This is a genomic window from Bradyrhizobium sp. SZCCHNR1002 (assembly GCF_032381435.1).
Classification (GTDB): Bacteria; Pseudomonadota; Alphaproteobacteria; order Rhizobiales; family Xanthobacteraceae; genus Bradyrhizobium; species Bradyrhizobium aeschynomenes.
Map to the genome: position 1 here is coordinate 57,672 of NZ_JAUHIS010000011.1, position 54,887 is coordinate 112,558.

The following is a 54,887-nucleotide window of genomic DNA, read 5'->3' on the forward strand; positions in this document are numbered from 1 at the left end:
CGGCGAGATTGCCACCGCGGTGCGGCCGACCATGGTGCGCGCGCTCACGCAGTTCACGACCGCGATGACTGATGTTGCTGCCGCCGACCGCAGCCGCAACCAGACGACCGCAAGGGACCTGGCCGATGCCACCGATCTCGCGAACGCCTATGCCAGCGTCCCGCTCCGTGGCACAGTCGGTGAAACATTCGGTCTGAAAGCCCAAGCTGCGCCGCATGCACCGCCATTCGAGGCGCGTTGGCGAACCTGGGCCGCAGGCTTCGGCGGTGGCCAGACCACCGACGGCAATGGGCCGGTTGGATCCAGCACCGCCACCAGCCGCATGTTTGGCGCCGCGGCGGGGGCCGACCACTGGCTGTCGCCATCGACCGTCGCCGGCTTTGCGCTGGCGGGCGGCGCCACCAGTTTCAACGTGGCCGCCGGCGGCACCGGGCGCAGCGACATGTTCCAGGCCGGCGCATACATCAAGCACATGGCGGGCCCGGCCTATGTCGGCGTGGCCGCCGCCTACGGCTGGCATGACGTCACGACCGATCGCACGCTCACCATCTCGGGCATTGACCAGCTGCGCGCGCGCTTCCGCGCCAGCAGTTTCGCCAGCCGTCTCGAAGGCGGCAGCCGCTTCGATACGCCCTGGTTCGGCGGCCTCGACCTGACGCCCTATGCGGCCGCACAGGTGACGATCACGCGCCTTCCCGGCTACGCGGAGGCCGTCACCGCCGGCGCCAACAGTTTCGCGCTGTCCTATCTGGCAAGCACCGTGACGTCGCCGCGGACCGAACTCGGCGTGCGCAGTGGCAAATCCTTTACCGTGAACGATGCTCTGCTCACCTTGCGTGGTCGCGCCGCATGGGCGCGTGACTTCAACCCTGATACTGCCGCGTGGGCCAGCTTCCAGGCGTTGCCCGGAGCAAGCTTCGTGGTGAACGGCGCGGCCGGGGCGCGTGATGTGGCACTGACGACGGTCTCTGCCGAGATGAACTGGCGGAAGGGCATCGCGCTCGCCGCGACGTTCGAAGGCGAGTTTTCCGCCGTGACCCGCTCCTATGCCGGCAAGAGCGTTGCGAGCTACCGGTGGTGAACGGAGCGGCGTTGCGCGGTTAATCCTTGATCTGATCGAGTGCCGCCAGCACCTCGCTCGAGGCCACCTCGACCTTGCTGATCTCGCCCAGCGCTTCGTCGATGCGCCCCGCGCTGAACAAGCGGGCGGCCTCCTTGCCGTGGCGGTGCACCGCCTCGTGGGGGCGTTCGAGGTGGCGGAACGCGGCATCGCCGGCGAGGCGCTGACCGCCTTCGCCATAGTACCATTTGCCGAGCCGGCAATTGTGATGGTCTGATAGCTCATCGGCACGGAGTTGCAGCCGCCCCACCGACATGTCGACCAGCCGCTTCTTCCAGATCACGTGGTCGGCCTTGGCGAGACGCACCACCTGATTGTCAAGCGTGAGCTTGGCGATCTCGCCCAGCATTTTGCCGACCTTGGCGTCGGTCTTGCCCATGGTGTCCGCGAGCGACATCACCTCGTTGGCGTTGGCGGTCGCAAGATCTGCGATGATGGTGATGCCCTGCGCGACCTCGTCGGTCGCCGCGCTCTGCTCGGCGAGAATGCCCGAGATCTCGTCCATCTTAGCGCTCACCGTGGCGGTGCGCGCGCCGGCCTGGTCGATGGTCTGCGCCAGGTTGGTCATCTCGGTCATGCCGATCTCGACCGCCTTGGCGCCGCCCGCCATGGCCTCGACGATGCCGCTCATCTCCGCCTGCAGCCGCTCGATGCGGCCCTTGATGTCCTCGGTCGCCTTGGTCGTCTGCTGCGACAGGTTCTTCACCTCCGCGGCGACGACGGCGAAGCCCTTGCCGAACTCGCCGGCGCGTGCCGCCTCGATGGTGGCGTTCAGCGCCAGCAGGTTGGTCTGGTTGGCGATCGCGTCGATGGTGCCGACGATGGAGCCGATCTCCGCCGAGGCCGCGCTGAGGTCGGCGATCTTGGCCGAGGTGTCGCGCACGGAACTCGCGATGCCGTTCATGGTCTGCAGCGTGCCGCGTACCGCGGTGACGCTGTCCTCGACGGCGCGTCGCGTCGCCGCTGCCTCGCTCGCCGCAGCGGTCGACGTTGCGCTGATGGTCTGCACCGACGCCTGCATCTCGACCGAGGCCGAGGCGAGACCCTGGCAGCGCTCCGATTGACTGTTCGACGCGCCGATCAGGCGCGCCGCGCTGATCGAGGCTTCGTTGCTGTTGATGCAGAGGTCGACGATGGAATCGAGATCCTGCGACGCACGCGTTGCGAGCGCGTTGCCGAGGCGGTGAATCGCCTCGATCAGCTGCGGCTTGAGCTTCGCGCGTAGCGCGGCGGCGTCGACATCGGCCATGTCGCGGTTGAGCCGGCCGGCGGCCCAATCGTCGAGGCATCGTGCCAGTGCATCCTGGAACGTCTCGTTTGCGGCGTCGTCGAACGCAGGCAAGGCGTCCAGGTGATCAGTCTTCCGGCTGCGGAATCCCAGCATCGTGTCTCTCGATTCGTAGCGGGCTGCCCCGCGCGTCCGGCGTCACCACGGCGGTGTGGCGGCGGCCCGCGATCAACTTGCTCGCGGTTTGGTTAATGGCGGGTTTCCCGCTGCAACTGCCGGTCGCAGACACTGCCCTGAAACCTCTTGACGACTACGTCAATGCGAACTTACGGTAAGTCATGGCTTACGAAACGGCACTCGCGGTCCTGGGGGATCCGACGCGGCGGCAGGTGTTCGAGCGCCTGCGCGGCGGGCCATGTCCCGTGCATGCGATTGCCGAGGGGATGACGGTGTCGCGGCCGGCGGTGTCGCAGCACCTCAAGGTGCTGAAGGACGCAGGCCTGGTCGAAGAGCGCCGCGAGGGCGTGCGGCGCATCTACTCGCTGCGCCGGGAGGGCTTGGCCGAGCTGCGCGGCTGGCTCGACAGTTTCTGGGATGACGCGCTGCTTGCTTTCAAGGTCGAAGCCGAGTGCACGCATCGGCAGATCAAGGAGACGAGGGACGGGAATGAGTGAGCGCGGCGTGATTGCCCCGGTAGACAAGCGGGTCCAGGTCAGGGCGCCCATCGATCATGCCTTTGCGGTGTTCACCGGCGGGCTGACGCGGTGGTGGCCGCACACGCATGGGGTCGGCGGCAAGCCGATTGCGAAGGTGCTGCTGGAGCCCAAGCTGGGCGGCCGCTGGCTCGAGATTGCCGAGGACGGGACGCAGACGGTGGTCGCGACCGTTACCCTCTGGGAGCCGCCGCATCGTTTCGTGATGGTTTGGCAGATCAATGCGCAGTGGAAGCCGGATGCGACGATGCGCTCGGAGGTCGACGTGCGATTCTTCGCCGAAGGTGCCGAGACGACGCGCATCGAGCTGTTGCACCACAAGTTCGAGACCATGGGTGAAGAAGCCGGCGCATCCATGCGCCGCGACGTCGACGGCGGCTGGCCGGGCCTGCTGCAGCGCTACGTCGCCGAGGCCGAGCTCCACTCATCATCGTCGTGAACGATCATCGTGAACGAGTCATCGTCAGCGGGGGAGAAACGCATGTCCGAGTTCGTCGTCCATTCGGTGCCGGGGAGCCCGTTCGGCCGCAGCGTGCTGGCCACGCTGGAGGAGAAGGGCGCGCCGTATCGGCTGGCCGCGCTGGCGCCGGGCGACTCGAGATCTTCCACCCATCTCGAACGGCATCCGTTCGGCCGCGTGCCGGCGCTGTCGCATGATGGATTCGTGCTCTACGAGACCCAGGCGATCCTGCGTTATCTCGACCGCGTGTTGCCGGAGCCGCCGCTGACGCCGGATGACGTGCGGCAGGCGGCGCGGATGGACCAGGTGATGAACATCAGCGACTGGTACCTGTTTCAGGGCGTCTGCAACGTCATCATATTCCAGCGCATCGTCGGGCCGCGGTTCTTTGGCACGTCGACCGACGAAGCCGCGATCGCCCGGGCGATGCCGCAGGCGAGAACGGTCATTGCGGAGCTGTCCCGGCTGCTCGGGGAGCAGCCGTTCATGGCAGGCGGCCAGCTGTCGCTTGCCGACCTCCAGGCCGGTCCGCAGGCGAGCTTCCTGTCGCTCACGCCGGAATGGACGGAGCTGACATCTGGCCTGCCGAACCTCGTCGCCTGGATCGAGCGCCTGGAGGCACGTCCAAGCTTCACATCGACCACGATGGCAGAGCTGATGGCGCGCGCGCAGGCAGCTTAGGCGCCCGCGTGCTGACGCTGGTGCGGACGGTGGGGCTCGAACCCACACGACGTTGCCATCGAGGGATTTTAAGTCCCTTGCGTCTACCGATTCCGCCACGTCCGCTTTTGGAGTCAAAGACCTAGCGCATGATCCTTCGATACGGAACGAGCTTGTGCGAGGTTCTTCGGTTGACCCTCTGCTTAGGCCAGCAACGTTGCCTTGGTAAAGCCTCAATCCGGCCGTCACCAGCTGCTTTGAGAGTGCGTCCGAGCTGAAGTGACCCGACAGATCGACTCCGACAGATGCAAGGACTGGACGAGGCGGCCGTTGTAAGGCACGGACTGGCCACGCGAAAACGATTCATGGACGGCGCGCGCGCTCAGCCCGCGCCTGCGATCGAGACGATGTTTTAAGACGGCTGACCTATCGAGGCTGCATGACCACGCTTTGCCATCGCCCGACCTTCCGACGCCTCGCGCTCGCCGCAGGGCTCTGCGCCCTTGGCCCGCTGCTCGCGGGCTGCGCGGGCATGAGCGACAGCATGTCGACGGCATTCGCCGATCCGGCCAAATACGAGCTCTACGACTGCAAGCAGCTCGAAGCCGAGCGCAAGGCGCTCGCCGCACGCACCGCCGAGCTGCAGGGGCTGATGACCAAGGCCGAGACCGGGACCGGCGGCGCGCTGGTGGCCGAGGTCGCCTATCGCAACGACTATGTCGCCGTCCGCGGCCAGTCGCAGTTCGCCGAGGAGGCCTGGCGGCGCAACAAATGCGTGGAGACGCCGCCGGCGCCCGTCGCTGCCAAGGGCGGCAAGCCGGTCAAGCCCGGGCGCAACGCACGGCCGATGGCCTCCGGCGGGCCGTCGACCTTGCCGCGGGACGGTTCGGTCTACTGACCCTCGCGCCTCACAATCGCCAGTCGTAGATCCAGTCCTGCCGGGCCGACAGGCGCTGCGGGCCGAGCGCCTTGATGCCGATGTCGCGGGCCAGCGCCAGCGGCCCGCTCATGTGGTAGATGCGGCCCTGGCTGCGCGCGGTGCGTTGCACCCGGCCGACGCGGGGCCGGCGCAGCCTGGCATACTGCTTCAGCGCGCCTTCGACGGCGGCGAGCCCGTCGGGCCGGGCCTCGCTCAGGCATTTCGCCAGCACCGCCGCGTCCTCGATCGCCATGCCCGCGCCCTGCGCCGCGAACGGCAGCATCGCGTGCGCGGCATCACCCAGCAGGGCGACGTTGCCTTGGGTCCATTCGATGCCCTCGGGCACCGCGAACAGGGCCCATTTGCGCCAGCCATCGACGGCGTTCAGCAACAGCCGCGCCGCTGCCGGCCAGCGCGGCGGGCCGAAGGCGGCCTTCAGCTCGTTGGCATCGCCCTCGGTGCTCCAGCCCGGCCGGTTCCAGGTCCCCGGCACCACGGCGACGACATTGACCTGACGGCCGGCGGAGATCGGATAGGCGACGAGATGCGCATCAGGTCCCATCCACAACTGCACCCGCGCGCTGGTGTAGTCGCGCGGCAATTGCCGGGCGTCGAGCGTGCCGCGCCAGGCGATCAGTCCGGAGAACTCGGCGCGCGCTTGCGGGAAGAGATGATGGCGCACCGCCGACCACACGCCGTCGGCGCCGATCAGCGCCAGCGCCACATCCTGGCGGCGCTCATTGCCGCGGCGATGCACCACGGTGAGGCCCTTGGCGTGAGCGGCGACGTCCTCGAACTGGCAGCCGAGCTGCAGCTCGATGTCCGGATGCGCCATCGCCTCGGCCGCCAATGCCGCCTGCAGATCGGCGCGGTGGATCACCCAATAGGGCGCGCCGGCCGCCTCGCTCGCAGCCGGCCCCAGCGGCAGCCGCGCGATCTCGCCGCCAGCGCGCGCGCTCATGATGGAGACCGCCTCCGGCACCACCGCGCGCGCGGTAAGCCGCGGCTTGAGCCCGAGATCGATCAGGACGCGGCTGGCATTGGGCGACAGCTGCAGGCCGGCGCCGACCTCTTCCAGCCGCTCGGCCTTCTCCAGCACGACGACGCGAAAGCCCTTCGTCGCCAGCGCGAGCGCCGCGGTCAGGCCGCCGATCCCGGCTCCCGCAACATGGACGGTCCGCAGTGCCACGACAGGCCGATCAGGCGACGTCCTTCAGCACGCATTCCGGCGGCCGTGCCTCGCCGGCGGCAAGGTCCGGCGCGTAGCGGTACAGCGTCGAGCAGTAGGGGCAGATGATCTCTTTGTCGTTGCCGAGATCGAGGAAGACGTGCGGATGGTCGAACGGCGGATTGGCGCCCACGCACATGAACTCATGCGAGCCGATCTCGATCACCGGAACACCGGCGTCGTTGTGGAAATGCGGGACGATGTTATCGGCCATCGGTATCACCTCGAGTGGCAAGAAGAGCAGATCGGATCAGAGCGACATTCAGCACGGGAAGCGGCCGACGTGACAGCAACGAGGCACCTTGCCGTCACGAGAACGGCGGCGCACCATGCTGAGCCATAAGGCCAATTCCTCGGGTTGGGAACCTCGTCGGGCGCGACGCACGCCGATATTTTTACGCGTGTGGATTCGACACAAAGCCGCCCGCGCCGAGAAGCCCTTCTTTCGTCGGGGCCGTTGTGTCCCGGGCGGGATATCCTATGTCTTGGGACGGCTCGATGCGCGAAAACGTGAAGGCGGCGTGATCTCGATGCGAATCAAGTGGAGGCTCAGCCTGGCCGCGGCCGGCCTTGCCGTCAGCGCCGCAATCGGCGCTGCGCTGTGGCCCCATGCCTGGCACGCAGGCACCGTGATCGCGGCCGCCGACGATCCGGCCCGGCTGTCGGAGCTGCAGGTCGCCGCCGTGCTGCGGACCGATCCGGCGCGGATCGCCCGTGACATCGACGAGGCGCTCGCCGCCGGTGATCCGGAGCTCGCCGAGAGCTTCATCGCGCTGGCGCGCGAGCACCAGGTCGCGCTGGATGCCACGCAGGTGCAGCGGGTGAGCGATGCCGCGGCCGCCGAGAAGGCGCCGGCGAGCGTGGCGAAGCGCTTTGCGACCGGTCTCGTCACCGGCCAGGCCGACGACGTCGCGAGCCTGTCCGGCACCGTCGCTGGCGACCTGTTCGTGTTCGGCGACATTCGCGACGCCGTGCGTGAAGGCAAGCATCTGGTGATGGGCGAGGAGACCGATCGTCTCGTGCTCGGCCTCGCCGCTGCCGGGCTCGCCGTCACCGCGGCGACTTATGTGTCGGCGGGCGGCGCCGCGCCGGTGCGGGCTGGGCTGACCCTGGTCAAGGATGCCCGCAAGGTCGGCCGGCTCGGCGAGGGGCTTGCGGCCTGGGCCGGACGCTCGGCGCGTGAGGTTGTCGATGCGCCGATGCTGCAGCAGGCGGTCGCCACCGGCTCGGTGTTGCGGCCGGGCGAAACCGCGACCGCGATCCGCGCCGCGTTCCGGGCCGAGAAGGCCGGCGCATTGGTGCGCCTGGGCAAGGACGTCGGCCGCATCACCGAGAAGGCCGGCACGCGCGGCGCGCTCGATTCGCTCAAGCTCGCCGAGGGGCCGAAGGACATTGCCCGCGCCGCACGGCTCGCCGAAGCCAAAGGCGGCCAGACCCGCGCGATTCTGAAGCTGCTCGGCCGCGGCGCGCTGCTGCTCACCGCCGGCGCGTTCAACCTGGCGCTCTGGCTGTTCAGCGCCCTGATGAGCCTGCTCGGGTTCGTCGCATCGCTCAAATCCATGACCGAGCGTGCGACGCGGGGCGTGATCGACCGCGGCAAGCGGCGCCGTCTGCGACGCATGCAGGCCACGGCCGCCAGCACCGATCTGGCCGCGGCGACGCCCTGCGGCTAGACTTCATCGCATCGTCGTCATCCAGAATTTTCGGGACTCCTGCTCATGCCGAGCTTTTCCAACGGCGCCGTCGACATTGCCTTCATCGACGAAGGCGAGGGCGATCCGATCGTGCTCGTCCACGGCTTCGCCTCGACCAAGAATGTCAACTGGATCTACCCGGGCTGGGTGACCGAGCTGCGCAAGGCCGGCCGCCGGGTCATCGCGCTCGACAATCGCGGCCATGGCGAGTCGGCCAAGCCGTACGATCCGGCGCAATATGCGCTTCCCGAGATGGCGAGCGACGTCACCGCGCTGATGGACCATCTGGGCCTCGCGAGCGCCGATGTGATGGGCTACTCGCTCGGTGGGCGCATCGCGGCTCATATCGCGCTGACCACGCCGGAGCGCTTGCGCTCGGCGATCTTCGGCGGCATCGGCATGGCGATGATCGAGGGCGGCGGTCCCGGCGAGAACGTCGCGGCTGCGCTCGAGGCGCCGTCGATCGATGACGTCACCGATCCCGTCGGCAAGACGTTTCGCGCCTTCGCGGACCAGACCCGCTCGGATCGTCTCGCGCTCGCGGCCTGCATGCGGGGCTCGCGTGGCCTGCTGTCGCGCGAGGAGGTCGGCCGCATCGCGGTGCCGGTGCTGGTCGCGGTCGGTACGACGGACGAGGTGTCGGGCTCCGGCCCCGCACTCGGTGCGCTGATTCCTGGCGCCGAGGTGCTCGACATTCCCAACCGCGACCACATGCGTGCCGTTGGCGACAAGGTCTACAAGGCAGGCGTAATCGATTTCCTCGCCAGGCGGTGACCGCGTAGCCCGGGCGAGCGAAGCGATCCCGGGGTCTCCGACGCAGCTCGTGTGACCCCGCATGTCGCTTTCGCCGACGCCTCGCGGCGCCGGCTGTCGCTCATGCGGGCTACGGGAGAGCCTCCGCCGTTCCGTCGGTTCGCTCGCCACTCAGCCAGCGGGCGACGGCGATCAGCACCGCAAACGTCGCGATCCACACCAGCCGCGCGCCGTAGCGGTCGTGCGGGCCGGAGATGACGCCGCAAATGACGGCGTTGCCGAGCAGAGCGAGCGTCACCGTCGTTGCGAGCAGAGCGACGTCGTCGCGACGCCGGCGCCAGATCGCATGCGCGGCGATCGCCGCAGCCGCGAGCATCGAGCCGAGCGCGACCGGCACGTGCAGCCAGTTCACGACCGCGAAATTGATCTCCCAATGCTGCTGATGCGCCGCGCGCATCTGACGGACCTGCGCCGGGATGTAGCGCTCGATGATGCCGTAGGTGTGCGGCACCCAGCCGCTGGTGCCTTCACCGGTCGCCACATGCATGAGCTGCTCGGCGGTGGCGACCGCCGCCGCCTTGGCCTGCCACAGCGGATAGGCGGCCAGCGATCGCTTGACGATGAAGCCCATCTCCTCGTTCATGCCCTCGAAGCGGCCGAGCTTGTTGAACATGCTGTTGCCCCACAGGAAATCGTCGGCCGTGGGCGGCAGCTCGTTGCGATAGGGGCAGAGCTTGAGCTTTTCGCGCCCGCAATGATCCTTCAGATATTGCGCGACGATGCCGTCCTGCAGCATGCGGCCGAAGGCGACGCCGGTGCCGCCCGGTGTCCACGCCAGCTGGCCGGACAGGGCGAAGTTCGCGGCGAGCAGCATCGCGGCGCCTGCGACGATGGTCAGGCTGGCCTGGACCAGGCCCGAGAGTGCGATCTGCCGACGCAGCCATGGATAGGCCATCCAGCCCGCGCAGCACAGGCCGAACAGGACGCCGAGCGTGGCGCTGTGGGTGGCGGAGGCGAAGGCGACGAAGCCGAACAGCGCGATTGTCTCCATTGCGGAGATCCGGCGCGCCTGCGTCACCAGGATGAACAGCGCCAGCACCGACAGGCCGGCGAAGATGTCGGTCAGCAGCATGCTGGCGAGCCAGGGCAGGGCAGTGGTCAGGATCAGCAGCAGGCCCATCCACAGCAGGCGCAGCGGCTGGTTGAGTCCCAGCACGCGCAAGGTCAGTTGCAGGATCCACAGGGTTGCCAGCGCCTGCAGGCCGAGATTGAGCCAGAAGCTGGAGCCCTCGCCCCAATGCAGATAGAGGCCGAACACCGTGGAGCGGCTCGGCACCAGATAGCCTTCGTACCAGCGCGCGAGATAGCCGCCAGTGTCCCACTGCAGCAGCGGATAGCCGTTCCACAGCGCCGGCGCGACCAGGAAGAGCGGGATGACGATGACGGGGAGCCAGGCCGATCCGGCCTCGGCTGCGCGTTCGTCCAGGATCTGAGTGTTACTGATGCCTGCGTCCCCCGGTTCGGAGCACCATGGCCAAAACATGGTCAGGGCCATATTTACCAATAGACGCAGGCTGATGGATGGTAAAGCGGGCCCCGTGATCGCGCGGGGGACGGTCCGGTTTCTGTTCCCGGGTGGTTCCTTTTTGCCTCAGGGCGGGTTTTCCGAGGGGGGTGCAGGTTTGTTTCCCCATGGGTGCAGCCTTGATTTCCGGTTCCCGCTGACCACCTTGAGCCGACGCCGCGCCCGAGCGGGAACGCGGCTTAGACCTGCGCGTAACGGAAATGTCTCAATCCCGTGCTCTCTGGGAGAGAGGCTGGCTGGACCAGAACGATGACCCGAGCGCGGGCGCGCGGAGGACATCATTCCACGCGCCGTGCTATATTGCCTGCCCACTGAACTCCGCGAGACGCAGCCATGGCCATGCATCAGACCCATCCCCAGAGCGGAAAGCTGGCGACGCTCGATCCGATCTGGGACCGGATCCGTCACGAAGCCGAAGAGATCGTCCGGCGCGAGCCCGAGCTTGCCACGTTCATCTATTCGACGGTCCTGCATCACAGCCGGCTGGAAGACTCGGTCGTGCATCGCGTCGCCGACCGTCTCGATCATTCCGCGCTGTCCGGCGACCTGATCCGCCAGACCTTCGATGATGCGCTGCGCGACGAGCCGGATCTCGGCCACGCCTTCCGCGCCGATCTCGTCGCCGTCTACGACCGCGATCCCGCGACCTCGCGCTTCATCGATCCCTTGCTGTACTTCAAGGGCTTCCACGCGCTGCAGACGCATCGCCTCGCGAACTGGCTGTATCGCAAGAGCCGCAAGGACTTCGCCTTCTACCTGCAGAGCCGCTCCTCCGCCGTGTTCCAGACCGACATCAATCCGGCGGCGCGCATCGGCCGCGGCATCTTCCTCGATCACGCCACCGGCTTCGTCTGCGGCGAGACGGCGATCATCGAGGACAACGTCTCGATCCTGCACGGTGTGACGCTCGGCGGCACCGGCAAGGAGAACGAGGACCGTCATCCGAAGATTCGCCACGGCGTGCTGATCGGCGCCGGCGCCAAGGTGCTCGGCAATATCGAGGTCGGTCACTGCGCGCGCATCGCGGCGGGGTCGGTGGTCGTCAAGCCGGTACCTAACAACGTTACCGTCGCCGGCGTGCCGGCGAAGATCGTCGGCGAGGCGGGTTGCGCCGAGCCGTCGCGCACCATGGACCAGATGATCAACGCAATCGGCATCTGAGCCGCGACGCGCGCAATCTCCGAGTCAAGAGCTTTTCAATCACTGGATTTCGTGCGAACACATCGGCGGTCTGTGGATCTGACGATCCGCCATTGCCGCGGCGGACTGAATGTGAGATCCACGTCGTCCCTTTCAGGTCCGTTCGATGACGCTGGCGTCCGTGCCGGGATCGACGGGCTGAACTAACAAGCTTCGAGGTCACGGGCGTGCACAGCGTCACGTCCCTGGACAACAAGCAAACCCGCTTTGATTGGAGATCACCCGTGGACGTTCAGGAAGTCAGGAAGCTCGACGCGTATCTGAAGCGCGTGTTCGGCAATCCCAAGATCCGCGTCGTGCCGCGGCCGAAGAAGGAGGACTCCGCCGAGGTCTATATCGGCGAGGAGTTCATCGGCGTCCTGTTCGTCGACGACGAGGACGACGATCGCTCGTTCCAGTTCCAGATGGCGATCCTGGAAGACGACCTGGTCGAGTAGGTAAGTAGCCCAGCATTTGCGCAATCGGCATTGGGCGCCGCGCAGGTACAACTGAAGGCGCGGTGCCAGTGAATGCGCCTTCTCCCCTTGTTGTGGGAGAGGGCCATGCCGGCCGATCAGCATCGCTTGGGGGAGGGGTCTCTCTCCGCGAGTGATGTTCGTCGAGAGATACCTTTCACCCAAGCGCGTTTGTGGCTCTGTCCTCATGCCATTTCCCGCAAGGGGAGAGGGTGCATTCATGAGCATCGCGCCAATGTGTCGGCGTCATCTGCCGACGCTCACGTGCCGTGCTCATGAGCTGAATGGTGAGTAACAGGGCGCGCCGAGCGTCGCCCGCATGAGCGAAGCGACATGCGGGTTCACACGCGCCGTGTCGGAGGATCCGGATGTCGCTGCGCTCATCCGGGCCACCATCAACGACTACTTCACCGCATGCATCTGCGCCGTCAGCCGCTCCATCGCGGCCGCGACGTCCTGCCATTGCGACAGCCAGCTGCGCGGGAAGCGAAACACGAGGTCCGCGCCGTCGATGCGGCGCTCGCTGAGGCACATGCCGGGCGTGGACGCATCGCGGGTGCAGCGCGCCACCAATGCGGGCTGCTCGGCTGCGAACAGGTCCTCGACATCGTAGGGCGTGCCGGCGCGGAAGCCGCGCATCGTCAATCCGTCCTGCACCGAGACCGGCGCAGGGTTCAGATAGCGCGGATAGATCGTCTTCAGCCGCGCCTCCGGCGACAGCGCATCGTGATGCGCCGAGATCGAGACGAAGATGCGGTCGATCGGATGCGGTGCCTGATCGATCTGATCGGCGCTGACATGGTGTGGCGCCTCGGGCGGGGTCAGCGAGGGATAGTCAAAGCCGAGATCGACCCGTTCCTGCGGGCCAGTATGGCGCTGGATCTTCACCCTGATGGCCGCCGCCGGTACGTTGAAGATGGTGCCGCCGATGCTCACCGGCAGGCGCTCCGGTCCCTTGAAGGTGCCGGCTCGCCACGTCGGCCATAGCAGGTAGGCCACGACCGCCACGGCAGCGGCCGCCAGCATGCAGCCGATCATGATCGGCACGGCATGGCCATGTCCGTTCGAAGGGCGGGCGCTGCGGACCGAAAACATCGTCATGGCGGGCAGGGGATCTCTGGGCCGAATCACCGCGACTATGCCACGTCGATACGCTTTTCTGCAGGATCTTACCGGCACAGCGCTGCGCTTTTGCCGCAGGCCCGATTAACCCTTTCTTAAGGATAATGTGGCGGGCGCCTCGGGATTTTGCCAAACCAGCATCGGGCAGTTCTGCAAGTGTGTGGGTGCGTACGATGTCGGCAGAGGCGTTCAATTCGCTGTTCTCGCTCCTGATCGGTTTCGCCTTGGCCGGCGCTCTGGCCAGCGGCTATCAGGCCTACGCCGAGCGTCCGCCCGGGTTCGAGCTGTTGCAGGAGGGCGTGACGCCGCGCCGCTTTGCGGCCGTGCCGTTCCTGGTGTTCGCCGCCCCCTTCATCATCATGCGCAACACGCTGCGCGGCGCCCGGATCGAGCGCCGCCGCTTCGAGTTCGTGATGCTGGCCACCGTGATCGCCGGCTTCTGGAGCATGATGTCCGGCACGTTCGTCGTGATGACGCTGCGCGCCGCCGGCGTGCTGACCTGAGTTCCACATCCGGCCCGCGCTGCTGCCCGGTTGCTTGAAATTATTCGGCGGGCTGTGCCAAGGTCACCTGCGAACGGGAGACCTCGATGGCCATCTACGAACTCGACGGGCAGGGGCCCGAGCTGCCTGCGGACGGCAACTACTATATCGCCGACAATGCGACCGTGATCGGCCGTGTGAAGCTCGCCAGGGAGGTCACCGTCTGGTTCGGCGCGGTCATTCGCGGCGACAATGACTGGATCGAGATTGGCGAAGGCTCCAACGTCCAGGATAATGCCACCTGTCACGTCGATCCCGGCTTCCCGCTGCGTGTCGGTCGCAACGTCACGGTCGGCCACAACGTGATCCTGCACGGCTGCACCGTCGAGGACGATGCGCTGATCGGCATGGGCTCGATCGTCATGAACGGCGCGCACATCCGCCGCGGCAGCGTCGTCGGCGCCGGCGCCATCGTCACCGAAGGCAAGGACTTTCCGGAATATTCGCTGATCGTCGGCGCGCCCGCCCGTGTCGTGCGCACGCTCGAGCCGGCGCAGGTCGAGCGCATGGGCATCGCGGCCAAGGCCTACGTCGCCAAGGGACCGCGCTATACCAAGGGGCTGAAGAAAATCGGCTGAGGCTCCCGAGCGCGCGAGCGGTCACGCCGATGTCACGTGCCCTCGGACTCGCCGGCCTCGCGCGCACTGGCGATCCGCTCGTGGCCGCTCGCCCACAACGCATGCTGTTCGCTGCCGTCCTGATAGGGATTGGCCTCGGCCGGAATGTTGTCGCGCGCCGCGCGCTCGCCCTGCTCGAACGGATCGGGGTCGGTGCTCATGCTGACGTCTTGCTCCTCTTTCTCGGCCGGGTCTTGACCCTGGTCCTCGGCTTGGCGCCATCGCTTGGCGTGCCCGGGCCATCGCCGTTCTCAACTGCACTCCTGCGCAGTGCGTCCTTCAAGTCGGCCGGCACACCGTGCTTTTCGAGCAGGTCCATAAACGCCTCGTCGGCGAGATCCTGCAGGCTCAGCATCTGATCGCGGCCGAGCTGCTTGAGCTTGTCGAACGTGTCCTGGTCGAAGGCGATCAGCTTGCGCACGAACCCTTGGTCTCCTCGGCTCATCAATCCTCTCCGCTCCCCATTCGTTCCGGAACACGCTCTCGCCGGTCGGGTTGAGATGTAAAGGGAGAGCATTCGATGGCCAGACTTTCATTCGGCACATTGATCGTGATTGCCGGGCTCGGCACCGCGACCGCCGTGTTCGCGCAAGGCGGCGGAGGCGGTGCTGGCGGAGCAGGCGGCGGCGCTGCAGGTGGTGGCGCCGCGACCAGCGGCACCGGGAGCGGAGCGACCGGCGGCAGCGTCGGCGCTTCCAATGCAGGCAGCGCTGCGGGAGCAGCGGGCACCGGCGCGGGCAGCACGAGCGGTCTTTCCACGGGAAATGCCGCCGGCCTCGGCAACGCGCAGGCCGATCCGAACGGCGTCGGCAATGGCGCGCGGCTGTCGCAACCGGGCACGCCGGGTGCCAACGGCACCAATAGTCTCGGGACGGCGCAATCGACCGGCTCGGGCGTCGGCGGCTTCGGGTCCGGCAATGCGGGCACGACCACCGGCACCGGGCGCGGCGCCGCCGGCGGCACTGCTGCGACCGGACCGAACCGGGCCGGCGATGCGACGGAGGACGCCGAGATTCAGCGGGAGAACCGGACGGTCGATCGGAAGGTCAAGAGCATCTGCAGAGGTTGCTGAGTATTGCCGTGGTCCGGCGATGTGATGTGCAGACATCAGATCGCGCAGAAGTGAGCGCATCTGCCCGCGAGCTGTTCCAAATCAGGCTTTAAGAGTTGGTGTTGCAATGACGGACATCATTGCAGCGGCTCAACCTGGCCTGCGGAATTTGGAGACGGATCGATGCGCGAGAAGATCATGGGATTGCTGGTGGGCGGCGCTGTCGCGCTGATGGTGCTTCCCGGCTCGGCTTCGGCGCGCGGGCCGGGCGGCTTTCATGGCGGCGGATTCCATCATGGCGGATTCCATCATGGCTTCGGTCCGGGCTTCGCGCTCGGTTTTGGCTTCGGCTATCCCGCCTACTACGGCGGCTATCCGTACTACTACCCCTACACTTATGAGGATCTCGGCGGCTGCTATGTCGTCAAGAAGCGCGTGCGGACAGCGCACGGCTGGCGCCTTCGTCCGATCGAAGTCTGCGAATGAACGGGTGAACCCGCAGGTGGGGTGCTGCGTTGGCAGTCACTTCGCCTTAACGATATCTCGTCACGATTTCTTGCCGGTGCGATGAACGCCGGCAATGGAGAAAGAGCTGGCGCAACGCTTGCAGGGATCCAGGCATGATGAATTCACTCACATCCCCTGAACTCACCTTCCTCTTCATGGGCATCGTCGTCAGTCTCGGTGCCGCGCTGGTCTGGATGGCCTGGGAGCTCGAGCAGGGCGCCCGCCAGCCGGCAAGAGTGCGCCGGCGGCGCTGATCCCCGGCGCATCCTCGTCGTCCGGACGCTGCCGATACGTCCCGGATGCGCGAAGCGATACCCGGGCTCGCATGACGTGCGACGATGAACCCGGATGCCGCTTCGCGCATCCGGGCTTCGCTCGATGCTTCGCGCCTTCCACGCGGTGGGAAAATGCGCGTCGTCAGCTCAGCACGCCATACCTTTTGAACCATGCCTGCATCTGCGCCCAGGCGTCCTCGGCGGCGTCCTTGCGATAGCTCGGGCGGTAGTCGGCATGAAAGCCGTGCGGCGCGCCGGGATAGATCTTGAACTCGGCGGTCTTCTTGTTGTCCGCGAGCGCGGTCTTCATCGCCTCGACGCTGGTGACGGGAATGCCGGTGTCGGCCTCGCCGTAGAGTCCGAGCACCGGGGCCTTCATCTCCGGCGCGAGCTGCGTCGGGCTCTTCGGCCACACCGGATTGGGCGGATCGGTCAGCGGGCCGTAGAATGCCACGCCGGCCTTCAGCCCGCCATTGTGAGCCGCGTATTCCCACACAGTGCGGCCGCCGCGGCAGAAGCCGACGATGCCGAGACGCGAGGTGTCGCCGCCCTGCGACTTGGCCCAGGCCACCGTTGCATCGAGATCCGACAGCAGCTCCGCGTCGGGCTTGGCGTTGACGATCGGCAGCAGATCCTTGATCTCGGCCATTTTGGTGAGGTCCACCCCCTTGCGGAAGTAGTAGTCGGGGGCGACGGCGAACGCGCCGAGCTTGGCGAGTCGCCGCGTCACGTCCTTGATGTATTGATGCAGGCCGAAGATCTCCATCGCCACCAGCACGACGGGCGGATTGCTGGCGCTGGCGGGCCTGGCGAAGTAGGCCGGCATCTCGCCGTCGGCGACCTTCACCTTGGCATCGCCGGCATTGAGGCCGTTCGTGTCGGTGGTGATGACCTCGGCCCGGACGGGGCCGGCGGCGAGCGTGTAGCCGGCCGTCACGGCGGCGGACGCGGTCATGAAGCCGCGGCGTGAGAACGGGGCGACTTTGGTCAATCCGATGACATCGGATGTCGGTTCAGCTTCGACGGACATGCGGGCTCCTCCCGAACGGTGAGGCGCGCATTGAGCAGAGAAGTGGCGCTCAAAAGCAAGTCACCAGCCGGAGAGCGCTAAGGTCCGGCAACGCGGTTCCGTGAAGATGCTGCGATCGGGGACAACTACAAAGAACAAGGCCGTCGGCGCAGTATGGCGCCAACGACCTTGCCAGCCCCGGATATTGAAATTGGCCCTGCGCCATCCTGAAATTGGCTCGCCATCCGGTGACCTCAAGATGGCCCGATTCCGCAGCCTGCTGTGTGAAGCACTTCACAAGGGCCCGGGAAAATTCGGCAGGATTTGTACAGGCAGGATAGGTGGGTTCGAATTAGCTGCGGTTGCGGCGATGTCGATGACCGTTGCGGCTCGCATGGGCGCGCGAACGGATGCTGCGATTGCGTGGCGGCGGCGCGGCCTGCTCGGAGGATTGCGTGCTGGCGAAGGACTGGCGCAGGCCATCGATGGAGTCCTTCAGGGTCGAGACCTGATCGGACAGCCGTTTGGTGTCGGCCTGCTGGGCGGCGAGCAGGCGGCGCATGCTCTGCAACTGCTCCTGCATCATCTGCAGCTGATCGATCGATTCCTGCTGGGTGGCTTCCAGGCCCTTGGTCTTTTCCACCAACTGCTCGGAGGCCTGCACCGTCCTGGCCTGCAACTGCCGCGTCACCGCCCCGCGCTCGGCCTCGCCCGGTGATCCACCATAGGCGCGCCACAGCATGATGCCGCCGATGCCGGCGACCAGCACCAGGAGAGTTGCCGCTGCCAGCGCGATCGGCTGTGAGCTCTTGACGGCGCCGACGTTGGACTTTTCGACATAGCGTCTGGTGTCGCGCGTCACCGGGTTCATCACGAAACCACCTTAAATCGGAAAAAGCTTCGGAAGCCGCTCGAAAATGGAGCGGCGGAAAAGTCATATCGTCGGGACGGGGCCCCGCGCAGACAACGCAAGACCTCCGCGCCCGGGTCCCGGCCGCAAGACTCTATTAGCAAATCGGACAAAAGAGAGGCGTGCAAGGCCGAAAACTGCGGTTCGGCAGGCGACGGTGTGACGGTATTATCGGACCTTGAGCGGCGGCCCTGAGCCAGAGGCGTCAGGGACTTATTGGGTCGCGTTGCAGTTCCGGCAGATGTTGAGCTTCTGCTTGAGGCGCGCCTCGTCGGCGAGGTCGGCTGCCTGTTCCTCCTCCCAGCTCATCCGGCCGCGAGCGCCGGAGCTGGACTGCGAGGACATCACGTCCACACGTTGGTCGCCGCGGCGCTTGCCGCCCTTGCGCGCGGGGCCGCCGATGTCGGGCTCCATCACCATCTCGGTGTCGGACTCGGAGGTGGCGACGCGTCCGTCCCAATCGGCCGCCGCAGCCGTCTGCGGTCCCGCCATGGCGGGGGCGGCAGCCATCGCCGGGGTCGCCGCCGGCGGATTGGCCGAGGCCATCGGACCCGAGCAGCCGGTGCCCGACATGCAGCAATTCGCCAGGGTCAGGGCCGCGGCCAGAAGCGTCGCGCTTCGCAGGATCATCATCATGCCGACAACCTAAACCCGACGGTCGAGGGAAAACAAGGTTGGCCGGCAACCGCCGCGCCTTGCCTGCGGGGTATCGTCAAAGCAAGGCCAAAAAAAGTTGCGGCCAGCCCTTGGGGGAGAGCTGGCCGCGCGCGAACCGGTCTGGGACGGGGAGGGGTGGGGATGTGACCGGGTCGCGTAACTCGAATGTCTCTGCCTCTAGGTTCAGCGCTCTCGGGCGCTCCTTAGCGCTCTCGGGCGCTGGCGGTGGCCACTGCCGGGCGGGCGTCGCCGAGCGAGACCCAGACGTTCGGGTCGCTCTGCGACTGCCGCTTGACGAAGCGGTAGCCGGTGTCGGTCCAGGCGACGACGCTCTCGTTCTGATTGTCGAGCACGTATTCGCCCTTGTCGGTCTTCACGGTGAGGACGGCATGTCCTTCACCCTTCTTGTCGCGCACCACCGTGATCAGCAGCGCCTCGCGGGGCCAGCCGGCATCGATCAGCAGCTTGCGCTTCAACAGCACGTAATCCTCGCAGTCGCCGTAGCCGTCCGACGGCAGCGACCATTTCTCGACCACGCCCCAATGGTCCATGTCGGTGATCGGCTTGACGTTCTCATTGACCCAGCGATTGACCTTTATCAGGTCCCGCCACGCCGTCTGGGACAGCACGATGTCGCGGGGCTGCGACGCGCCGCCGCGGCATTCCACAGGGGTCTCGGTGCAGAACTCGATCCAGCCGATCGGGGCCCGCGTGGTGTCGCCGAGGCTCGCATAGAGCACCCGGTCATCACCGGCATGCGCCATCGTCCCCATCGCCATCAGGAAGGCGACCACCGCCAACCCTTTTGCCTGTCCCGTCCGCTTGACCATTTTGGCCCCCGTTTTGTTGGGACCATGTGTCTCACAAAGATTTTTCGCTGCCGCTAAATCGCCACGATGGATTTGACGAAAACCCAATTCAAACAAGACGATAATTCGAAGATCTGTTGAATCGAATTTGCCTAAAATTTGAATCGATCGCGCTTGATTCAAATGCCGTGCATTAAGACGCAAAACGCTGCCGTTGCAGCTTGGCCGGCGCTTTTCGGACGGCGAATTAACTGCGCTGAGCACCGCGTGCGATGGCCGAACGCCACACGGCGCCCGCGGTGGCGGACGCCGTGCACTCCGTGAAGTTGCGGGATTTGCAGGACTTGCGGCTTTACCGCGCGGTAACGCTCTCTTCGAGCGTTTCGGCGAGCTGCGCGTGCATGAACTCGATGGCGAAGCCGCCTTCGAGATTTCGCACCACGCGCGCCTGCACGCGGCCGAGCATGACCAGGGATTTCAGTGGCGGCTTGCTTTCCGCCGCGATGGCCGCGCCCGACAGCGACATGTCGATGATGCGGCACGTCATCTTGGTGCCGTCCTCGAGCGTGAGCACCGCGATCGGGTTGCGCGGAATGATACGGTCGTGGCGGCGATCCTCCGGCAAATTGAGGATGTCGCGGTTGGCGAGCCAGGTCAGCTGTGCGGCGAGCTTGTCGCGCTTGCGCGCGGTGGCGCCGATGGTCATCGCAAAACCGTTGTCGATGATGCGGGTGATCTTGCCCTCGACGCGGCCGATATGGTCGAGATAGGCGATCACGCGGTCGCCGACATTGCCGATGCCCGGTGCCAGCAGCGCAAGGCCGCCGGGCGACATGTTGATCACCTGGCACGGAAACTCACGCCGGTCGGGCAGCATGTAGCGGCCGAGCAGGTGGACCTTGACCCGCTGGAAACGGCGGCGCTCCTCGGCGGCCGGAAGGGATTGTTTTTTGTTCGGCAACGCCATGTTTCGCCACTCAAAGCCGGTTCTTAGCTGACCGGCGGATCCAGCAACGAAACTAAATGCTGCACGGTTAATTCAGCGTTATCGCAGCACCGCGGGCGTTCATGTTGTTCGCGGCTTTGTGGGCAGTTCCGGCCGATACGACCGCAATGGCGTCGCCCGCATCAGCGCGGCGACATGCCGGTTCAAGAGAGCTCGTCGTGAGAGTCCGGACGATCGTGTGGCCATCGTGAAGCGCCGTTTCGGCGAACCGGCATGTCGCTGCGCTCATGCGGCTAGAGGAGCTTCAGCGGAGGCCCTCATACACCATCAGGCCGCGGGCCAGCGCCAGCTTGCGCAGCGTGCGCGGCACGATCGGCTCGACGGGAGGATGGATGTAGCGCCAGGAGACCATCTCGAGCGGCCCGAGCGCACCTTGCGGGGCCTCGAACGGGGCGAGCAGGCCGGTGAGGCTGATCGGCTCGTGCGCGCGGGGGGCGAACGGCAGCAGCAGCAGTTCGAAATGGGCCGTGGTGCGATCCGGCGCCAGCGCCGTCACGCCGGCGATCGCCGGCAGCGTCTCCTCGCAGACCACCGTCGCGATCTCCTCGATCTCGCGGCGGCTCTGGTGCGTGAACTGCGCCGGGAAGCTCTTGTCCTTGACGTCGCCGCCGAGCAGGGCGCACAGCCGCGTGCCGGCCATGCGGAACGGAAAGCCGCTGTCGGCATCGCAGGACAGGACGAAGATGTCGCCGAGCAGCTCGCGCACGGCCGACGGCTCGAAGTCGCAGCGCTCCGGCGCCTTGGCGTGGCCGCGCCTGTCGTTCCAATAGGCGAAGAGCTCGCGATTGGACGGATGTTTCATCTCGATGACCCCTCGCGCCCTCGACGTTGTCAGGACATCGCTGTCCCGCTTTCGTCCAGGCGCCTCCCTGGTTGTTTGTGCAGGAGGGGCTGTGCAGCGTCCATGCCGATGGTGCGATCGTGCCGGCTTTCTCCTCGGCTTCCGCGCGTTAAGGTTAAATTAACGATGTGCTTGGCTTCGGCCGCGGGATCGTTAAGAAAGCGTTCATCCGATCGCGGCCGGAAGGTGGAAGGTCCGCCGCGAAACGGTGAGGTACACGAGGCGTCGAACACAACAAGTCCGGTCGTCGCGACGGGGAGGGGTGGGGGACAGCACCCCGGGCTCTCCGGACGCGCAAAAAGACCGGCGGATCTTGCGAGGGAGGGCTTTCTCAGGGCTCTCCCTCTTTTCTTTTCAGATCCCGCTCGTTCGAGGCCCGGGCAGGCCGGGCCTCCAGGCCGCACATCAACTCTGCATGTGTGCGCTTGCGCAATTCCGCCAAAGCCGCCTATCTGACGGATCTGTTCCTCTCGTCGAAGGCGTGCGTTCCCTTGGATTCCCCGTCAGACCTCACGCAAGATCCGCCGCTTCGGGACACGCGGGAGCCGATGCTGAACCTGCCGGGCGCGCTGACCGCCTATATCGTGCTGATCGCCGTGATCCATCTGCGCGTGCTGCTGCCCGAGGAATGGGACGCGGCGATCATCAACCTGTTCGCCTTTGTGCCGAAACGATACGACCAGACCCTGCTGGATGGCCCGTTCCCGGGCGGCACACCCGCCAAGATCTGGACCTTCGTCAGCTACTCGCTGCTGCACGCCAATCTGACGCATATCGGCTTCAACGTGCTGTGGCTGCTGCCGTTCGGCAGCGCGCTGGCGCGCCGCTTCGGCGCGCTCAGGTTCTATCTGTTCATGGCAGCCACGGCCGCAGCCGGTGCGCTCGCGCATCTGCTCACCCATGAGCACGCGCTGGCGCCGATGATCGGTGCCTCGGCCTCGGTGTCGGGTGCGATGGCCGCGGCGATGCGCTTTGCCTTCGTTCGCGGCGGCTTCCTGTCGTTCAGCCGCGGCGATGCCGAGGCGGCGGCAAGAGTGCCGGCCCTGTCGCTGTCGCGCGCGCTGCGCAATCCGCGGGTGCTCGGCTTCCTCGCGGTGTGGTTCGGCGTCAACATCCTGTTCGGCGCCTTCGACCTCACACCCGGCGCCGAGGGGGCCGATGTCGCCTGGCAGGCGCATATCGGCGGTTTCGTCGCCGGCCTCATCCTGTTTGCGCTGTTCGATCCGGTCCCGCATGTGCGCGCCGATGCTGCACCTGCGTTGCCGTCGGAGCCGATCGACGGTTAGTTGCCGCATTCCTGCGCTTGCGAGCGCCGGCGAATTCATTCATCATTTGCGTCCGATGCAACCGGGGCACGACTCCGGGCAAATAGGGCAGGCCTTTTTCCTGGCCATCCGCCGGCCTGCCGAGCGCAGTGCAACCCAAGCGTGACGGGCGCATTGCCAGACTGCGATCGAGTCTCGTGACTCGACGATCAGCGTGACTGAAGACGACTGCATGCATCGGCCGCAAGGACGCCTCGCTCAAGAAGGCGCATCGGCCTCTCAAGGAGATGAGCAATGACAGTACGTGCGATCCTCGACACCAAGGGCCACAAGGTCGAGAGCGTCGAAGCCCAGACCACACTCGCCGAAGCCGCCAAGCTGCTGGCCGATCGCAAGATCGGCGCGGTGCTGGTGATGTCGGGCACGCGGATGGAGGGCATTCTCTCCGAGCGCGACATCGTCCGCTCGCTCGGCGAGCGTGGCGCCACGGTGCTCACCGAGCCGGTGTCCAGCGTCATGACCCGCCGCGTCGTCAGCTGCAAGCCGGCCGACACTGTCGCCTCCATCATGGAGATGATGACCAACGGCAAGTTCCGCCATCTGCCGGTGATCGAAGGCGGCGTGGTGGTCGGCCTCATCTCGATCGGCGACGTCGTGAAGTGGCGCGTCCAGGAATACGAGACCGAGCAGGAAGCGCTGCGTCAGTACATCAAGACGGCGTAGCCCCGCCGCCGGCCGGCGCCGCCGCGCCGATTGCGTCCTGGATCGAATCCAGCGCACGTTCGGCGGCCCTTGCGCCGAACGCGATGAGATCGGCTGCACGGTGAAAATCGAACCAGCCGATCTGGCCGACGCGCGGCGAGATCAGAAGATCGGGCGGATCGCCGGCGAGCCGGGCGCGGGTGATGCGGTCCTGCATGATGTTGAAGGCGTCGACCATGACCGAGGAGATCCCGGGCCGGCCGCCGCCGCCGAAGAACTGCCGTTTCACCGCGCGCTCCGGCGAGAACAGCTTGCCGAAGCGGCGCTTGGCCGGCGCGCTCTCCATCACCGTTTCCGGCACCTCGACCGGCTGGCCATGCGAGTAGATCGTCGTCGAATGCGTGAACACGTCGCTCGACAGGTTGGCGGCGATCACGATCTCGGCGCCGAGCGCGCGTGCGGCCGACACCGGCACCGGATTGACCATGGCGCCGTCGACCAGCCAGCGGTCGCCGATCAGCACCGGCGCGAAGATGCCGGGCAGGGCGTAGGAGGCGCGCATGGCATCGACCAGGCTGCCATGGGTCAGCCAGATCTCGTGTCCGGTTCGGATCTCGGTCGCGACGGTCGCGACCTTCATCGGCAGTTCCTCGATCGCGACGCGGCCGAGCGAGGCCTCCAGCTGGGCCGCGAGCTTCTCGCCGCCGATCAGGCCGGAGCCGTTGAGACGGATGTCGAGATAGCCGAGCACGTTGCGCATCTGCAGGCTGCGCGCCCATTCCTCCAACGTGTCGAGCTGGCCTGCCGCATAGGCGCCGCCGACCACCGCGCCGATCGAGGTGCCGACCACGACGTCCGGCACGATGCCGTGCGCCATCAGGGTCCGGATCACGCCGATATGGGCAAAGCCGCGCGCCGCACCGCCGCCGAGTGCAAGCCCGATGACCGGCTTGCGGATCGTGCCGAGACCGACATTGGCGCTTTCGCCTCCGCCCTGGCGGCGTCCCTTCAAGATATCCAGCACTTGTCGTCTCCACGCTTACGCAACTTTGTGCAACGAGTCGGCAACGGACTCATGACGCCGTCGAGCGTACCAGAAGCATCCTTCATGCCGGTTCACGGGAGCACCCGATGCCGTCGATTTGAAGGGGCGGAGCGGTTCGCTCGAGGCTGCGCCCGTGCCACCGCGCAGGCCTGCGGCCAAGCCGCGCGGCCGCGTCCGGTTCCCCGGGCACAGCGCAGTACAGGCTTGAATTCGCCGCGTTTTCGGTCAAAAGCAGGATGATGACGAGAGGTCGCGGATCCCAGGGTTTCCGGCGCAGCGGGCAGCTATGGCTTGTGCTCGCTTTGTCGTGCCTGTTCGCCGGGCTCGTATCACCTCCAGCCGCAGCCCAGCTGTTCAGCGATCGTCCGCCGCCGGTTCCGCCCGCTTCGGTGCCGGATCCCGGCGCCGCCGTCAGCCTGGCGCCGCCCTCCGGCCCTGCGGCAGGTCCCATCCTGCCCCCTGCGCCGCAGGCCTTGCCTGGACCGCCGGTGGCCGCGATTCCCCCCGGAGCGCCCGCCGCCATCCCGCCGGTGGCTGCGCCCCCAGCTGCGGCGCCCAATCAGGGCGTGCTGTCGCTGTCGGCGCGCTACGGCAAGGATCTGCCGGGTATCAATGGCGGGCTGGTCTGGCGCGTCTTCTCCGACCGGCCCGACGAGACCGGCGCCTTCAAGATGCTGCGTGAGGATCGCGGCGCCACGCCGAACATCGTGCTGCCGCCCGGCAACTACGTCGTTCACGTCGCGCTTGGACTCGTCAGCGCGGTCAGGACGGTGAGCCTGAAGACGGAGACCGATCGCGAATCCTTCCTGCTGCCGGCTGGCGGCCTGCGCCTCGAGGGCAGGGTCGGCACCAGCAAGATCCCGCAGAACCAGATCTCGTTCGCGATCTACAAGGGCAGCCAGTTCGACGGCCGCGAGCGTGCGCCGCTGGTGCCGAACGTCGCCGCCGGCGACATGCTGATGCTGCCGGAGGGGACCTACTACATCGTCTCCAACTATGGCGACGCCAATTCGGTGGTGCGCTCCGACATCCGTGTCCAGGCCAGCAAGCTCACCGACGTCACCGTCACCCACCGCGCCGCGGTCATCACCTTGAAGCTCGTCTCCGACAAGGGCGGCGAGGCACTGGCCAACACCGCCTGGTCCGTCATCAACCCCGGCGGCGACGTGATCAAGGAATCGGTCGGCGCCTTCCCCAAGGTCGTGCTCTCCGAAGGCGACTACCGCGCCATCGCCAAGAACGAAGGCAAGGTGTTCGAACGCTCCTTCAGCGTGGTCAACGGCGTCGACGGCGAGGTCGAGGTGCTGGCGCGGTAAGACGTGCGCACGCGACACCGACTCTTCCCGCTATCTATGAGAGCCAATCTCCGGGGAGAGCTGTATGCAGATGTCCGACATCATCCGCCATGCCATCGAGACCGGTGAACGCAAGGGCTGGATCACGTTCGACGAGCTCAACGCGCTTTGCGCAGGCAGCACGGTCGAACCCGAGGACATTGAGCGGCTCATGGAGGCGCTCAGCGACGCGGGCATTCGTCTGGAGGAGGAGTGATGCGAGCGCAGAGTTTTTGTAGGATCGCGTCCCACCACCGCTGTCGTCCCGGCGAACGCCGGGATCCATACCGCGGATGCTGTCGGGGGACGTAGCTGTCAGCGGCCCGCATCACCGCGGCCGGTGGCTGGGTCCCGGCTCGAGGCAGGGCTATCGCATATGGTCAATCTGAGTGTGTCGCGAAACCGTCTCCACATCGTCATGCCCGGGCTCCGTCCCGGGCATCCACGTCGTTCTCAGCATGCTGGACAACGTGGATGGCCGGGACAAGCCCGGCCATGACGACGCGGAGGGAGAGGGGCGCAAAACATAGATCGCCATATGCGATAGCCCTGCGGCTCGAGGCCGGCACGACAGAAGTCATTGTGGAAGCAGTGGTGCTCGACACGACTGCCCAACTCGTGACGCCTCTGCCCGTCGGGTTACTTTGTCGCACTTATTAGTCCTTGCGTCGTCGGGCAAATCAGAACGATCTTTCCGCGCATCCCGTCCCGGGATGAGGGGCGTATCGCGGTCGTCACGGCACGCGGGGCGGGGAGCGGTGGGCGTGGTGGATTGCAGCGCGGGGTCGCTCGCGCCGACGAACAATTCGCTGCGCACGGTCAAGTCGCGCGGTCCTGATATCCCGACGCTGATATCAACTCACGGTAAGGCTTTGCCCTGCGTTGAGGATGGTGGCCAGAAAGCCCGGCGCACCAGGGAGAACGCGAAGCAGCCGTTAAAGCCATCGCGCAGGGAGGGCCGGATTTCCGGCTGAACCTGTGGTACCTGCCGCCTGCATTTTTTTGAGCAGGCGGGCCACGGGCCTCAGTCGAGGTCCGGCCTTCCCTGCGCCCTCACGCTGATCGAGGGTCTCGCAAGGTGCATCACCCGGGCGGATCTCCGCCGCGGGATCGCCTCTTCGCATTCCATCATCGCGGCTGATCGTATGGGCGCAGGATGTCACGCGCCGGCGACCGCAAGATACGAGGCGACTGTCATAGTCTCTAATGCGCAATAACCATGGAACGACTTTGAACTGTCATATTCGCTGCCGGCCGCTGCACGGCCAATCTGGATTTACAGCCCATTAAAGACAGATCTGCATGGAGTACCGCTACAAGCAGCTGGCGATTGAGTACGATGCGATGAGTGCCGCGAAGAAGAAGACGTCCGGGGCGGTCAGCAATGATCTGTTCGAGGACATTCCGGTGCTCAAGCGCAAATGGCACGCGGCATTGAAGCCCGGCCAGAGCCTGCCCCAGTATGAAGACGTGATGCTGGGAAGCCTCGGCCGCCTCGCCGATCATGTCGCGCTGTTGCGCGAGGAGGACGACCGTCTCGAAATCACCCGCAGCGGCCGCTATGTCCAGCAATGGCTTCAGAATGACGGCTGGGATATTCCGGTCGAATCCGTCTCGCCGGACTGCGCGACGGTGCTGACGGAAGCGGCGATCTGCGCGGTGACGAATTGCAAGCCGCATCTGTCGACCGCGTACTGCGTGCGCGACGGCATGGTGCGCACCTACGACGTGCTGGCGCTGCCGACCAGCTCGCGTTGGGGCAGAACGCTGGTCGGCACCTACATCAACGAGCGCGCCGGGCAGTACAATCTGCTCGATTCGATTTTCTCCACCACCGAGGACGGCGTCGTCTCGCTCGCCACCATCCGCGACAGTGCCGGCGTGCCCTGCGACTTCCAGGTCGTCCATCACAACCAGTCCGCGGCGAGCCTCCTCAAGCTCTCGGCGGCCGAGCTGCAATGGCGGCGGCTGAGGCAGGGCGGGACGATGCTCGGCACGGCCGACGTGCTGGCGCGATTGTTCGCCATCGTCGCGCACAGCGGCCGCGATCAGTTCGAGCTCGATTGCGACGATCGCAATCTGCGCCTCGGCGTGCATGCGTTCGGCGACATCGTGTCTCTCACTGTCTCCGACGTCACCGCGCTGAAGCGCCGCGAGGCGTCGTTCCGCCTGTTGTTCGATGCCAATCCGCTGCCGATGGGCATCTTCGACACGGAGACGGGGCGCATCATGAAGGTCAACGCCGCCGCCGCCGAGCACTATGGCTACGACCGCGACCGGCTGCTCGGCATGACGATCTGGGATCTCTGGCCCGAAAGCGACATGGCCGATCTGGACGAGGCGATGGCGCGGCTGACGGCGCGGGACGATTTCCATCGCGAATGGCGGCACTACACGGCGGACCGCTCGCTGATCGACGTGCTGGCCTATGGCCGGCGGATCTCCTACGAGGGACGCGACGGCTTCCTCGTCGCCATCGTCGACATCACCGAACGCCGCAAGGTCGAGGCCCGGATCGCGCACATGGCTCACCATGACGGCCTGACCAACCTGCCCAATCGCGAATTGTATCAGGAGCGGCTCAGGCAGGTGCTGCAGCCAGGCGCGTCCGGCAACAGATCGATTGCCGTGCTCTGCGTCGATCTCGACCTGTTCAAGAACGTCAACGACTCGCTCGGCCATCCCATGGGGGACCGGTTGTTGCAGGCGGTGGCCGACCGGCTCAGGGAGCGGGTGCGGGGCGGCGACATGGCGGCGCGGCTCGGCGGCGACGAATTCGCCGTCATCCTCGCCGACACGCCGTTGCCCAACGAGGCCAGCGATTTCGCGGCCAAGCTGATCCAGGCGCTGAGTGCGCCCTACGAGATCGACGGCCATGAGCTCGTGATCGGCGCTTCGATCGGAATCGCGCTTTCGCCGTCCGACGGCTCGACCAGCGAAGAGCTGATGAAGAATGCCGACATGGCGCTCTACCGCGCCAAGGAGGAGGGCGGCGGCGTGCACCGCTTCTTCGAGAAGGAGATGGATCTCCGGGCGCAGAGGCGCCGCGACATGGAGCATGACCTTCGTCACGCCTTCGCGCAGGGTGATTTCGAGCTGCACTATCAGCCGCTGGTCGAGGTCGCGACCAGCACCATTTCCGGCTTCGAATGCCTGCTGCGCTGGCGCCATCCGGAGAAGGGCATGATCTCGCCGGCAGAGTTCATTCCTGTGGCCGAGGACATCGGCCTGATCGTGCCGCTGGGGGAATGGGTGCTGCGCGAGGCCTGTCATGAGGCCGCGCGATGGCCCGATGGCATCAAGGTCGCGGTGAATCTCTCGGCCGTCCAGTTCCGCAGCCGCAACCTGGTGCAGGTCGTGGTCCAGGCGCTGGCGCAATCGTCGCTGCCGCCGGAGCGGCTGGAGCTGGAGATCACCGAGTCGATCCTGCTCGCCGAGACCGAGGCGAATCTGGCGACGCTGCATCAGCTGCGTGGGCTGGGCATCCGCATCTCGATGGATGATTTCGGCACCGGCTATTCCAGCCTCAGCTATCTCCGTAGCTTCCCGTTCGACAAGATCAAGATCGACCGCTCCTTCGTGAAGGACCTCGCGCAGCGCTCCGACTGCCTCGCCATCGTCCGCGCCATTTCCGGCCTCGGCAAGAGCCTCAACATCACCACCACGGCCGAGGGCGTCGAGACCACGGACCAACTCGACTGGCTGCGCGCCGAAGGCTGCAACCAGGTCCAGGGCTTCCTGTTCAGCGCCGCGCGGCCGGCGTCGGAGATCGCGGGCCTGCTGGCACGGTTCGGCGCCAGAGCGTCGAAGGCGGCGTGATGAGGAGACATGATGAGGAGACTTGGCGAATAGGGGGCAATTGGAGGGCATGGAGAATGCAAGGGCCTGCCTTGCTCTTTCCACCCGTCATTCCGGGGCATCGCGAAGCGATGAGCCCGGAATCCATAACCACGACGGGTCATGAGGTGCGAGCTGCCCATGGCCTCTGTCTTCGCCACATCACCGCTTTGGAATATGGATTCCGGGCTCTCGCTTCGCGATGCCCCGGAATGACGGGTGGAAGGAGCGGGGCCTGCTCCCTGCTATTTGCTGCTCTCTATTCGTCCGATCAGAACCGCGTCACGATATCCGCCAGCGCCGGGCGCGGGCGGTCCTCGCTCGGCTTGGTCGGCCTGCCGATATGAATGAGCCCCGCGAGCTTCTCCTCCGGCTTCAGTCCGAGCCCGTCCATCACCTCGCGGTCGAACATGAACCAGCCGGACAGCCAGCAGCCGCCATAGCCGAGCGCGGTCGCCGCCGTCAGGATGTTCATCGCGCTGGCGCCGGCGGAGAGCTCCTGCTCATAGGCCGGCACCTTGGGATGCGCCCGGGTGAAGCTGACGAGGCCGATCACCAGCGGTGCCTCCATGAAGCGGTTCTTCTCCACCTCGAGCTCGGCGGCGGTCGCCTGCGGGTTCTTCTTGGCGAAGACGGCTGCGATGACCTCGCCGGCGCGACGGCGGCCGTCGCCCTCGAACACGATGAAGCGCCAGGGCGCGAGCTTGCCGTGATCGGGCACGCGGGCGCCGATGGTCAGGATGGTGTCGAGCTCGGCAGGGGTAGGGCCGGGACCGCTCATCTCGCGCGGCTTGACGGAACGGCGGGTCTTCAGGAGTTCAATCGCGTCGGGCACGTCGTGAAATCTCGTTCGTTGCACGTAGGAGAGATAGCATGGGCCTCCGCCTGCAACGAGGCTGCGGCACGGCGTTTTGATCAGTTCTACCGCCGCCGATCCTACATCCTTTGCGGGTTTCGACGAAGATTTCGCGTGGGACGAGGCGAGCGGGGCACTTTCGATGCGGCTATCTGTCCAATGCACGATAATTGCAGCGAATTGTCGAACCTTGGGCGGGCCGGTAAAAACATAGTGCCAGAGATCCGCGGGGAGTTGTCTGACGTGCAAGATCTGACGCGCCGATGACCGCACTGATACCTTCACCCGATGCCGTCGCGCAGCTGCGCGGGATGCCCGGATTCGCGCGGGCGATGCGGGCCTCGACGGCTTCGGCGATCAGGCTGTATCGGGGCGATCGCATCCTCAATGCGCTGCTGAGCGACCGGGCGCGGGCCCTGTTTCCGCATGTCGCGCTGTATCTGCATTTCGCCGAGCAGCGCGACGGCCAGCTCGGTCTCACCGTCGGCGCCATGAAGGAGATGTGCGCCAGGCTCGACCTGTGCAGCGGCGGTCGCTGCGAGGCCATGCTGGCCTTGATGCGCGCGACCGGGCTGGTGGCGTCGGCTCCCAATCTGGACCGCCGGCGGCGGCCGCTGGTCCCGACCGACCGGCTGATCGCACTGCATCGCGAGCGCTGGGGTGTGCAGTTCGACGCCATGAGCGCGGTGCTGCCGGCCGCCGTGGCCTATCGGGCATCGTTGAACGATCCGGCTTTCGTGAAGACCTTCGTGCTCGAGCTTGGCCGTCGCTTCATCGCCGGCCTCCGCATCCTCGACGGCGCGCCGGAGCTCGAGCCGTTTGCCGAACGCACCGCCGGCATGGTGATCCTGTTCAGCCTGGCGCAAGGTGCCGGGCCGGACCAGCCATTCCCGCCAGACGCCCCCGTGCCGTTCTCCATCAACGGTCTGGCCACCCGTTTTTCGGTGTCGCGCAAGCACGTGCTGACGTTGCTGCGAGATGCCGAGGAGAAGGGCCTGCTGATCCGCGGCACCGACGCCATCACCATTCTGCCGCTGGGGCGCGAGGCGATCGAGCGGATGCTCGCGACGATGTTTCTCTACATGGCCGAATGCGCAGACGTGGCGCTGCAGGCCGCAGACCAAGACAGAGGTTCTGCGGATGCCGTCGCCAGTCTGTCGGCGTAGCCGCGTGGCCCGGATGAGCGCACGCCGGAGCCCGTCAGGGCGACGGCGGCAGCGACATCCGGGATCTCAGGCGCTGTCGCGGCGACCCCGCATGTTGCTGCGCTCATGCGGGCCACGAGTGACGACCTCAGGCCGCCTCGCGCTGGCGGCGCCGCACGTCCGGCGGCGTCGCTTCGTCCACCAGGGCGGCGATCGCCTCCGCGGTCGGCATCACCGTCTGGCCGTCGCGGCCGAGCCGGCGGACGGAGACGGAATGCGTCTCGGCCTCCTTCTTGCCGACGACGAGCAAAGCCGGGATCTTCTGCAGCGAGTGCTCGCGGACCTTGTAGTTGATCTTCTCGTTGCGCAGGTCGATCTCGCACCGCAAGCCCGCGCGGCGCAGCGCCGCCAGTACCTGCTTGGCGTATTCATCGCCTTCCGATGTGATGGTGGTGACGACGACCTGCGTCGGCGCCAGCCACAGCGGGAAGCTGCCGGCATAGTGCTCGATGAGGATGCCGATGTAGCGCTCCATCGAGCCGCAGATCGCGCGATGCACCATGACCGGCGCCTTCTTGGCGCCGTCGGCGTCGATGTAGAACGCGCCGAACCGCTCCGGCAGGTTGAAGTCGACCTGCGTGGTGCCGCACTGCCAGTCGCGGCCGATGGCATCGCGCAGCACATATTCGAACTTCGGCCCGTAGAACGCGCCTTCGCCCGGATTGATCTCGGTGCGGATGTGGTTGTTCTGCGCCTTAATCTCGTTCAGCACGGTCGCCATCACGCGCTCGGCGTGATCCCACATCTCGTCGGTGCCGACGCGCTTCTCAGGTCGGGTCGACAGCTTGACCGTCAGTTCGCCCTCGAAGCCGAAGTCGGAGTAGGTCGACAGGATCAGATCGTTGATCTTGAGACACTCCTCGGCGAGCTGATCCTCGGTGCAGAACACATGCGCGTCGTCCTGCGTGAAGCCGCGCACCCGCATGAGGCCGTGCATGGCGCCGGAGGCCTCGTAGCGGTGCACGACGCCGAACTCGGCGAGCCGCAGCGGCAGGTCGCGGTAGCTCTTCAGGCCGTGCTTGAAGATCTGCACGTGACCGGGGCAGTTCATCGGCTTCAGCGCGAACCAGCGCTTGTCCTCGGCCTCGTCGCCAGCGGACTGCGCCGCGAACATGTTCTCGCGGTACCAGTTCCAGTGGCCCGAGGTCTCCCACAGCGACTTGTCGAGGATCTGCGGCGCATTCACCTCGTCATAGTCGCCGGCGAGCCGCCTGCGCATATAGGCGATCAGCGCCTGGAAGATGCTCCAGCCCTTGGGGTGCCAGAACACGACGCCCGGACCTTCCTCCTGGAAATGGAACAGGTCGAGCTCGCGGCCGAGCTTGCGGTGGTCGCGCTTCTCGGCTTCCTCGATCTGCTTGAGGTAGGCGTCGAGCTGCTCCTGCTTTGCGAAGGCGGTGCCGTAGATGCGGGTCAGCATCGGATTGTTGCTGTCGCCGCGCCAATACGCGCCCGCCACCTTCATCAGCTTGAAGGCGTTTCCAATTTTGCCCGTCGAGGTCATGTGCGGGCCGCGGCACAGGTCGAACCAGTCGCCCTGATAGTAGATCTTGATCGGCTCGCTGCCCGGAATGGCGTCGACCAGCTCGACCTTGAACGCCTCGCCCTTGTCGCGGAACACCTGCTTGGTCTTCTCGCGGTCCCACACCTCCTTGGTGAACGGTTTGTCGCGGCCGATGATCTCGCGCATCTTCTTCTCGATCGCGGCGAAGTCTTCGGGGGTGAACGGCTCGTTGCGGAAGAAGTCGTAATAGAAGCCGTTCTCGATCACCGGGCCGATCGTGACCTGGGTGCCGGGCCACAGCGACTGCACGGCTTCGGCGAGCACGTGCGCGCAATCGTGCCGGATCAATTCCAGTGCGCGCGGGTCGTCGCGGTCGACGAGCTCGAGCTTCGCGTCATCATTGATGGAATCGTTGAGGTCGACGACGTCGCCGTTCAGCGCCATCGCGACCGTGCGCTTGGCGAGCGAGGGCGAGATGCCCTTGGCGATGTCGAAGCCGGTGGTGCCCTTGGGATATTCGCGCTTGGCGCCGTCGGGGAAGCTGATGGTGATCTTCTCGACCGGGGCGGCGGGCTTCAGATTGCTGAGGCTGTACTGGAAGCCGGCCTTGGACTGGTCGGATTTCGAGTCGGGGGATTTCGAGTCAGGCATGTCTCTCTCCTGTAGCTCACTCCTGCGAACGAGCGCAGGTAAGCGGGAGCAAGGGGTATAGCAGGGGATTTCCAGGCTGCAACCGGGCAACAGGCAGGAAAAACCGGCGGATCGGTGCCGGCGCGGACGCGGCGGAGATTGCCGCGGCGTGCCGGTATGATACAACTTCAAGTGTTCGGGGCGTGGGGACGCGTGGCGATGTTGTCTGCAGGGGAGGCGCCGCTCTCCGTTTTTGTCGGGCGCTGCGGCATTCGGATGGCAGCCGTCCTGCTCGCGCTGGGGCTGACCATCGCGCCGTCGCCGGCCGCGGTGGCGCCGAAGGGCAAGCCGGCCGCGCCGCCCAAAGCTGCGCTCCAGCAGAAGCCAAATCTGCCACAGAGGGCTGCAGCGCAGGCCAGGCCCGCTGCTCCGCTCAGGCCGGGAACAGAGCTCAAGCCGGCCAAGCGTCCCGTCAAATCGCCGCGGCTGGCGGACAATTCGGCCCCGATCGCCTTCGCCCTCGTCAAGGGTGCGCCCGATTCCTGCGGTCCGGGCTGCGACAGCTGGATCGCGGCCGAAGGCAAGATCGATGGCGGCGCGGCCACGCGCCTGCGCAAATTCATCAAGCAGATCGGCGACCGCAAGCTGCCGATCTACTTCAATTCGCCGGGCGGCAATCTCGAGCAGGCGCTCGCGATGGGCAACCTTCTGCGCGAGAAGAAGGCCGTGGTTCGCGTCGGGCGCACCACCTTGAGCGAATGCGGCTTCGAGCCTCAGGAGGGAGAGGCCTGCACCAGGCTCAAGCAGGCCGGCCGCGAGCTGCACGGCGAGGTCTGGACCCGCGGCGCGATCTGCAACTCGGCGTGTCCCTACATCATCCTCGGCGCGCCCAACCGCGAGCTTGCCCCGGACGTCACGCTGGCGGTGCATTCTCCACGCGTCATCCTCAACTTCACCGGTGGGGTGCCGACCCGCGAGGTACGGGCGCAGGCAATGCAGCGGGCGATGGAGCGCTCCGACAAGATGGTGCTCGACTACATCACCCGGCTCGGCGCCGATCCAACTCTGCTCACGGTGGCGCGGTCGGTGCCGTTCGAGGGCATGCGCATCCTGACGCGCGAAGAAATCGCGCGCTTCGCGCTCGATCGCCGCGAACGCGTCGAGAGTCCCTGGATGTTCGAGGCCGCCAGTCGCGGCATCGCCTACAAGACCATCCTGAACCGCAAGGACGGTGAAGCTTCGTTCCGCACCACGCGCCTGCAACTGGTATGCTTCGACCAGGATCGCTTCGAGCTCGATGTCGAGCGCAAGGCTGGGACCGGTGCGACGCTGGCGATGGTGAGCGGCGATCTCAGGCTCAACTTCCTCTCGCCGCCGCGCCGCGCCGGTGATCTCGAACGATGGGGTCTCTTTCTCAACGGCAGCCAGATGAAAGCATTGGCGTCGGCGCCCGGAGCGGGTCTGAGCGATGCGCCGCCGAATACGGTGGGTCCCGGCGTGTCGACGTTTCCGGTCGGGAGCGACGGCCTGCAGAATGCGCTGAAGAAGCTGATGGAGAGCTGTCCACCATCGAAGGCCGTCGTCTATCCGTCCGGGCTTCCGGTTCCATGGACTCAGTCCTCCTCGCCGCAGGCGTCGGCGCGCTGAGCCTTCACGAGGAACAGAATTTCATCCGCGACATGAGAGATTTTCATGCAGATGCATGAAAATCTCTGCTAATCATCGGGCATGACATCCGCTCCCTCGACATCCGGCCAGACCCCGCCGCCCCTGGCTCCGACCGCACTGATGCTCGGCAACATCATCACCGGCTGCTCGGTGCTGGCGCCTGCCGGGATGCTGCCCGAGCTCGCTGCCAGCCTAGGCGTCGGCGTTCACACCGCAGGTCTGCTGATCACTTTCGGCGCGGTGGTGCTGTGCATCGGCTCGCCCCTGACGGCCTGGCTGACCAGCCGCTTCGACCGCCGCCACCTGCTTGCGGCGACGCTGCTGGTGCTCACGCTCGGCAATCTCGCCTCCGCTCTCGCGCCGGATTATGGGAGCCTGCTCGCGATTCGGCTGGTGATGCTCGCGGTCGGAGCCCTGTACACGCCGCAGGCCGCCGGCACCGCTGCCTTGATCAGCCCCGTGGACAAGCGCGGCAGCACCATCGCCTATGTGTTCCTCGGCTGGTCGCTGGCCGCCGCCGTCGGCCTGCCGTTGATCACCTTCATCGGCAGCCATTCGGGCTGGCGGGCGGCCTATCTTGCGGTCGGTGCCGCCGGGGTGGTCAGCTTCGTGCTGCTGACCTGGCGGCTGCCGTCGGGCCTGAAGGGGGCGCCGGTTGAGCTGAAGACCTGGATCGCGCTCGGCCGCAACCGGGTGGTGGTGCTGCTGCTGATGGTCACGATGTTGCAGATGTCGGGGCAGTTCGTGATCTTCACCTTCATGGGCCCGCTCCTGAACAAGCTGACCGGCGCGGACGCCAACGCGGTGGGACTGGTGTTTGCGATCTACGGCGCCTGCGGCTTCCTCGGCGTCGTGATCGCCACCCGCATCGTCGACGGCTGGGGCGCTTATCGCACCTCGCTGCTGTTCACCTGCCTGCTGCTCGCAGGGATCGCGGTCTGGACGGTCGGCGCGGGCGTCTACCCGGTGATGGCCGTCGCGGTGGCAATCTGGGGATTGGGGTTTGCGTCCACCAACTCGATGCAGCAGGTCCGCCTGGTCGCTGCCGCTCCGCCGCTTGCGTCCGCCTCGGTGTCGCTCAACACCTCCGTGCTCTACGTTGGCCAGGCCGTCGGTTCCGCGGTTGGTGGCAGCCTGTTCGCCCGCGATGCTCTGGGCGCCACGGGCTACGTGGCCATCGGGTTCGTGATGCTGGCGCTGCTGACCATTCTGGCGAGCCGGCCGCGGGCGCCGGTCGCCGCGCTGGCGTGAGGTCCACCGCAAACCGCGGCTTGACGCTTGGCAAAACCGGTCCGACCGGATTAAAGCCGCTGGGGTGGGTGGCTGTCGGGCGAAAGATCCATCGCGGCGCGCGGTCTAGGCCGCGCGCGGTCCCGAGAGGTTGATCTTTCTCGCCCGCGGTTTGGATGAAAGAGACATGGCATGAAAAAAACGATGTTGAGCGTTGCCGCAGTGCTGTTTTGCACCTCTGCGCTGGCCCAGAGCGGCGCGCCGATGGTCGGAGACCGCCCGCTGGTGCAGGTCAAGCCGAAGGGGATGAAGACCGCAGCCGCCGCGCCGGCCAAGCCGCAGTCGATGGCCGTCAAGCTCCAGGCGTGCCTGGAGATCGACGACGGAACCAAGGAGCGGCTGAACTGCTACGACGCGGTCATCCCGCCCGCGGCCAAGCCCAAGGCGACGAAGGCCAAAGCGGTGGCCGACTGCAAGTTCACCAAGGAGGAGGACGAGCGGCTCGCCTGCTTCAACGGCTTCGTCGAGAACATGCCGAAGCTGCCGAAGAGCTGAGAACCCATTGGTCTCAGCGGCTCGATGAGCCGCCAAGCGCGCTCGGGGCACCGGCCGCAATCCGGATCGGCGGCTGGGCGGCGGCCATCTTCGTGAGGACGTCCCTGATAGGGTGGCGCGTCCAGGCTTGTGTGACGTAGTCCCGGTGAGTGATGCCCTCGTCGGTCTCGACGAAGACGACGCTGCCGGGGCGGAGCGGCCGGTCCATGTCGTCCGAGATCTCGATGCCGCGGCTCCGCAGCATCGTCATCAGCTCTCGATCGTGGCGCGCAGTGTAGCGCGTGTAGGAGCTGACGAAGAAGCCGGAGCGGTTGCGCTCGATCCAGCCGGCGAACTTGTCGAGTTGACCATAGACCGCATCGAGCAGCACCACGCCGCGCACGCGCTCGCTGATGCCGCCGACCTCGAGGCTCCACGCTGCGGGAAGAAAGCCACCGCTGTAGCCGACGATGACGATCGGCATGCTCGCGAACGTCCTCGCGCTTGCGGGATCGCCGGTCAGGCGGGCCAGATTCGTCGCCGCCTCATCCATGAAGCGCTTGAAGCCGCCCGGCTGCCAGAACTTGCCCGCGCTCGAATCGGCGGCATCGACTGCCATCTGCGGCGCGAGCAGCACGGCATTGACGCCGGAGGCGGTGATCTGCTGCGGCACCATCTGCCGGTCGCGCACGTCGCGCTCCAGCGTGGCGCCGTTGCCATGGAAGAACACCACGATCACGCCGGGCTTGCGGGCATCGAAGGCTTCCGGAACGTGCACCAGCACGCGGTTGTCATTGTAGGTCTGGTCCTGCCAGTAGACGCGGCCCGAGAAGCTGCGGTGGCCGCGGCGCTCGCCATCGGAGACGTTGAGGAACGGCGCGTCCGACGCGGGATTGTCGCCGAAATACGGGAAGGCCGACGACTTCATGCTGACGAGCGTCGTGAGATCCTCGCGCGTCCGGCGTGCCGGCCCTTGCGGCTCCAGCGATGCGAGCCGAGGGGGCGGCGGCTTGGGCGCGAAGTCCGCAGGCGTGCGCAACGGCAGGCTCTCGCCGACGCTCGGAAAACGATCACGGAACTCCGGTGCAGGGAAACGCTCCTCGAAGGTCAGCCCCTGTGCCGGCGCCGCATTGGCGGCCAGTGCTGCCGGATCCGGTGTCTGGCCGCACTGAGCCAACGCCAACGAGAGCGTGGCCGCAGCCAGAGCATGGGCCGCGCGTCCAGATCCACGGGGCGGCCTCAGCTCGGGCCGATGCGGCCGCGGCCAACGGCGCAGCCCACGACAGCTCGACAATCTCAGACCGATCCCGATCATATGTCCCCAAGACGAGCAGGACCGCAGCGACAGGTCCCACTTCACAAATCGGCTCGTTTCAAACTGCGCCACCGACGTTGAGGTCGCGTTAAGGATGGCGCCTGGCGAATTCCGGTGCAGCAGCGGACACAGCACGCGATCGTGTCGCGATTGTGAGACCCAGCATCGCCCGACGCAACGCTGCGGAGGCTAGATCGCATGAAAAAGGTCTCATATTACCATCCTTCCAAGGCCTTATTTAGCGCGCGTTAACTATGATTGAATGGTTCGGCCGGAACATGAGCCTGTGACGAAGGGAAGGGGTGGCGCGTGCCCCTCAACGGTATGGCTGCATCCGAGGCAGGCGACACGACCTGGGCGGGCGGGTCACGCAGTGCCGTGATCCCGTCCGTGTCGCTGCCGGTCGCGATCACCATCGTGATCGCCGACATGATCGGCGTCGGCGTGTTCACCAGCCTCGGCTTTCAGGTCAAGGACATTCCCTCCGGCTTCGCAATCCTGCTCCTGTGGGCGGTCGGCGGTCTCGTCTCGGTGTGCGGGGCGCTGTCCTATGCCGAGCTCGGCGCGATGTTCCCGCGTTCGAGCGGCGAGTACAATTTCCTCAACCGCGCGTTTCACCCGGCGATCGGCTTCATGGCCGGTTGGGTCTCCGCAACTGTCGGCTTCGCGGCGCCGGTGGCGCTCGCGGCAATGGCGTTCGGCGAATATGGCCGTGCGGTGCTGCCGGACGTTCCGCCGATGCTGCTTGCGGTCGGAGCGGTGTGGCTCGTGACCGTCGTGCAACTCGGTGGCATCCGGCAATCCAGCCGCTTCCAACTGCTGTCGACCGTGCTGAAGCTCAGCCTGATCGTCGCCTTCCTGGTTGCCGGCTGGGCCATCTCGGCGCCGCAACCGGTCAGGTTCCTGCCGGCCGTGTCCGACCTCGGCTATGTCACCAGCGCGGCCTTCGCGACCAGCCTCGTATTCGTGATGTACGCCTTCTCGGGCTGGAACGCGGCGACCTACATCATCGGTGAACTGCATGCGCCGGAGCGAACCCTGCCGCGGGCGCTGCTGTTCGGGACGCTGATCGTGCTCGTGCTCTACATTGCCCTGAATGCGGTGTTCCTGCGGGCGGCGCCGACGAGCGAGCTGGTCGGCCAGCTGCAGGTCGCGAGCATCGCCGGCACGCACATTTTCGGCGAAACCGGCGGGCGCTTCGTCGCCGGGATGATCTGCGTCGGTCTGGTGCCTTCGATCGCCGCGATGATGTGGATCGGCCCGCGCGTGCTGATGACAATGGGAGAGGACATCCCGGCGCTCGCGGTGTTCGCCCGCCGCTCGCGCAATGGCGCCCCGGCCTATGCCGTGCTGTTTCAACTCACCGTGGCGACCTTGATGCTGTTCACGGAGAGCTTCGAGGCGGTGCTCGACGTCGTCCAGTTCTCGTTGCTGTCGTGCTCGTTCCTGACCGTGCTCGGCCTGTTCAGGCTGCGTCTCACCCAGCCGGACATCGAGCGGCCGTATCGCGCGTGGGGCTATCCGGTGACGCCCTTGATCTTCCTCAGCGTGACCGGGTTCATGATGTACTATCTGGTCGCTGCGCGGCCGTGGCAGGCCGCGGTCGGCGCCGTGGCGATGCTGTCCGGATTGCTGATCTATTGGTTCGCTCACGCGCGGTCGCGCCGGACCGCTGCAACAGCCATGTCGGGTTCGGAGTGAAATGCGGTTGGTGTCGAGACTTCTGCTGTCGAAAGTGTGGCTCGCCGTTGCCTGTCTCGTCGTCGTGACGAGTTGCGAGGTCCGCGGACAGACCATCACGCCGGATGACACGGCGCGCGTGCTGGCGGGGATGACGCCGCAGCCCGGCTCGCCGCTGGCAGCGCTGACGCAGGATCCCGGCTGGCGGCGCCACGCGGCGTTCTTCGACAATGCCTTCAGTCAGCTCGAGCAGCGGCAATTGTCGAAGATCCGGACCTGGACAGAAGCCAATGTCGCGGCGCCGCGGCCCACGATGTTCTATTTTTTCTCGGGGCCCGACTTCCTCTATGCCGACGCGTTCGCCCCGAAAGCCACCACCTATGTGATGGCTGCGCTCGAGCCGACCGGACCGATCCCCGATCTTGGCCGGTTGCCGCGCGGCAGCATCGGGCCCGCGCTGGCCTATGTCGAACGTTCCCTGCAGTCGATCCTCAGCTTCTCGTTCTTCATAACCAAGAACATGAAGGTGGATCTGCGCGAGGGCGAGATCGAGGGAGCGCTGCCGATCCTCTATGTCTTTTTGGCGCGCACCGGCAAGACCATCCACAGCGCGAGCCTGATCTGGCTGGATGACAATGGCGTCGTGCACGCGGCGAACGAGCCGCCGGCGCGCAACGCGACCAGGGGCGCCCGCATCTTGTTTGCCGGCGCCGACGGCGTCGAGAAGACGCTCTATTACTTTTCGACGGATCTGTCCGATTCCGGCGTGAAGGCCGGCGGCTTCCTCAGGTTCTGCGAACCGCTGGCTCCCGGCAACAGCCTGCTCAAGAGCGCATCCTATCTGCTGCACGAGAGCAGCTTCTCCCAGGTTCGCAGCTGGCTCTTGAAGAACAGCGCCACCATCGTGCAGGACGATTCCGGCATTCCGCTGGCGAGCTATGATGCGAGAGCGTGGCGCTTCTTTCCGTTCGGGCGATATGCCGGGCCGATCGACAAGTTTCCGGGCATGTACCAGATGAGCTACGCCAGATTGTTCGAGCGGGCACAGCCGCTGGAGTTCGGCATCGGCTATCGCTGGCGCACGCGGGAGTCGAACGTCCTGCTCTCGGTGCGATCGCCCTCTGCCGATGCAACGATTTCAGCCGAAGCCACAGGACCGGCTGAGACCGCTCCGCCGCCGCGCGCGCGGCGCGCGCCGCGGGCGCCGGAGCCCATTCCGGTCTATCCGCCACCTCCGCGCCGCGACGAGTTCTTCCTGCTGCCGCGCTGGTAGGACGTCGATCGTCCCGTGAGAAAGCCGCGCTTGCGGCCGCGTTACCAATGCACGCTTTGGCTCGGCACGATGTAGGAGGTCGTCGTCGGGGGCAGGGTAGTGCTGTCGGCAAGATAGCGCCAGGCGCCGATGATAGCGATCAGCAGGGCGAGGATGCAGAGCAGATCGATCTGCCTGGCGTCGTGGCTGATATGACGGTCGCCGCCCTGATCGGGGCCGATGCCTGTGCGGGATCGGCGCGATCTCGGGTTGATCGTCCAGCGCATGGTTGGTCCTCCCGAAACGGAAGTTTCAACATCAATGCAAGGTCCGCAGCACCGTTCCTTCGAACGACCCGCTCCACATGATACTAATCCTAGCTCAAAACTCTTCCAGTCCGATTTGCTTCAAATCAAATGATGCATACGCTCGCTACGTTGCGCTGCATCAGCCCGGTCCGTTGACGCCGCGCCAGCGCGCGTAACGCCACGGCAGATACCAACGCGCCTGCGCAGGTATCTCGGCTGGGACATTGTCGATACCGGACGTGCCGAATGGCTGGCAGCGTAGTAGCCGCGCAAGCGTCATCCATCCGCCGGCCCAGAGTCCGTAGCGCGAGATGGCTTCATCGGCATAGACCGAGCAGGTCGGCAGATGCCGGCAATTATAGCCGACGAGGGGCGACAGCGTGTGGCGATACAGCCAGATCAGCGCTCGGGCAGCGCGTCGCGGCATAAGCGACAGCGACCCTGACGGGATGTGCGCAGAATGGCAGTTCTGATCGGAGCATGAGTGCTTCATGGGCGCGGTGCCGGACTGATGTGCGCCTTGTGATCGGTTCCTCGGCAGGAACAGCGATCTCGCGCGCTCGTGTGATGATGTGATGCAACAATGGCCGGTTTTCAGCGGCGCTGCGGTGCGGCACACCTGGACGCTCGGGGATTGCCCGGATACGTTTCCAGGCAAGGATGTGACAGACTCATAACGGATTTGAGGCTGATTTGTCAGGTCTTGCCGCGACGACGACGAGGGACTGCGTACCGAGCTTGACGGGGGGAACGGAGTGCAGGTGAAATTGCTGCGGTCGCGTGGATTGCGCTGGATGCTTCTCGGTGTTGGAGCGCTGGCTGTGGTGCTCGGGGGCACTGTCTCCATCATGTCCAATTCGGCGCGCGCCGGTGGCGCGCTCGAAGAGCGCAAGCTTCCGATGCGGTTCAGCTGGGTCGCCTGCGAGCCGAACTGCGGCTGGGTCAGCGCGGTCGGAATTGTCACCGGCGACAGCCCGAAGGATTTCGAGGAGTTCGCACGGGATCGCGACCTGGCCGGCGCGACCCTGGTCCTCGACTCCAGCGGCGGCTCGGTCAATGACGCGATCACCTTGGGCCGCCGGTTCCGCGCCCTGAAGATGCGCACCACCGTCGGCATGACGCAGCGCCCGAGCCGGGCGACCGAGCGACCCAGGATCGTGCCCGAGGCCTATTGCGAGTCGATGTGCGTGTTCCTGCTGCTCGCGGGCACCACGCGCTATGTGCCCGACACGGCGCATGTCCGCGTTCACCAGATTTGGATGGGCGACCGCGCCGACGACGCCAAGGCGGCGAGCTACTCGGCGCAGGACCTGATGATCGTCGAGCGCGACATCGGCCGCCTTGCCAAATACACCTTCGACATGGGCGGCGCCGGCGACCTCCTGCTGCTCGCCCTCAACGTACCGCCGTGGGAGGACCTGCACGAGCTGTCCCGCGCCGAGCTTCGCACCACCAACGTCATGACCACCGAGCTGCTCGCCGACGTGCTGCCGCCGAAGGGCGCGATGCCCTTGGCCGAACTGGCGTCGAAGCGGACGGAGCCGGGCCAGGCCAAGCAGCAGGACCGCTTCTCGGTGTCCTACGAAAAGCCGCTGTCGCGCACCGCTGAAGCGCTTCCGCCGGCCACCGTTGCAGCGACGCCGCCGCAGTAGGCGGTGTCGTCGGGCAGGCGCGTCGAGCGCAAGCGATCTTCTCGGCGTGTGGCCTGTCCAGTGGACCTGAAGAGCGCTCCGACGTTCGCGGCTTGAGTGCGGGCCAATCTCAGTCCAGCCGTGAGCCGGAATCACGTGCCCGACATGCCTTTGCGGATGCTGTTCGCCATGGTGGCCGTCAGCGCCACGACGTTGCAATCGGTCGTAGCCCTTGGGGCGTGTCATACGACTCTGCGCGGAGAATTGGTTCCGCACTCCCGGCCGCAAGATCCGCGCGTCCGAGTTGTCCCGCAAAAGCTTCTGTTCTTCTCGCTCGACGAAATCAGGAGGGACAGTGGCCAGCCGGTCGCGACGGCGTTCGAGCTGGCGGTGCATTCGTCGGGCTGGGCGGAAATCAGCCCGGACAAACCGGAATTCCTCAAAGTGATCGTGCATCCGCCGACCTTCTGAGCGCCGGCAGCGCGAGGCTGGGCCGGCCTCAGCTCTGGGCTACGGCGGCCGCCGCGCCCTGCGTCTTGGCCCCCGTCCTGGCCTCGATCTGGCCGATGGCATCGACCACGGCGTCGAAGGTCAGCAGCGTGGAGGCATGGCGAGCCTTGTAGTCGCGGACCGGCTCGAGCAGGGCGACATCGGCCCATTTGCCGTCCGGAGGGGCGCCGTTTTCCTTCAGCATGCGGCGGACGGTGTCGCGCAATTCGCGCAGTTCGGCAGCAGTCGAGCCGACCACGTGGCGGGCCATGATCGAGGAGGAGGCCTGGCCCAGCGCGCAGGCCTTCACGTCGTGGGCGAAATCGGTGACGACGGGGCCGTCCATCTTCAGATCGACCTTGACCGTGGAGCCGCACAGCTTGGAATGGGCCGTGGCGGTCGCATCCGGGTGCTCCAGCCGTCCGAGGCGCGGAATGTTGCCTGCGAGCTCGATGATGCGCTTGTTGTAGATGTCGTTCAGCATGTGGCTTCCGTTCCGGAATTCCCGGCGGGTCGGCCTTGGCGGCCGGGTTTCATCGCCCTATATTGCGACTATATGGAAACGATTGGCAGGAATTCCAGCCACATCCACAGGCGTGCGGTGCCAGAGACCTCAGGTCTGCTCGCGCTCCGTCTGGGGGAAACACCTGAGTTCGGGTGACGCTCTGCCGGTGACACTCCGGTCGGGACCGCCGACCGGTCGAACGGAGACGAGATGGACGCTTTGATCAAGACGCTGCGTGGCACCAAGCCGGACGGCAAGCCGTCCGATCCGAAGCTGGCTGGGGAGCGCCCCGCCGAGCTCGATCCAGCCGAATTCCTCGCTGCCGCCGTACGGCCCGACCGGCCGCGCCCGTCGCGGGCCGAGGCCGAAGCCGCGGTCTATACGTTGCTCAACTACATCGGGGAGGATCCGACCCGCGAGGGCCTGATCGATACGCCCCGCCGCGTCGTCGAGGCCTATGACGAGCTGTTCCAGGGTTACCACCAGTGCCCCGCCGAGGTGCTGGACCGCACCTTCGGCGAGACCGCCGGCTACGACGATTTCGTCCTGATTCGCGACATCGAGTTCACGTCGCAATGCGAGCATCACATGATGCCCTTCTACGGTCGCGCGCATATCGCCTATACGCCGGTCGAGCGTGTCGTCGGACTGTCCAAGCTGGCCCGCCTGACCGACATCTTCGCCCGCCGGCTGCAGACCCAGGAGCATCTCACCGCCCAGATCGCGGCTGCGATCGACGAGGTGTTGAAGCCGCGCGGTGTTGCCGTGATGATCGAGGCCGAGCATACCTGCATGTCCGTGCGCGGCGTCGCCAAGCACGGCGCCGTCACCTTCACCAGCCGCTTCACCGGCATGTTCCGGGACAATCCGGCGGAGCAGGGGCGCTTCCTGTCGATGGTGCGATCGCCGCAACGGTAAGCCCAGCAGCATCTTAGCGAGAGTTTCGTGTCCTCATCCTCAGTCGAGCGCGAGGAAGGCCTGGCCTTCCTGCCGAAATTCGACGCGGCCGGGCTGGTCACCTGCGTGACCACCGATGCCGCCAGTGGCGACGTGCTGATGGTCGCCCACATGAACGACGAAGCGCTACGGAAGACCGTCGCAACCGGCGAGGCCTGGTATTTCAGCCGTTCGCGCAATGCCTTGTGGCGCAAGGGTGAGAGTTCGGGTCAGACCCAGCGCGTGGTCGAGATGCGCACCGATTGCGACCAGGACGCGGTCTGGCTGCGCGTCGAGCAGCGAGGAGCGGCCTGTCACACCGGCCGCCGCTCCTGCTTCTATCGCAAGGTGGAGCAAGGCGAGGGCGGTGCCCGGCTGGTGTTCGTCGAGGCCGACCGGCTGTTCGATCCGGCTGCGGTCTATCGCAAGTAGGCCAGAGACCTGCCTCCGGGAATATCCGGGTCGTTCATTGGCCCTGCTCCGGGCGCCGAATTAACCCGCCGTTAACCATACCCGCCGCACTTTGCCGGAGATTTCCGGCGCGTTCGTCTGCCAGCGAATCTGCAAACAGCGGGTCTTCTCATGTCGGTCGACGCTTCCAACTCCTCACCTGCGGGGCTTCTCGACAGCGTCCGGGCGAAGGTCGCCGGGGCCATCAAGCAGGCGGCCGATACCGTCGGCACCAGCTTCGAATATCTGTTGTCGACGGCAAAGATGGAGTCGGACTTCAACCCGACCGCTGGCGCATCAACGTCTTCGGCCCGGGGGCTCTACCAGTTCATCGACCAGACCTGGCTCGGCACGGTGAAGCAGGCCGGCGCCGATCTCGGCTATGGCCAATATGCCGACGCCATCACCCGGACATCGTCCGGCGACTACACCGTCGCTGACCCCGCGATGCGGCAGGCGATCATGAAGCTGCGCGATGATCCCAAGGCGTCCTCCGCGATGGCTGCGGCGCTGACGCAGTCCAACAGCTTCCAGCTCACCGGCATGATCGGCCGGCGGCCGAGCGACGCCGAGCTCTATATGGCGCATTTCATGGGGGCGGGCGGCGCGGCCAAGCTGATCACCAGCGCGCAGGATACACCGAACGCCTCGGCGGCCCGGCTGTTTCCCAGCGCGGCTGCTGCCAACCGCCCGATCTTCTACGATCGCGACGGCCAGGCCCGCAGTGTCTCCCAGGTCTATTCGGTCTTGAATACACGTTATTCTGGAGCCGCCAATTCTTCGACCACGCGCGGAGCGCTCGCGCTCTATGGCGGGGCAACGACCAATGTCGCGGCCAACGCCGCCGGCGGCAGTGCGCTGCCGACGACGGACACCGCGACCTTTCTCTCGATGTTCCCGGACGCGCGCGGCTCGACCCAAGCGGCAGCCGTGACCGTCACGGCATCGACCGCCAGCCGTCCGGCCGATCCGATGTTCCGCTCTCTGTTCCAGGTCGACGGCCAGTCGGAGTCCACCGTGTCGCCGACGGTGCGCGAATTGTGGGGGCGGTCTTCGGTGGCAAGCGCCGGGTCTGCCGACGCCGGCAGCAACAACAATGGCAGCGGCACTGGTCAGCGCAGGCTCGACCTGTTCAGCGACCCCCACGGCACCTTCTCGGGCTGACGCCCCGAGCGGAGCCAGGCCCGAGTCATTGATCCAAAAGATCTATTTCGAGCGTTCGGCCGCGGCTCTTGCGGCCGGACGTCGCCATGTTTTGTCCGTTGGACTACGGCGAATTGGACGGGATAGAGGTATTATAGTGTAGTTTTCGCTTCCGACCTTAACAAAACATCAACAAAACCAGCTACTTATGGTGAACGCTTTGTTAAGCGTCGTGGTTTATTTTCGGTGCTGTTGAGGCCCTCGTGGCCTTGTTTGCAAGTTGCGTAAGCCGGAAAGACCATGATCGTTCGGCAGTTTCTCAGTTGGGTCAGAACCGCGCCCGCCGGTGAGCGGGCAGAGGCCACCAGGGCTCTCGCGCGGGCGTGGTTGTTGTCGGATCTCTGCGATGAGGATCGCGGCGCCGCCGAGGGCGCGCTCCTCATGCTGCTGGATGATCCGTCGCCGCTGGTGCGGCAGGCCATGGCGGAGGTGTTTGCCCGCTCGGAGGAGGCGCCCGCCGCCATCGTCCAGGCGCTGGCCACCGACCAGCCATCCGTCGCAGCCATCATCCTCGAACATTCGCCGCTGCTGATCGATGCCGACCTCGTCGACATCGTCGCGACCGGCAACTCCGAGACGCAATGCGCCATTGCCCGCCGCATCGGCCTGCCGGCGCCGGTCTGCGCCGCGATCGCCGAGGTCGGCAGCGCGGCGGCTGCGCTCGAGCTGATCGAGAATGCCTATGCCGAGCTTGCGCCATTCTCCTGGGATCGCATCGTCGAGCGGCACGGCCATCTCGCCGCGATCCGCGAAGCCATGCTGGTGCTGGACGATCTGCCGGCAGCGACGCGGGCGGCGCTGGTCGACAAGCTCTCCGAGACGCTGGCGCAGTTCGTGGTCGCCCGGAACTGGCTCAGCGCCGACCGGGCAGGGCGCATCACCAGCGAGGCCCGCGACCGCTCGACCATCAACATCGCATCGCGCTCGCGCGGCGAGGAGTTGCGCGGGCTCGTCGCGCATCTGCGCGCGACGTCGCAACTCACTGCCGGTCTGATCCTGCGGGCGCTGCTCTCGGGCAATGTCGAATTGTTCGAGATCGCGCTGTCGGAGCTTGCCGACATGCCGCGGGCGCGGGTATCGGCGCTGCTCAACGATCGCGGCCGCGCCAGCCTGCAGGGATTGCTGCGCAAGGCCGGCATTCCCGACACCACGTTCGATGCATTTGCCGTCGCGCTCGAGGTCTGCCGCGAGAACGGCTTTGCCGACACGCTCAGCGGCGCGGCCATCCTGCGCCGCAAGATGGTGGAGCGCGTGCTCACCCATTGCGCGACCGACCGCGATGCTGCCGCACCGTTGCTGATCTTGCTCCGAAGGTTCGCCACCGAGTCGGCCCGCGACGAGGCCCGCGAATTCTGCGACGAAGTGATGGCCGAGGATTTCGTGGCGGGGCTCGAGTTCGGGCTGATCGCCGCGTGACGCGCGACCCGCGGCCCGGCGGCGACTACGTCGGGAGGGAGGACCCCTATCTCAGGGGCATTTCGGGGCGCGCGTAGCGCGAGCCCGGAATCCATCACCCCGAGCGGGCGTGTGGCGAACACGCGCGCGACCGCCACCTCGTATCACACATCCTCCTGTGGCTATGGATTCCGGGCTCGCGCTACGCGCGCCCCGGAATGACGCGGAGAGAGTGCGCTCGAAGTTTGCGGTGGGGGTCGCAGTCGACGCTGTTGAATGGCGTTCGTTATTTCGCTGCGTCTCGAGCGCCAGCCTACGCGATTACGGCTGGTCGCTCGGCACCAGGCTCGGCGCCAGGATCGCTTCGAGATGCTCCGGGCGGTTGCGGTTGACCTGGACCAGGTAGTCGTCGGCGACGCGGCGCAGGCGCCGGCTCAATTCGCTCGCCACCGTCGCACTGTCATATTTCGTATGATCGTGCACGATGGCCTGGATGGCGTTGACGTGATGCTCGAACAGCTCGGCCGGGACCTTGTCGAGATCGGGGGCGTGCTCGATGATCCGGCACAGGCTGTCTGCCACGGCCGCAGCCGCGGGATAGCCGAAGGTCGCGGCATCGCCCTTGATGTCATGCGCGGCGCGGAACATCTCCTCGCAGGCGTCGTCGTCGAAGCCGTCCTTCAGGACGGCCGCGTAGGCCTTCGACAGGCGCTCGGCCTCGGTGTCCATCCACGACTTGAACTCGCTGGACAGCCCGGCGAGGGCTGCTTCCGCGCGTGCGATGGGATCGTCGAGATCCTTCTCCTCGGCGCGTCGCAGCACCTTCTTCAGCGGATTGGGTTGCGTGATCACGTGGTGCGAGGCGTAGGTCTTGACCTGGATTGCCGGGGCCTTGTCTTTCGCCATCTCGATATCCTCAGGTGATGCCGACCAACGCAAACTTGTGGACGTGAAGACTCATAGCCGAGGAGCCGGCCGTGCTGCTCGGCGATTCCAGGACGGCGTTAACAACGGCTCACTGCTGCGCGCCTAAACTGCGGAGCGCGCTTTATCCAGAAGTGACGGCTGCTGGAAAATCTCGGCCTCGCCGCCGATGCGGCGCTCGGGGCCGATATAGGCGGTGTTGGTGTTGCGGCGCCGGTCGGGGCCGAAATAGGTTTTCGTCTTGATGAAGGGCCGGGGATTGGCGACCACGTTGAGAATGCGCTGATAGAGGCCCTTCGCCGAGATCGGCTTGGCGAGAAATTCGGTCACGCCGGCGTCGCGCGCCACGGTCACGCGGCGCTTCTCGGAATGACCGGTCAGCATGATGATCGGCGCGTAGGGATTGCCCTTGGCTTCCGGCTGCCGGATCATCTGCGCCAGCTCCAGGCCGTCGAAGATCGGCATCGCCCAGTCGGTGATGACGATGTCCGGCGAGAAGTGGGTGTACATTTCGAGCGCGGTGGCGCCGTCCTCGGCCTCGTTGACCTCGCGGGCGCCGAACGAATGCAGCAGCGTCCGCAGGATGCGGCGCATGTGCGGATTGTCGTCGCAGACGAGGAAGCGCAGCTTGTTGAAGTCGATGCGATACATTGGGCCGGCCTGAAGGCATCACCGGTGATGGTGGTCAACGCGCATTAACCATACGGAGCGCCGGGTTAACAAAGCGTTGCGGAGTATGGTGTTTCGAGCGGACGTGCCGCTGTCTCCGCATGTCATTCCGGGGCGCGTCGCGCAGCGGCGCGAGCCCGGAATCCATAACCCCGAGCGGGGGGGGGCGAAGGCGAGCGCCACGACCTGCTCGTGCCTCACACCATCCTGTGGCTATGGATTCCGGGCTCGCTCGCCGCCTTCGGCGGCGCGCGCCCCGGAACGACGTCGGAGAAAGCGGGGCATCGTCCCGCGACACACTGGCGGCGGTTAGAAGAAAAGTTCTAATACCCGAACTGCTCGCTCAGGATCCGCTCTTCCAGGCTGTGGCCGGCGTCGAACAGCATCCGCATCGAGATCGTCTTGTCGGAGAGCACCTCGACGCGCCTGACGTTGCGGACCTCGTCATGGTCGGCGACCGCCGCGACGGGCCGCTTGTCGCCTTCGAGCACCTCGACGATCACATAGGCGGTGTTCGGCAGCAGGGCGCCGCGCCAGCGCCGCGGCCGGAACGCGCTGATCGGGGTCAGCGCCAGCAGCGCCGCGTTGATCGGCAGGATCGGGCCCTGCACCGAGAGATTATAGGCGGTGGAGCCGGCCGGCGTCGCCACCAGCACGCCGTCGGCAATCAGCTCCGGCATGCGTTCGCGCTCGTCGATCAGGATGCGCAAGCGCGCGGTCTGTGCGGTCTGGCGGAACAGGTAGACCTCGTTGATGGCGTGGTGAATGTGAACCACGCCGTCGGCGTCGGTTGCCCGCATCAGGAGCGGATGGATGACCGACTCCTGCGCCGCCTCGAGCCGGCCGTGCAGATCGATCGTGCTGAACTCGTTCATCAGGAAGCCGACGGTGCCGCGATGCATGCCGTAGATCGGCTTTCCCGACCGCATGTGGTCGTGCAGCGTCTGCAGCATCAGTCCGTCACCGCCGAGGGCGACCACGACGTCCGCGAGGTCCGGATCGGCGTTGCCGTACAGGGCGCTCAGCTGCGTCAGCGCCGCCTGCGCTTCGGCACTCGGACTCGCGACGAAGGCGATCCGCTCGTATCGCTTGGGCGTGGTCATGCGTCGCTCGGGCTCGCTGGTCGGTTGAAGCGCCGTGTCGTCTAGCCGACCTTGGCCGTGCTTGTCCATCGCGGCCGGTATGGTGGGGCAATGGGGCCGGGATGAGGGCCGATCTCGCTCGGAAATGGGCTGAGGATGCGGCATTCGTGACGGATGATGTCTGGCGCAAGCAGCCATTGCCTTGGCCCGGATGAGCGCAGCGATGTCCGGGTTCTCCAGAGGGACTGAGATGACCCCGCATGTCGCTTGCGCTCATGCGGGCGGCGAGACCGTCATCGTCACGTCATTTTTCCTGCAAGCTGCGGATGGGATCCCAGTCGACGGTGCCCCCTTTGAGGGCGGCGGCGACGCGTTGGGCAAACAGCGCGCTGGGGGTGTCGCGCGCAACTGCCGGCGCGAAGCAATCGGCGGCCTGCGGCAGCTCGCCGGCCCGCCAATGCGCGAGGCCAGCCGCGTAGCCGGCGAGCAGAGCGTGCTCCGGCGCGGAGAGCTCGGCAGCACGGCCATGCAGCTCGTAGATCCTCAGCGACTGCTCGCGGCCCTTGACGCGGATCGTATCGAGCTCGCGCCAGGCAAACTCGTCGCCGGCGCGCGCGACCGTGCTGTGGGAGCCGATGATCGTGGTGCCGTAGAACTTGTTGGCGCCTTCGAGACGCGAGGCCACGTTCACGGCGTCGCTCATGACGGAATAGTTGAAGCGGCGTTGCGAGCCGAAATTGCCGACCAGCGCCGCGCCGCTGTTGATGCCGATGCGCTGCGCCACCTTGATGCCCTGGAAGGCCGTCGACGTCAGGTTGAGCTCGGCGAGCTTTGCCTTGCAATCGAGCGCCGCGCGCGCGGCGCTGCGCGCATGGTCGGGATCGTCGAGGGGAGCGCCGAACACGGCGACGACGGAGTCGCCGATATATTTGTCGACATAGCCGTCATGGCTCTCGATTACGTCGGTGATTGCCGACAGATATTCGTTGGTCAGCGCCATCAGCTGCTCCGGCGACATCTGCTCCGCGATGCGCGAGAAGCCTTCGATGTCGGAGAAGAACACGGTGACCTCGCGGGTCTCGCCGCCGAGTTGCGGCAGCCGGCGCGAGGCCAGCATGCGGTCGATCTCGCGCGGTGCGAGATAATAGGCAAAGCTCTTCTGCAGCAGCCGGCGGTCCTTGTCCGTCACCATGAAGCGATAGAAGGTGGTGGCCGCCAGCGCGAGCACGCCGGCGGCCAGAGGTTCTGCAATGGGCAGCACATGGGACTGGTTGAAGAGGGCGGTCGCGATCGCTGTGTAGAGCACGGCCAGCGCGGCCAGGATGGCTGCTGCAAAGGTCGGCCGCAGCAGGCGCGCGAGCAGCGCGGCGGCGAGCGCAAGTGAGGCCGTGATGGCGAAGATGGCGGGCCGGCTCAGCTCGATCGCGGCGTCCTGCCGCACCAAGTTGTTCACCGCTGTCGCATGGATGTAGACGCCGGCGATCGTGCTGCGCGCGAACGTCTTGGCGACCTCGCGCGGTTCCAGCACGCAGCGCGGGCGGCGCGCGCCCTCGGCGCGGGTCGCGAAACGCTTCGAGGTCAGCCGCCGGTCCTCGATGCCGACGGTGCCGACCAGGACGACCTTGCCGGCGAACTCGCGGCGGAAATAATCCTTGTCGCCCTTGAGGGCGCAGGCGCGCAGATCGGCGAAGGAGTAGGTCGGGATGTCCTGGGCGCCACCGGCGAAGTTCAGCGTCATCGTGCCGGGTACGCTGCCGGGAACGCGGTAGTCGCCGAGCGTCACGCCATCGGCGGCGATCACCGGGGATCGACCGGTCGCCCGCGCGGCCAGCTCGAGCGCCATGCTCGGGATCGTCTTGTTCTCGGCCGACAGGGTCAGCGGATGGCGCCTGACGACATCGTCGTTGTCGGTGTAGGTGTTGAGCGGCCGCAGATTCTGCTGCTGTCGCACGGCGATGCGTTGGCCGGGGGCGGGAAGGATGGGTGGCTCGCCGAAGATCTCGCCCAGCACCACCTTGCCGCCGGCGGCCGCTGCCGCCAGTGCGCGCAGAAACTCGCGGTCGAAGCCGCGCGTCTTCTCGCCCAGCGTCGAATCGCCGAGCGGAATCTCCGACTGCTCGATCGAGGTCTGAAACACGATGTCGAAGCCGACGGCCTTGGCGCCACCCTCGAGCGTGGCCGTCAGCACCCGGCCGATCTCGCCGGTCCAGGTCAGGAGCGGCGCGCCTTTGAAGGGCGCGGCCTGGTAGCTCTCCTCGTCGATCGCGATCACGACGGCCGGACTGGTGACGGCGTCGTGGCGGTTACCGAATGTCTCGAAGCGCAGCCATGTCAGCGCATCCAGCGACAGGCCGCGGCCGCGCTCGAACGCCGGCGACGCGAGCAGGCCGGCGCAGGCCAGCGCAATGGCGATGACGGCAAGCGCGTCGCGCGTCCGGCGTCCGATCGCCACCGCAAGCTGCTTTCGGTCTCAGTTGAGCCGGATCAATCGACCGACCGCGGGGCCGGGGCCCGCTTTGGCCTGTGCGTCGACCTTGAAGACGAGGCGTGCTGCGCCGAAGCTCGCGACGTAGATGCCGCCCGGCGTCAGTGGATGGCTGGTGCCGGCGAAATCATAGAATCGTCCCTTGTATTGCCGCCCCGTCAGCTCGATCTGCTGGCGCTCGCCGGGCTGGTCGAGCCGCTCGACGATCAGCGTGCCGCGCCCCTTGGCCTCGACGATCGGCGAGGCGCCGTAGATGACGGCCTGCGCCACCGGCGCCGAGTCCGGCCCGATGCTGCGCACGATGGTCGCTGCCACCTCACTGGTCTCGCGGGTGGTCGCCTGAGCATGGCTGGCGTCGCAATTGACGATGTCACTCTTGAGCGCCGCGCCATCCACCTTGCTCTCGCCGGGCCCCACCGTGACGCTGCCGGAGCCGCTGACGGTCTCGCGACGGCAGGACTTGAGGTAGCTCATGACGACGGCCCCATCGGGACCGAGCTTGATAACCTGGCCGGGCGCGACATAGTCCATCAGCTCGGCGCCGGCGACCTCGCCCTGAACGTCCTCGACCAGCGCAGCGGGCGGTCCCGCCAAAGCCGCCGACGGCCCGACGAGCGCCAGGGCGGCGAGCCCGGTCAGGGCTGCGGCGAAGAACGTCCGGTATGTCATGATGAACTCCGTGATCGCACCCGGCGGCGCGCCTTCTGTCCCATGGATAGGACGTCGGACCGGATCGAGAGGTTCGAGCCCATAGCACAACTGGCCGCACCTCGCACCCGCTCCTCAGTGATCTGGATCACGGAAGAGTTGGTTGAGCTTGCGGGTGCGCCGCGGTTCATGCCCTACAGAGGGGTGCTTTCGACCGGGCGGGGTCCGGCGCGGCCAGAGGAGTGGGTGTTGATGGCAGGTCTGAAGTCGTTCGTTGCGAGGCGGAGTCTGGCGGCCCTGGTCCTGACCGCACTGATCGCCGGTCAGCCCGTCCGCGCCCAGGACGCGCCGCCAGCGGCGCAGGATGCCGTGCCGCCCGGCTCGTCCCGCACCAATGCTGCCGGCACGCGCCCGTCCAGCCCTGCGGCGTCGCCATCGACGGCCGAGCAGCATCGGCTGCCGGCCGATTCCACTACCACGCAGACACTCGAGCTGCCCGGCCGCAAGCTGTCGTTCAGCGCCACCGCCGGCTCCATCCGCCTGTTCGACGGCAAGGGCGAGCCCCAGGCCGACATCGCCTATACCTCGTATCAGCTCGACGGCGCTGAGCGCGGCAGCCGTCCGGTGACCTTCTTCTTCAATGGCGGGCCGGGCGCGTCTTCCGCCTATCTGCAGCTCGGCAATGCCGGGCCGTGGCGGATCGGAATCGATGCCGCCCGAGTGACGCCGTCGTCGCAACCGGAG

At 66.4% G+C, this 54,887-nt stretch carries 57 protein-coding genes and 1 tRNA gene (2 of these 58 cut by a window edge); 32 read left to right on the plus strand and 26 right to left on the minus strand.

Annotated features, from left to right (window positions below; translation table 11 throughout):
• Positions 1 to 1,081, plus strand: partial view of an autotransporter domain-containing protein gene (locus QX108_RS32740; protein ID WP_315786430.1) — the 3' portion only. 1,526 nt of this gene lie to the left of the window's left edge; the window shows 1,081 of its 2,607 coding nt (coding positions 1,527-2,607); its start codon lies off the left edge, out of view; the stop codon is at positions 1,079 to 1,081.
• Positions 1,082 to 1,100: 19 nt separating this feature from the next.
• Here the strand turns inward: QX108_RS32740 and QX108_RS32745 are convergent, their stop codons facing one another.
• Complete coding sequence (locus tag QX108_RS32745; RefSeq protein WP_315786432.1) at positions 1,101 to 2,504, minus strand: methyl-accepting chemotaxis protein; 1,404 nt, start codon at positions 2,502 to 2,504, stop codon at positions 1,101 to 1,103.
• A 182-nt stretch (positions 2,505 to 2,686) separates the two neighbouring features.
• Here QX108_RS32745 and QX108_RS32750 point away from each other — a divergent pair, with 182 nt between their 5' ends.
• The 3 genes from QX108_RS32750 to QX108_RS32760 are packed head-to-tail and all read left to right on the plus strand — an operon-like array spanning position 2,687 to position 4,202.
• The gene (locus tag QX108_RS32750; RefSeq protein WP_315786434.1) at positions 2,687 to 3,022 is read left to right on the plus strand and encodes a metalloregulator ArsR/SmtB family transcription factor; all 336 of its coding nucleotides are present in this window, start codon (positions 2,687 to 2,689) and stop codon (positions 3,020 to 3,022) included.
• Positions 3,015 to 3,500 (plus strand): SRPBCC family protein, encoded by a 486-nt coding sequence (locus QX108_RS32755; RefSeq protein WP_315786436.1) that lies wholly within the window; start codon positions 3,015 to 3,017, stop codon positions 3,498 to 3,500. The genes QX108_RS32750 and QX108_RS32755 overlap by 8 nt, the downstream gene beginning before the upstream one ends.
• Positions 3,501 to 3,542: 42 nt before the next feature.
• A complete protein-coding gene (locus QX108_RS32760) occupies positions 3,543 to 4,202 on the plus strand; it encodes a glutathione S-transferase family protein (RefSeq protein WP_315786438.1) in 660 nt (219 codons plus the stop codon).
• A gap of 18 nt (positions 4,203 to 4,220) precedes the next feature.
• Here QX108_RS32760 and QX108_RS32765 read toward each other — a convergent pair.
• Positions 4,221 to 4,307, minus strand: a tRNA-Leu gene (locus tag QX108_RS32765).
• 313 nt (positions 4,308 to 4,620) lie between these two features.
• On the opposite strand from QX108_RS32765, the gene QX108_RS32770 reads away from it, so the two are divergent.
• Positions 4,621 to 5,079, plus strand: a complete 459-nt coding sequence (locus QX108_RS32770) for a hypothetical protein (protein WP_315719477.1) — start codon at positions 4,621 to 4,623, stop codon at positions 5,077 to 5,079.
• A gap of 10 nt (positions 5,080 to 5,089) precedes the next feature.
• Here QX108_RS32770 and QX108_RS32775 read toward each other — a convergent pair whose 3' ends face one another.
• Both QX108_RS32775 and QX108_RS32780 read right to left on the minus strand, forming a co-directional pair.
• Positions 5,090 to 6,289, minus strand: coding sequence for an FAD-dependent monooxygenase (locus QX108_RS32775; protein ID WP_315786441.1), 1,200 nt, complete (start codon positions 6,287 to 6,289; stop codon positions 5,090 to 5,092).
• 10 nt (positions 6,290 to 6,299) lie between these two features.
• A complete protein-coding gene (locus QX108_RS32780) occupies positions 6,300 to 6,542 on the minus strand; it encodes a zinc-finger domain-containing protein (protein ID WP_006611181.1) in 243 nt (80 codons plus the stop codon).
• Between the two features lie 316 nt (positions 6,543 to 6,858).
• Between QX108_RS32780 and QX108_RS32785 the strand changes: the two genes are divergently transcribed.
• Positions 6,859 to 8,001, plus strand: a complete 1,143-nt coding sequence (locus QX108_RS32785; protein WP_315786588.1) for a hypothetical protein — start codon at positions 6,859 to 6,861, stop codon at positions 7,999 to 8,001.
• A 45-nt stretch (positions 8,002 to 8,046) separates the two neighbouring features.
• On the plus strand, positions 8,047 to 8,796 hold the full coding sequence (locus tag QX108_RS32790) for an alpha/beta hydrolase (protein ID WP_315719479.1): 750 nt from the start codon (positions 8,047 to 8,049) through the stop codon (positions 8,794 to 8,796).
• 109 nt (positions 8,797 to 8,905) lie between these two features.
• On the opposite strand, the gene QX108_RS32795 is transcribed toward QX108_RS32790, so the two are convergent.
• The gene (locus QX108_RS32795) at positions 8,906 to 10,318 is read right to left on the minus strand and encodes a hypothetical protein (RefSeq protein WP_315719480.1); all 1,413 of its coding nucleotides are present in this window, start codon (positions 10,316 to 10,318) and stop codon (positions 8,906 to 8,908) included.
• Positions 10,319 to 10,693: 375 nt separating this feature from the next.
• On the opposite strand from QX108_RS32795, the gene cysE reads away from it, so the two are divergent.
• Together cysE and QX108_RS32805 are read left to right on the plus strand one after the other, a co-directional pair.
• Positions 10,694 to 11,521, plus strand: a complete 828-nt coding sequence (gene cysE / locus QX108_RS32800) for a serine O-acetyltransferase (protein ID WP_315719481.1) — start codon at positions 10,694 to 10,696, stop codon at positions 11,519 to 11,521.
• Positions 11,522 to 11,784: 263 nt separating this feature from the next.
• Entirely contained in the window at positions 11,785 to 11,997 is a 213-nt protein-coding gene (locus tag QX108_RS32805) for a DUF3126 family protein (RefSeq protein WP_006611186.1), read from the plus strand.
• 420 nt (positions 11,998 to 12,417) lie between these two features.
• On the opposite strand, the gene QX108_RS32810 is transcribed toward QX108_RS32805, so the two are convergent.
• Complete coding sequence (locus QX108_RS32810; protein WP_315719482.1) at positions 12,418 to 13,116, minus strand: hypothetical protein; 699 nt, start codon at positions 13,114 to 13,116, stop codon at positions 12,418 to 12,420.
• Positions 13,117 to 13,310: 194 nt separating this feature from the next.
• Between QX108_RS32810 and QX108_RS32815 the strand changes: the two genes are divergently transcribed.
• Complete coding sequence (locus QX108_RS32815; protein WP_172115419.1) at positions 13,311 to 13,640, plus strand: DUF6949 family protein; 330 nt, start codon at positions 13,311 to 13,313, stop codon at positions 13,638 to 13,640.
• Positions 13,641 to 13,726: 86 nt separating this feature from the next.
• Entirely contained in the window at positions 13,727 to 14,257 is a 531-nt protein-coding gene (locus QX108_RS32820) for a gamma carbonic anhydrase family protein (protein ID WP_315786444.1), read from the plus strand.
• A gap of 32 nt (positions 14,258 to 14,289) precedes the next feature.
• On the opposite strand, the gene QX108_RS32825 is transcribed toward QX108_RS32820, so the two are convergent.
• On the minus strand, positions 14,290 to 14,457 hold the full coding sequence (locus QX108_RS32825) for a hypothetical protein (RefSeq protein ID WP_315719484.1): 168 nt from the start codon (positions 14,455 to 14,457) through the stop codon (positions 14,290 to 14,292).
• Complete coding sequence (locus tag QX108_RS32830; protein ID WP_315719485.1) at positions 14,454 to 14,741, minus strand: hypothetical protein; 288 nt, start codon at positions 14,739 to 14,741, stop codon at positions 14,454 to 14,456. Before QX108_RS32830 ends, QX108_RS32825 begins: the two co-directional genes overlap by 4 nt.
• Positions 14,742 to 14,816: 75 nt before the next feature.
• Between QX108_RS32830 and QX108_RS32835 the strand changes: the two genes are divergently transcribed.
• The 3 genes from QX108_RS32835 to QX108_RS32845 all read left to right on the plus strand — a co-directional run bounded on the left by QX108_RS32835 (position 14,817) and on the right by QX108_RS32845 (position 16,108).
• Positions 14,817 to 15,368 (plus strand): hypothetical protein, encoded by a 552-nt coding sequence (locus QX108_RS32835; protein WP_315786447.1) that lies wholly within the window; start codon positions 14,817 to 14,819, stop codon positions 15,366 to 15,368.
• Between the two features lie 162 nt (positions 15,369 to 15,530).
• The gene (locus QX108_RS32840) at positions 15,531 to 15,833 is read left to right on the plus strand and encodes a hypothetical protein (RefSeq protein WP_315719487.1); all 303 of its coding nucleotides are present in this window, start codon (positions 15,531 to 15,533) and stop codon (positions 15,831 to 15,833) included.
• A gap of 134 nt (positions 15,834 to 15,967) precedes the next feature.
• Positions 15,968 to 16,108, plus strand: a complete 141-nt coding sequence (locus QX108_RS32845) for a hypothetical protein (protein WP_172115385.1) — start codon at positions 15,968 to 15,970, stop codon at positions 16,106 to 16,108.
• Between the two features lie 163 nt (positions 16,109 to 16,271).
• Here the strand turns inward: QX108_RS32845 and QX108_RS32850 are convergent, their stop codons facing one another.
• From QX108_RS32850 to QX108_RS32875, 6 genes are all read right to left on the minus strand, one after another.
• The gene (locus tag QX108_RS32850) at positions 16,272 to 17,159 is read right to left on the minus strand and encodes a dienelactone hydrolase family protein (protein WP_409998577.1); all 888 of its coding nucleotides are present in this window, start codon (positions 17,157 to 17,159) and stop codon (positions 16,272 to 16,274) included.
• Positions 17,160 to 17,490: 331 nt separating this feature from the next.
• On the minus strand, positions 17,491 to 18,009 hold the full coding sequence (locus QX108_RS32855) for a hypothetical protein (RefSeq protein ID WP_315719488.1): 519 nt from the start codon (positions 18,007 to 18,009) through the stop codon (positions 17,491 to 17,493).
• A 252-nt stretch (positions 18,010 to 18,261) separates the two neighbouring features.
• On the minus strand, positions 18,262 to 18,684 hold the full coding sequence (locus QX108_RS32860) for a hypothetical protein (RefSeq protein WP_246739381.1): 423 nt from the start codon (positions 18,682 to 18,684) through the stop codon (positions 18,262 to 18,264).
• 224 nt (positions 18,685 to 18,908) lie between these two features.
• Complete coding sequence (locus QX108_RS32865) at positions 18,909 to 19,535, minus strand: transglutaminase-like cysteine peptidase (RefSeq protein ID WP_315719489.1); 627 nt, start codon at positions 19,533 to 19,535, stop codon at positions 18,909 to 18,911.
• A gap of 331 nt (positions 19,536 to 19,866) precedes the next feature.
• The gene (locus tag QX108_RS32870) at positions 19,867 to 20,481 is read right to left on the minus strand and encodes a PilZ domain-containing protein (protein ID WP_172107890.1); all 615 of its coding nucleotides are present in this window, start codon (positions 20,479 to 20,481) and stop codon (positions 19,867 to 19,869) included.
• A gap of 283 nt (positions 20,482 to 20,764) precedes the next feature.
• The gene (locus tag QX108_RS32875) at positions 20,765 to 21,322 is read right to left on the minus strand and encodes a PAS domain-containing protein (protein WP_172130913.1); all 558 of its coding nucleotides are present in this window, start codon (positions 21,320 to 21,322) and stop codon (positions 20,765 to 20,767) included.
• A 530-nt stretch (positions 21,323 to 21,852) separates the two neighbouring features.
• On the opposite strand from QX108_RS32875, the gene QX108_RS32880 reads away from it, so the two are divergent.
• Together QX108_RS32880 and QX108_RS32885 are read left to right on the plus strand one after the other, a co-directional pair.
• On the plus strand, positions 21,853 to 22,647 hold the full coding sequence (locus tag QX108_RS32880; protein ID WP_315786451.1) for a rhomboid family intramembrane serine protease: 795 nt from the start codon (positions 21,853 to 21,855) through the stop codon (positions 22,645 to 22,647).
• Positions 22,648 to 22,920: 273 nt separating this feature from the next.
• On the plus strand, positions 22,921 to 23,349 hold the full coding sequence (locus QX108_RS32885; protein WP_315786453.1) for a CBS domain-containing protein: 429 nt from the start codon (positions 22,921 to 22,923) through the stop codon (positions 23,347 to 23,349).
• On the opposite strand, the gene QX108_RS32890 is transcribed toward QX108_RS32885, so the two are convergent.
• Positions 23,336 to 24,352, minus strand: a complete 1,017-nt coding sequence (locus QX108_RS32890; RefSeq protein WP_172107897.1) for a patatin-like phospholipase family protein — start codon at positions 24,350 to 24,352, stop codon at positions 23,336 to 23,338. The genes QX108_RS32885 and QX108_RS32890 overlap by 14 nt on opposite strands.
• A gap of 257 nt (positions 24,353 to 24,609) precedes the next feature.
• On the opposite strand from QX108_RS32890, the gene QX108_RS32895 reads away from it, so the two are divergent.
• From QX108_RS32895 to QX108_RS32905, 3 genes are all read left to right on the plus strand, one after another.
• Positions 24,610 to 25,689, plus strand: coding sequence for a hypothetical protein (locus QX108_RS32895; protein WP_409998578.1), 1,080 nt, complete (start codon positions 24,610 to 24,612; stop codon positions 25,687 to 25,689).
• A 64-nt stretch (positions 25,690 to 25,753) separates the two neighbouring features.
• Positions 25,754 to 25,924, plus strand: a complete 171-nt coding sequence (locus tag QX108_RS32900) for an RNA polymerase sigma factor region1.1 domain-containing protein (RefSeq protein WP_315786456.1) — start codon at positions 25,754 to 25,756, stop codon at positions 25,922 to 25,924.
• A 1,085-nt stretch (positions 25,925 to 27,009) separates the two neighbouring features.
• Positions 27,010 to 29,526: a putative bifunctional diguanylate cyclase/phosphodiesterase gene (locus QX108_RS32905; RefSeq protein WP_315786458.1), complete on the plus strand. Its 2,517-nt coding sequence runs from the start codon at positions 27,010 to 27,012 to the stop codon at positions 29,524 to 29,526.
• A gap of 289 nt (positions 29,527 to 29,815) precedes the next feature.
• Here QX108_RS32905 and QX108_RS32910 read toward each other — a convergent pair whose 3' ends face one another.
• The gene (locus QX108_RS32910; RefSeq protein WP_315786460.1) at positions 29,816 to 30,379 is read right to left on the minus strand and encodes a nitroreductase; all 564 of its coding nucleotides are present in this window, start codon (positions 30,377 to 30,379) and stop codon (positions 29,816 to 29,818) included.
• Positions 30,380 to 30,663: 284 nt separating this feature from the next.
• Between QX108_RS32910 and QX108_RS32915 the strand changes: the two genes are divergently transcribed.
• A complete protein-coding gene (locus tag QX108_RS32915; protein ID WP_315786463.1) occupies positions 30,664 to 31,566 on the plus strand; it encodes a hypothetical protein in 903 nt (300 codons plus the stop codon).
• Positions 31,567 to 31,693: 127 nt separating this feature from the next.
• On the opposite strand, the gene thrS is transcribed toward QX108_RS32915, so the two are convergent.
• Positions 31,694 to 33,760: a threonine--tRNA ligase gene (gene thrS, locus QX108_RS32920; protein ID WP_315786466.1), complete on the minus strand. Its 2,067-nt coding sequence runs from the start codon at positions 33,758 to 33,760 to the stop codon at positions 31,694 to 31,696.
• Positions 33,761 to 34,015: 255 nt separating this feature from the next.
• Here thrS and QX108_RS32925 point away from each other — a divergent pair, with 255 nt between their 5' ends.
• The 3 genes from QX108_RS32925 to QX108_RS32935 all read left to right on the plus strand — a co-directional run bounded on the left by QX108_RS32925 (position 34,016) and on the right by QX108_RS32935 (position 37,192).
• The gene (locus tag QX108_RS32925; protein WP_315786469.1) at positions 34,016 to 35,386 is read left to right on the plus strand and encodes a hypothetical protein; all 1,371 of its coding nucleotides are present in this window, start codon (positions 34,016 to 34,018) and stop codon (positions 35,384 to 35,386) included.
• Positions 35,387 to 35,467: 81 nt separating this feature from the next.
• Positions 35,468 to 36,658, plus strand: coding sequence for an MFS transporter (locus QX108_RS32930; RefSeq protein ID WP_315786471.1), 1,191 nt, complete (start codon positions 35,468 to 35,470; stop codon positions 36,656 to 36,658).
• Between the two features lie 171 nt (positions 36,659 to 36,829).
• Complete coding sequence (locus tag QX108_RS32935) at positions 36,830 to 37,192, plus strand: hypothetical protein (protein ID WP_315719500.1); 363 nt, start codon at positions 36,830 to 36,832, stop codon at positions 37,190 to 37,192.
• A 13-nt stretch (positions 37,193 to 37,205) separates the two neighbouring features.
• Here QX108_RS32935 and QX108_RS32940 read toward each other — a convergent pair whose 3' ends face one another.
• On the minus strand, positions 37,206 to 38,348 hold the full coding sequence (locus tag QX108_RS32940) for an alpha/beta hydrolase (protein ID WP_409998580.1): 1,143 nt from the start codon (positions 38,346 to 38,348) through the stop codon (positions 37,206 to 37,208).
• 462 nt (positions 38,349 to 38,810) lie between these two features.
• Between QX108_RS32940 and QX108_RS32945 the strand changes: the two genes are divergently transcribed.
• Together QX108_RS32945 and QX108_RS32950 are read left to right on the plus strand one after the other, a co-directional pair.
• Complete coding sequence (locus QX108_RS32945) at positions 38,811 to 40,187, plus strand: APC family permease (RefSeq protein ID WP_315786597.1); 1,377 nt, start codon at positions 38,811 to 38,813, stop codon at positions 40,185 to 40,187.
• Position 40,188: 1 nt separating this feature from the next.
• On the plus strand, positions 40,189 to 41,439 hold the full coding sequence (locus QX108_RS32950) for a hypothetical protein (protein WP_315786474.1): 1,251 nt from the start codon (positions 40,189 to 40,191) through the stop codon (positions 41,437 to 41,439).
• Positions 41,440 to 41,480: 41 nt separating this feature from the next.
• Here the strand turns inward: QX108_RS32950 and QX108_RS32955 are convergent, their stop codons facing one another.
• Complete coding sequence (locus QX108_RS32955) at positions 41,481 to 41,705, minus strand: hypothetical protein (RefSeq protein WP_315719502.1); 225 nt, start codon at positions 41,703 to 41,705, stop codon at positions 41,481 to 41,483.
• Positions 41,706 to 41,865: 160 nt separating this feature from the next.
• On the minus strand, positions 41,866 to 42,219 hold the full coding sequence (gene yidD / locus QX108_RS32960) for a membrane protein insertion efficiency factor YidD (protein ID WP_409998579.1): 354 nt from the start codon (positions 42,217 to 42,219) through the stop codon (positions 41,866 to 41,868).
• A gap of 262 nt (positions 42,220 to 42,481) precedes the next feature.
• On the opposite strand from yidD, the gene QX108_RS32965 reads away from it, so the two are divergent.
• Positions 42,482 to 43,378 (plus strand): hypothetical protein, encoded by an 897-nt coding sequence (locus QX108_RS32965; protein WP_315786478.1) that lies wholly within the window; start codon positions 42,482 to 42,484, stop codon positions 43,376 to 43,378.
• Positions 43,379 to 43,513: 135 nt separating this feature from the next.
• Positions 43,514 to 43,828, plus strand: a complete 315-nt coding sequence (locus tag QX108_RS32970; protein WP_315786482.1) for a hypothetical protein — start codon at positions 43,514 to 43,516, stop codon at positions 43,826 to 43,828.
• Positions 43,829 to 43,856: 28 nt separating this feature from the next.
• On the opposite strand, the gene QX108_RS32975 is transcribed toward QX108_RS32970, so the two are convergent.
• Positions 43,857 to 44,330, minus strand: coding sequence for an iron-sulfur cluster assembly scaffold protein (locus tag QX108_RS32975; protein ID WP_315786485.1), 474 nt, complete (start codon positions 44,328 to 44,330; stop codon positions 43,857 to 43,859).
• A gap of 231 nt (positions 44,331 to 44,561) precedes the next feature.
• Here QX108_RS32975 and folE point away from each other — a divergent pair, with 231 nt between their 5' ends.
• The 4 genes from folE to QX108_RS32995 all read left to right on the plus strand — a co-directional run bounded on the left by folE (position 44,562) and on the right by QX108_RS32995 (position 48,356).
• Positions 44,562 to 45,269, plus strand: a complete 708-nt coding sequence (folE, locus tag QX108_RS32980) for a GTP cyclohydrolase I FolE (protein ID WP_172180345.1) — start codon at positions 44,562 to 44,564, stop codon at positions 45,267 to 45,269.
• A 27-nt stretch (positions 45,270 to 45,296) separates the two neighbouring features.
• Positions 45,297 to 45,719, plus strand: a complete 423-nt coding sequence (gene hisI / locus QX108_RS32985; protein ID WP_172107926.1) for a phosphoribosyl-AMP cyclohydrolase — start codon at positions 45,297 to 45,299, stop codon at positions 45,717 to 45,719.
• 150 nt (positions 45,720 to 45,869) lie between these two features.
• Positions 45,870 to 46,901: a transglycosylase SLT domain-containing protein gene (locus tag QX108_RS32990; protein WP_315786490.1), complete on the plus strand. Its 1,032-nt coding sequence runs from the start codon at positions 45,870 to 45,872 to the stop codon at positions 46,899 to 46,901.
• A 279-nt stretch (positions 46,902 to 47,180) separates the two neighbouring features.
• Positions 47,181 to 48,356, plus strand: a complete 1,176-nt coding sequence (locus QX108_RS32995) for a DUF2336 domain-containing protein (protein ID WP_172180341.1) — start codon at positions 47,181 to 47,183, stop codon at positions 48,354 to 48,356.
• A gap of 300 nt (positions 48,357 to 48,656) precedes the next feature.
• Here the strand turns inward: QX108_RS32995 and QX108_RS33000 are convergent, their stop codons facing one another.
• From QX108_RS33000 to QX108_RS33020, 5 genes are all read right to left on the minus strand, one after another.
• Positions 48,657 to 49,241, minus strand: a complete 585-nt coding sequence (locus tag QX108_RS33000) for an Hpt domain-containing protein (protein WP_315786493.1) — start codon at positions 49,239 to 49,241, stop codon at positions 48,657 to 48,659.
• Between the two features lie 123 nt (positions 49,242 to 49,364).
• Positions 49,365 to 49,910 carry a response regulator gene (locus QX108_RS33005; protein ID WP_172107934.1) on the minus strand — a complete coding sequence of 182 codons (546 nt, stop codon included), beginning with the start codon at positions 49,908 to 49,910 and terminating at the stop codon, positions 49,365 to 49,367.
• A 341-nt stretch (positions 49,911 to 50,251) separates the two neighbouring features.
• A complete protein-coding gene (locus QX108_RS33010; RefSeq protein ID WP_172107936.1) occupies positions 50,252 to 51,031 on the minus strand; it encodes an NAD kinase in 780 nt (259 codons plus the stop codon).
• A gap of 283 nt (positions 51,032 to 51,314) precedes the next feature.
• Positions 51,315 to 53,462: an adenylate/guanylate cyclase domain-containing protein gene (locus tag QX108_RS33015; RefSeq protein WP_315786495.1), complete on the minus strand. Its 2,148-nt coding sequence runs from the start codon at positions 53,460 to 53,462 to the stop codon at positions 51,315 to 51,317.
• An 18-nt stretch (positions 53,463 to 53,480) separates the two neighbouring features.
• Positions 53,481 to 54,164, minus strand: a complete 684-nt coding sequence (locus QX108_RS33020; protein WP_172107940.1) for a hypothetical protein — start codon at positions 54,162 to 54,164, stop codon at positions 53,481 to 53,483.
• 231 nt (positions 54,165 to 54,395) lie between these two features.
• On the opposite strand from QX108_RS33020, the gene QX108_RS33025 reads away from it, so the two are divergent.
• A protein-coding gene (locus QX108_RS33025; RefSeq protein WP_315786497.1) for a S10 family serine carboxypeptidase-like protein crosses the window boundary here: on the plus strand, positions 54,396 to 54,887 show its start. It continues 1,080 nt past the right edge of the window; the window shows 492 of its 1,572 coding nt (coding positions 1-492); its start codon is at positions 54,396 to 54,398; its stop codon lies beyond the right edge, outside the window.

Excerpts from the sequence above, each read along its gene's own strand:
- QX108_RS32745 (WP_315786432.1), bottom strand. The coding sequence starts at position 2,504 with ATGCTGGGATTCCGCAGCCGGAAGACTGATCACCTGGACGCCTTGCCT.
- QX108_RS32750 (WP_315786434.1), top strand. The coding sequence starts at position 2,687 with ATGGCTTACGAAACGGCACTCGCGGTCCTGGGGGATCCGACGCGGCGG.
- QX108_RS32755 (WP_315786436.1), top strand. The coding sequence starts at position 3,015 with ATGAGTGAGCGCGGCGTGATTGCCCCGGTAGACAAGCGGGTCCAGGTC.
- QX108_RS32760 (WP_315786438.1), top strand. The coding sequence starts at position 3,543 with ATGTCCGAGTTCGTCGTCCATTCGGTGCCGGGGAGCCCGTTCGGCCGC.
- QX108_RS32770 (WP_315719477.1), top strand. The coding sequence starts at position 4,621 with ATGACCACGCTTTGCCATCGCCCGACCTTCCGACGCCTCGCGCTCGCC.
- QX108_RS32780 (WP_006611181.1), bottom strand. The coding sequence starts at position 6,542 with ATGGCCGATAACATCGTCCCGCATTTCCACAACGACGCCGGTGTTCCG.
- QX108_RS32785 (WP_315786588.1), top strand. The coding sequence starts at position 6,859 with ATGCGAATCAAGTGGAGGCTCAGCCTGGCCGCGGCCGGCCTTGCCGTC.
- QX108_RS32790 (WP_315719479.1), top strand. The coding sequence starts at position 8,047 with ATGCCGAGCTTTTCCAACGGCGCCGTCGACATTGCCTTCATCGACGAA.
- QX108_RS32795 (WP_315719480.1), bottom strand. The coding sequence starts at position 10,318 with ATGTTTTGGCCATGGTGCTCCGAACCGGGGGACGCAGGCATCAGTAAC.
- cysE (WP_315719481.1), top strand. The coding sequence starts at position 10,694 with ATGGCCATGCATCAGACCCATCCCCAGAGCGGAAAGCTGGCGACGCTC.
- QX108_RS32810 (WP_315719482.1), bottom strand. The coding sequence starts at position 13,116 with ATGACGATGTTTTCGGTCCGCAGCGCCCGCCCTTCGAACGGACATGGC.
- QX108_RS32815 (WP_172115419.1), top strand. The coding sequence starts at position 13,311 with ATGTCGGCAGAGGCGTTCAATTCGCTGTTCTCGCTCCTGATCGGTTTC.
- QX108_RS32820 (WP_315786444.1), top strand. The coding sequence starts at position 13,727 with ATGGCCATCTACGAACTCGACGGGCAGGGGCCCGAGCTGCCTGCGGAC.
- QX108_RS32825 (WP_315719484.1), bottom strand. The coding sequence starts at position 14,457 with ATGAGCACCGACCCCGATCCGTTCGAGCAGGGCGAGCGCGCGGCGCGC.
- QX108_RS32830 (WP_315719485.1), bottom strand. The coding sequence starts at position 14,741 with ATGAGCCGAGGAGACCAAGGGTTCGTGCGCAAGCTGATCGCCTTCGAC.
- QX108_RS32835 (WP_315786447.1), top strand. The coding sequence starts at position 14,817 with ATGGCCAGACTTTCATTCGGCACATTGATCGTGATTGCCGGGCTCGGC.
- QX108_RS32840 (WP_315719487.1), top strand. The coding sequence starts at position 15,531 with ATGCGCGAGAAGATCATGGGATTGCTGGTGGGCGGCGCTGTCGCGCTG.
- QX108_RS32845 (WP_172115385.1), top strand. The coding sequence starts at position 15,968 with ATGATGAATTCACTCACATCCCCTGAACTCACCTTCCTCTTCATGGGC.
- QX108_RS32850 (WP_409998577.1), bottom strand. The coding sequence starts at position 17,159 with ATGTCCGTCGAAGCTGAACCGACATCCGATGTCATCGGATTGACCAAA.
- QX108_RS32855 (WP_315719488.1), bottom strand. The coding sequence starts at position 18,009 with ATGAACCCGGTGACGCGCGACACCAGACGCTATGTCGAAAAGTCCAAC.
- QX108_RS32860 (WP_246739381.1), bottom strand. The coding sequence starts at position 18,684 with ATGATGATGATCCTGCGAAGCGCGACGCTTCTGGCCGCGGCCCTGACC.
- QX108_RS32865 (WP_315719489.1), bottom strand. The coding sequence starts at position 19,535 with ATGGTCAAGCGGACGGGACAGGCAAAAGGGTTGGCGGTGGTCGCCTTC.
- QX108_RS32870 (WP_172107890.1), bottom strand. The coding sequence starts at position 20,481 with ATGGCGTTGCCGAACAAAAAACAATCCCTTCCGGCCGCCGAGGAGCGC.
- QX108_RS32875 (WP_172130913.1), bottom strand. The coding sequence starts at position 21,322 with ATGAAACATCCGTCCAATCGCGAGCTCTTCGCCTATTGGAACGACAGG.
- QX108_RS32885 (WP_315786453.1), top strand. The coding sequence starts at position 22,921 with ATGACAGTACGTGCGATCCTCGACACCAAGGGCCACAAGGTCGAGAGC.
- QX108_RS32895 (WP_409998578.1), top strand. The coding sequence starts at position 24,610 with ATGATGACGAGAGGTCGCGGATCCCAGGGTTTCCGGCGCAGCGGGCAG.
- QX108_RS32900 (WP_315786456.1), top strand. The coding sequence starts at position 25,754 with ATGCAGATGTCCGACATCATCCGCCATGCCATCGAGACCGGTGAACGC.
- QX108_RS32905 (WP_315786458.1), top strand. The coding sequence starts at position 27,010 with ATGGAGTACCGCTACAAGCAGCTGGCGATTGAGTACGATGCGATGAGT.
- QX108_RS32915 (WP_315786463.1), top strand. The coding sequence starts at position 30,664 with ATGACCGCACTGATACCTTCACCCGATGCCGTCGCGCAGCTGCGCGGG.
- thrS (WP_315786466.1), bottom strand. The coding sequence starts at position 33,760 with ATGCCTGACTCGAAATCCCCCGACTCGAAATCCGACCAGTCCAAGGCC.
- QX108_RS32925 (WP_315786469.1), top strand. The coding sequence starts at position 34,016 with ATGGCAGCCGTCCTGCTCGCGCTGGGGCTGACCATCGCGCCGTCGCCG.
- QX108_RS32930 (WP_315786471.1), top strand. The coding sequence starts at position 35,468 with ATGACATCCGCTCCCTCGACATCCGGCCAGACCCCGCCGCCCCTGGCT.
- QX108_RS32935 (WP_315719500.1), top strand. The coding sequence starts at position 36,830 with ATGAAAAAAACGATGTTGAGCGTTGCCGCAGTGCTGTTTTGCACCTCT.
- QX108_RS32945 (WP_315786597.1), top strand. The coding sequence starts at position 38,811 with ATGGCTGCATCCGAGGCAGGCGACACGACCTGGGCGGGCGGGTCACGC.
- QX108_RS32950 (WP_315786474.1), top strand. The coding sequence starts at position 40,189 with ATGCGGTTGGTGTCGAGACTTCTGCTGTCGAAAGTGTGGCTCGCCGTT.
- QX108_RS32955 (WP_315719502.1), bottom strand. The coding sequence starts at position 41,705 with ATGCGCTGGACGATCAACCCGAGATCGCGCCGATCCCGCACAGGCATC.
- yidD (WP_409998579.1), bottom strand. The coding sequence starts at position 42,219 with ATGAAGCACTCATGCTCCGATCAGAACTGCCATTCTGCGCACATCCCG.
- QX108_RS32975 (WP_315786485.1), bottom strand. The coding sequence starts at position 44,330 with ATGCTGAACGACATCTACAACAAGCGCATCATCGAGCTCGCAGGCAAC.
- folE (WP_172180345.1), top strand. The coding sequence starts at position 44,562 with ATGGACGCTTTGATCAAGACGCTGCGTGGCACCAAGCCGGACGGCAAG.
- QX108_RS32990 (WP_315786490.1), top strand. The coding sequence starts at position 45,870 with ATGTCGGTCGACGCTTCCAACTCCTCACCTGCGGGGCTTCTCGACAGC.
- QX108_RS32995 (WP_172180341.1), top strand. The coding sequence starts at position 47,181 with ATGATCGTTCGGCAGTTTCTCAGTTGGGTCAGAACCGCGCCCGCCGGT.
- QX108_RS33000 (WP_315786493.1), bottom strand. The coding sequence starts at position 49,241 with ATGGCGAAAGACAAGGCCCCGGCAATCCAGGTCAAGACCTACGCCTCG.
- QX108_RS33005 (WP_172107934.1), bottom strand. The coding sequence starts at position 49,910 with ATGTATCGCATCGACTTCAACAAGCTGCGCTTCCTCGTCTGCGACGAC.
- QX108_RS33010 (WP_172107936.1), bottom strand. The coding sequence starts at position 51,031 with ATGACCACGCCCAAGCGATACGAGCGGATCGCCTTCGTCGCGAGTCCG.
- QX108_RS33020 (WP_172107940.1), bottom strand. The coding sequence starts at position 54,164 with ATGACATACCGGACGTTCTTCGCCGCAGCCCTGACCGGGCTCGCCGCC.